Raw genomic sequence first — 55,469 nt, forward strand, 5'->3', positions numbered from 1 at the left:
TTGACATACATGGTCGGGTAGGGGCCACGCAGGAACGGCGCAATCCCCGGATAGGTCTCGAGGAAATCGAGCCCGGCCACATCGGCCTCGCCATAAGCGGGCTTCACCGGAATGCCCTCGGGCGTCAGCCACGGCTCGGCGCTGCCTGACGGTGCGGAGGTTGCCGTCCGCTCGAAGGCAATGTCTGCAAAGTTTGGAATGCGGCTCATGGCTTCAACCATATCATGGACGCTCAATCGTGATCCGGATGCTGATGGCTGACGATGGTCGCCATCTTCTCCGGCCCGTAATTCTGTTGCGTGGTCTGGCTCGGCAGATTGGAGATGCCGACCACCCAACCGAGGCGGGATTCAGTTCCGTACTGCCGCGTCGGCACCAGCCGGTCGGGGCGGTCGAACGCGCCGGTCATGATCTCGATCCGCTCGCCGTCGATGCGGCCAAAGCTCAGCGGCGTGCCGCAGGCGGCGCAATAGCCGCGATCGGCGATCGTGGAGGAGCGGAAGAACGACGGTTGTCCCTTGGTCCAGGCGAAATCGGTGCGGTTGACGTCGGCGAACGATGCGAACGGCGCCCCGCTCGCCTTCTGGCACATGCGGCAGTGGCAGATCGAAATCCGGTTCGGTGTCGCCGAGATTGCAAAGCGCACCGCGCCGCATTGGCAGCCGCCGGTGAGAACGGGTTTGCTGGTTTCGGTCATGCCGGCTCCATCCGCAAATAGGCGTCTTGCAACATTGCAAGAGCGTCGCCGCCGGCAAAAACAAAGCCAGTGACACCGGCTGCACGCTGGGCCGCCTCGGCCCCGGCGGGACGGCCTGCCAGATAGATAAGTCGCGCGCCCGTGGTTTGCAGGGCCTTGGCTGCGGTCTCAGCGTGTTCCGCATAGACCTTGTCGCTGGAACAAAGGCAGGCGAGAGCTGCACCGGAAGCCCTGAAGGCGGCAGCGAGCTTGGCGGGATCGCCAAAACCCTCGCTGTCGATGGCCTCGATGCCGCCGGCCTCGAAGAAGCTTTTTGCAAAGGTCGCACGCGCGGTGAAGTCCGCAGGCGTGCCGAGATTGGCCAGGAACACGCTCGGCCGTTTGCCGCGCGCCTTCAACGCCGCATCGGATGTATCGCGCAGCGCCTCGAACGGCGCGGCGAGGCGCATCGGCGCCAGTGCCTCGAACTTGCATTTCGGCTCGGCCGCGGACGGCAGCGCGACCGGCTTCACGTCGAGCACGGTGGCATCGGCCTCGTGCAGATTGGGAAACTCGCTGGCGCCGGTCAGCACGTCGCGGCGCTTTGCGATGTTGGCCTCGCGCGCCTTGCGCGTTGCCGCGACCTTGCTTTGGAACAGGCCCTGTTGAAGCGCGGCGAAGGCGCCGCCGGCCTTTTCAGCCTCCTGGAACAGCGCCCAGGCCGCATCGGAGAGCTGCGCCGTCAACGTCTCGATGCCGCCGGATCCCGCCGCGGGATCGCTGACCTTGGCGAGGTTGCTTTCTTCCAGCAGCAGTGCTTGCGTGTTGCGCGCCACGCGCCGTGCAAAGGGATCGGGCAGTCCGCGCGCCAGCGTGTGCGGCAGCACGGTGATCGCATTGGCGCCGGCGAGGCCCGCTGCGAAGGTCGCGATCGTCGCGCGCAGCATGTTCACGTAAGGGTCGCGCTGCGTCAGCATGCGCCAGGCGGTTTCCGCGGCGATGAAAGCCGGCCGAGGCGCGAGGCCGCAGGCCTGCTCGACGCGGGCCCAGAGCTGCCGCAACGCGCGGAACTTGGCCATGGTCAGGAACTGATCGGCGTCGGCGCAGAGCCGGAATGAAACTGCTTGTCGCGCGACGTCGAGATCGATGCCGCCGCGCTCGAGCATGCGCAAGTAAGCCACGCCGAGCGACAGCGCGAACGCGAGCTCCTGGGCCTCGGAACCGCCGGCATCGTGCACGGGCCGGCCGTCGGCGAGCACGAACGAACCTTTGAAGCCGCGTCCGATCAAGCCCGACACGATGCGCGCGAAGGGCGCTTCGTACTCCGACCATGGCGCGAGCGCGGCGCCGCGCACGGCGAACGTGCTCAGGGCCTGGTAGTTGAAGCGCACGTCGATCTTGGCGGGATCGAGCTTTTGAGCCTCGACCATATCGGCGAACAGCGTGCCGGCATCCTGCCGGCCGGCCACTGGGTTGAGCGAGACTGCGACACCGGCCTCGAGGAACACGCCATCGAACAGCCGTGCCAGCGTCGCCGGCTCGGCGTCGACGACACCGAAGCCGCGCGCGCCAGGCCCCCCTGCGAATTCGATCTCAAGGCCCGTGGCCCCGTTCTCTAGATCCAGCAAGGCCTGCGCATTCGCCATGGCTGCATCGGGATGGTCGATCCGCTGCATGATCTGCCAGGGCGCGGCTGCGGTCCGTCCCGCCACCGGCGCAGCACCCTTGGCGCGCGGATAGAGTGGCTCGATCTTGATGCCGTCATAGGTCTTGCCGACCAGCTTCTCGAACGGGGCGCCCTTCAGCACGCCGTCGACCAGCTTGCGCCAGTCCGCGTCCGTCGCCTTGGGAAAATCGGCCGCCAGCGGCAGATCGTCAGTCACGGAGGTCATACGGCCAAGGACTCCCAAACGCTTGTTATTCGCAGGCGAAATTGCCACGGCGGACCGCCCCTGCAAACGGTTGTTTTTGGTTAACCGGTATCCGGAAGCCGCTCAATGCCTTGCGTCGAGACGCTGGCGAGCCCGTCGCGCACACGAATGCCTGATATCACGCGGTCCGGCGCGATTTCGGCCAGCGGCACCAGCACGAAGGCGCGCTCGAACAGGCGCGGATGCGGCAAGGTCAGGTCGGGCTTCTGAAACGACAAATCGTCATAGGCGATCATGTCGAGATCGAGCGTGCGTGGGCCCCAGCGCCTCGTTTTGTCGCGTGTGCGGCCGAATTTCCGCTCGACTTTCTGCATCACGAACAATAGTGCGTGCGGATCGAGGTCGGTCTCGATCTCGACACAGGCGTTGATGAAGGGATCCTGATCCTCGTCACCCCAGGGCGGCGTCGCATAGTCGGACGAACGCGCGATCACCGCCGCTTGCGCCATGCCGCAGATACAGGCGATCGCCTTGGCGAATGTCGCGCGGACGTCGCCGACATTGCCGCCGAGTGCGATCAGCACGCTCGCCATGTCAAGGATGCCGCGAGCGCGTCAGCATGATGCCGACATCGTCGAAGATCGCGGCGATCGGCGCGTGCGGCTTGTGCACGGTGATCTTGACGGCGCGGATGCGCGGGAAGTGCGACAGGATGGCGTCGGCAACGGCGCCCGCCGCGCGCTCCAAGAGCTTGTAATTGGTGTTCTTGAACGCCGCCGTCGTGGTCGCCACCACATCGGCATAGGAGACGGTATCGACGAGGCGGTCGCTGCGCGAGGGCTCCGACAGATCGGTGTAGAGCTCGAGATCGATCACGAAGCGCTGGCCGACTTGGGTTTCGTGATCCATCACGCCATGGCGTGCATGGATCGACAGGCCGGTAACGAAGATCGTATCCGTCATTGCTTGCTCTCGATTGCGTTGGCGACCCGCAGGGCCTGCAAGGTCTCGGCGACGTCATGGGTCCGGATGATCTTTGCCCCCTTCTGGGTGGCGATCAGATGCGCGGCGATCGAGCCGGCGAGCCGCTCTTTCGGCTCCGACGGTGACACCGAGGCGATGAAACGCTTGCGCGAGGCGCCGACCAGGACCGGCAAGCCGAACATGTCGAGCTCGCGCAGTCGCGCCAGCGCGATCATGCTCTGCTCGGCGGTCTTGCCGAAGCCGATGCCCGGATCCAGCACGATTTTTTCGCGTGCGATGCCGGCCTTTGCGGCGATGTCCAGCGAGCGCAGGAAGAATGCCTTCATGTCCGCGACGATGTCGATGGCGGAATCGACGCTGTCGCGGTTGTGCATGACGATGACGGGAACGCCTCGCGCGGCCACCAGCGGCGCCATGCCGGCATCGCGTTGCAATCCCCAGACGTCGTTGGCGATCGCCGCGCCCTGGTCGAGCGCGTAGGCCACGACCTCCGCCTTCATGCTGTCGATCGAAACGGGCACGCCGAGCGCGACGATATCAGCCAGCACCGGCTTCAGCCGGGCCAGTTCGTCCGCCGCTGTCACCGGCCGGGCGCCCTTGTAGGGCCGGGTGGATTCGGCGCCGATATCGATGATGTCGACGCCATCAGCGATCATCGCCCGCGCCCGCGCAAGCGCCTGGTCCGGTGCAACGAAGTCGCCGCCATCGGAAAAGGAGTCCGGCGTCACGTTCAGCACGCCCATCACCGCCGGCAGAGGCCGTTCCAGTAGCCTCCGCAGCGCATCTAGCCCGGCCGAGCCGGCCGGCGGGACGGATGGGGAGGGCGAGGCATTCATGGCCGTGGCTTTGCGCGGTCGGGGAGGGGGAGTCAAGACCACCTTCCTGTCATTGCCCGCGAAGGCGGGCAATCCAGGACTCCGAGACCATGCCTGCGGAGGAGCCGCTGAGTACTGGATACGCCTTCGCGGGGCATGACGGAGAGAGCTAACGCGGCAGGGCGTTTGCCGAGACAGAAACCTAATACGTAATCTTCGGCGGCAGCTTCTTCGCCTTGGCGATGATGTCTCCGACCGACTTCTCGGAAGGGAGGATGCGGACGAGCTTCTTGCGGTCGTTCGCTTCGCGCATGCTCTGCGCCAGCCTTGCCGGATTCCGATAGGCGAGCTCGCGCACCGTGGTCACGCCGGCGGCGCGGACCAGGCCGACCTTGGCCCGGCCCATGCCGGGAATGCGCATGTAGTCGGAGACGTTGGCCCACTCCAGCAGCAGCTGCTCGCTGATGCCGGTCTTGGCGGAGAGCGCCTTGCGGCCCTTCACGGTCGAGGCGGCCTCGAGCAGCGCGTCGGTCGTGCGGATTCCCTGCGCCTTCAACTTGTTGGCGGCAAAGGCGGGCAGGCCCTCAATCTCAGAGATCGGATATGTCATGATACTCGGTATGAAAAGCGTCGCTCAGGCGAACTGGCTGAGGCCCGGCGTTCCCGCGATGATCTTGCCCATCTGATCCGCTCCGATTTTGTCTCGGCCGTAGCGAAAAAGTTCACGGGCCACGTTCTGGATCTCGGACATGCCGAGCCCCAGGCCCATCAGGCGCGTGCCGACGGCCATCAGGCCGCCGCCCATCAGTCGCGACAGCCCGCCGCCGCTCATGGATGCTTCGATCGCCCCTTCTGCGCCCGGGATCTGGTCGATCAGGGCCTGCACGCTGTCGGACGGACCTTCACTGCGGAGGAATCCCAGGATAATGCCGACGGTCTTTTCAGCGACAGCACTATCTATGCTGGCGCTTGTCGCCAGCCGCCCGATCAGCTCGTCCATGTTGACCCGCCCCTCAGCCGGTTTGCACGCCGGAGTATTATTTCGAAAAATGATCTTGAGCCGGTGTGATGTGAAATACAAGCGATGAACGCACGCAACGTTCCGATTCATTCCCGAAGGCGCGAAAAGTGTTGCAGCGATGCAAGAGCGGAGAAGAAATTCATGAATAATTGCCGCGGTGCGAATGTACGCTTCCGACTTTTGGCGCATGCCGCGCGCGTAGTCTCCGACAATGTCGCATGTCGCCGGCGCCTTGAACGGTTTCATTCGGCTTGCGACATGCGCTAAACTGCGGAACTGGCAGGCTCGAGCTTTCAATACGCGAAACGAACGATAGAGAGAATGATGACGGCGCAGGACAACAAGCTCGGCGATACCGACGACAAGATCTTCGTCGGCAAGGGAGACGAGCAGGCCTGGCTGACGCTGGCGCTCGCCAATCGCCACGGCCTCGTCACGGGAGCGACCGGAACAGGCAAGACGGTTACGCTGCAAGTGATGGCGGAAGGATTTGCGCGGGCCGGTGTTCCGGTGTTCGCCGCCGACATCAAGGGCGATCTCTCCGGCATCTCCGAGGTCGGTGAGGCAAAGGATTTCATCGTCAAGCGCGCGACCGAGATGGGACTGACGTTCCAGCCCGACCAGTTCTCGACGGTGTTCTGGGATGTGTTCGGCGAGCAAGGCCATCCGGTGCGGGCCACGGTCACGGAGATGGGGCCTCTGTTGCTGGCGCGCATGCTCGACCTCAACGATGTGCAGGAGGGCGTGCTCAACGTCGCGTACCGCGTTGCCGACGACAACGGCCTGACGTTGATCGACATGAAGGACCTGCGGGCGTTGCTCGACGCCATCGTCCCCGACAGCGGCAAGAAGGGGTCGGACGCCGGGGAGGATCCGCTTGCGCCGATCCGCAAAGCAGCCCAGGGTTTTGGCAACGTCACCAAGGCCACCGTCGGCACCATCCAGCGCCAGCTCCTGGTGCTGGAAAACCAGGGCGGCACTAAATTCTTCGGCGAGCCGGCATTGACCTTGAAGGATTTCATGAAGACCGACCGCGATGGGCGCGGCATGGTCAACATCCTGGTCGCCGACAAGCTGATGCAGAGCCCGCGGCTTTACGCGACATTCCTGCTGTGGATGCTGTCAGAGCTGTTCGAGGAATTACCCGAGGCCGGCGATCTGCCCAAGCCGAAGCTGGTGTTCTTCTTCGACGAGGCGCATCTGTTGTTCAACGACGCGCCGAAGGCGCTGATGGACAAGATCGAGCAGGTGGTCCGTCTGATCCGCTCCAAGGGCATCGGCGTCTATTTCGTCACGCAAAATCCGATCGATGTGCCCGACCGTGTGCTCGGGCAGATGGGCAACCGGGTGCAACACGCGTTGCGCGCCTTCACCCCGCGCGACCAGAAGGCGGTCGCCGCTGCGGCTCAGACCTTCCGGCCGAACCCGAAGCTCGACACCGCCAAGGTGATCATGGAGCTCGGCAAGGGCGAGGCGCTGGTGTCGTTCCTCGAAGGCAACGGCACACCGGCGATGGTCGAGCGGGTGCTGATCCGGCCGCCATCGGCCCGCATTGGGCCGATCACGCCGGAGGAGCGCAAGGCGATCATGGATGCGAGCCCGGTGAAGGGCAAATACGACACCGCGATCGATTCCGAATCCGCCTATGAGATCCTGCAGAAGCGCATCGCCGGCACTGCGGCGCCGGCCGACGGCCAGGCCGGGACAAGCGGTGGCGGCGTCCTTGGCCAGATCGGCTCGATCGTCGGCACCATCTTCGGCACCAATACCGGACGAAACCGGCTGACGACAGGACAGCGCATCGCGCGCGACGTCACGCGCACGGTCACCGACAAGGTGGTCGGCGGCGTCGTGGCCGATCTCGGCAAATCGGTCGGCGGCCAGCTCGGCGGCTCGGTCGGCCGCGCGCTCGTCCGCGGTGCGCTCGGCGGATTGCTGCGAAGGTAGGCAGAACGACCGGCCGCAGGCCAGTGGTCGGTAGCGCCGCCCCGCTGATGCCGGAAGCGTCATTTTTGCCAGGTACAAATTCGGGTGAGGGGGACTCTCCAAGCGTCCGTCGGTCTGCTACGTGCTATATGTTTCCGACTGGACATCATGTGACACCACCGAATCCAACCGACAAAGCCGACGCACTCCGAACTCTCTCGCTGCGTGCGCCGCTCGACCTGCTCTTCTTGTTTTGCTGCCTGATCCTGACCGCGGATGTCCTCGGCCCGGAGATCTTCGGCCGTGGCAAGACCAAGGACTATGCGCTGTGGTACTGGGCCGGGCAGCAGGTGCTGCATGGCGGCGCGCTCTATCCCAGCGCGATGGATCACCCGTTCGAGTTCATCTATCCGCCGCTGCCGGCGATCCTGCTGGCGATCCCGAGCTGGTTCGGTAAGATCCCGCTCTACATCGTGCTGTCGATCCTCAATGGGGTCGCATGGTGGTACACGAGCATCCTTTCCAATGCCATGACTGGCTCGGGTCGCGAGCCGGGCCCGTGGCTCGAGGCGCTGCCGGCGGTCGTCACCGTCTCCTTCGTGTTCGACATGTTCGATCTCGGTCAGCCGAACCTCGTTCTGCTGGCGATGATGCTGTACGGCTTCTGGAGCCTTCAGCATCGGCGATCCTGGTTCGCGGGCTTCATGTTCGCGCTCGCCACCGCCATTAAGGTGTTTCCGATCGCGGTGCTGCCTTATCTGGTTTGGCGGAGGCAGTGGGCCGCCGTCGTCAGCATGCTCGCTTTCATTGGCGTCCTGCTCTATCTCGTGCCGGCGCCGATCCGCGGCTTCGAGCGCAACGCGGCCGAGCTCAGCACCTGGTACCAGGGCATGGTCGGCTCGAGCTCGGAAAAGGGATTTGGCCAGCGCGACGAGCAGAACTGGTCGTGGGTCAACCAGTCCATCATCGCGGTAACGCACCGGCTGGTCCGGCCGATCAACTACAATCTGGACGATCCCCGCAAGCCGGCGCGCACGATGAATGTCATCGACGTCGACTACAAGACGGCGAACTGGATCGTGCTCGCGGTATCGTCATTGCTCGGGCTCGGCTTCATCGCGGTCATACCGTCACAACGGAAAAGGACGGCGCGATCCGACGCCGAGGAACTCGGCATCCTGTTCTGCCTGATGACGGTCGCCTCGCCGCTGGCGCGACAATATTACTTCATGTGGCTGTTCCTGCCGCTGACGGTGCTGATACATCGGACGGCCTTCGATGCGCGGCCGAAGGTGCGGCTGGGAACCGGGCTCGCGCTTGGCGCCGCCGGCATTCTCATGCTGTTGTCGCTGCCGCCGATTCCCCTCGCCGTCCAGGCTTGGGGCAACAACCTCCTGGCGACGGCGATCCTCGCAGTTGTGCTTGCCTGGCACATCCGGCATCCGCCGGCTGCGGCTAGCTCGGACGCCGCGGCAGGGCTAAAACCACAACCATCTTGAGACTTGAAAAGTGGGACATCCGACCATGGCCAACGCGCAGCTTCAATCCGTGCTCGACCACATCGACAAGGACTTCGACAACAGCCTCGAGCGCCTGTTCTCGCTGCTGCGGATCAAGTCGATCTCCGCTGATCCGGCTTTTGCCGCGGATTGCAAGGCGGCGGCCGAGCATCTGGCCAAGGACATCGCGAGCCTCGGCGTCGCGACCGAGGTGAGGCCGACCGCCGGCCATCCTGCCGTCGTCGGCAAGGTCAAATCGGGCGGACGGCCGCATGTGATCTTCTACGGCCATTACGACGTGCAGCCGGTCGATCCGCTCGAGCTCTGGCACCGTCCGCCGTTCGAGCCGGTCGTGGCCGATCATGCCGACGGCCGCAAGATCATCGTTGCGCGCGGCGCCGAGGATGACAAGGGTCAGGTGATGACCTTCGTTGAAGCCTGCCGCGCCTGGAAGAAAGTCACGGGCTCGCTGCCGATCGACGTCACCTTCCTGATCGAAGGCGAGGAGGAGGTCGGCTCCAAGAACTTCGTGCCGTTCGTCGAGGCCAACAAGGACGAGTTCAAGGCCGACTACGTGCTTGTCTGCGACACCGGCATGTGGGATCCGGAGACGCCGGCGATCACCACGGCGCTGCGCGGCCTGCTGTATGAAGAGGTGAAGATCACCGCCGCGAGCCGCGATCTGCATTCCGGCGTGTTCGGCGGCACGGCGATGAACCCGATCCGGCTGCTGACCAAGATTCTCGGCGGATTGTTCGACGACGACAACCGTATCACCATTCCCGGCTTCTATGACGGCGTAAAGGATACGCCGCCGGACATTCTGGAACAGTGGAAGAAGCTCAACTTCACGCCGGAGTCGTTCCTTAAGCCGGTCGGCCTGTCGATCCCGGCCGGCGAGAAGGGGCGGCTGATGGTCGAGCAGGCCTCCACGCGCCCGACCTGCGACGTCAACGGCATCTGGGGCGGCTATATCGGCGAAGGCTCCAAGACGGTGATCCCTTCGCATGCCTCGGCAAAAGTCTCGTTCCGCCTTGTCCAGGGGCAGGACCCCCTGAAGATCCGCAAGGCGTTCCGCGACTACGTGACTGCCCGGATTCCGGGCGACTGCAAGGTCGAGTTCGGCGACCATTCCGCCGCGCCGGCCGTCGCGCTCGACTGGAGCATGAAGCCGCTCGCGGCGGCGAGGCAAGCGCTGACCGAGGAATGGGGCAAGGAGACCGTGCTGATGGGTTCCGGCGCCTCGATCCCGATCGTTGCCGATTTCAAGCGCGCGCTTGGGCTTGACTCGCTGCTGGTCGGCTTCGGCCTCGACGATGACAACATCCACTCGCCGAACGAGAAGTACGATCTGCGCAGCTTCCAGAAAGGCATCCGCTCCTGGGCCCGGATTCTCGCGGCGTTGGCGGACGTGAAGTAGCGCACGGAAACTCTATCCTCGTCATTGCGAGCGAAGCGACGTGTCCGCCGAAGCCTTCGGCGAAGGCGGAAGCAATTCAGAATCCATTCGAGGAAACAGTCTGGCTTGCTTCGTCGCACCAGCGCAAAATTGCTTCGCAATTTTGTCGCGGGCTCCTCGCAATGACGGCGGGGCCCAAAATAAAAACGCCGCCCGGAATTGGGCGGCGTTTCATTCCAAAACATGTAGAGGTAGGTGACAACTAACCTACACCAAATCCGCGAAATCTCAAGAGCGGTAGCCCGGGAGCTCGCGGTCGAGCTTGCGCAGCAGCGGCGGCCACACGAGAGTGGTGGAACGCAGCTCGGCGCGGTCGCGGTTGGCGAGCAGCTCGGTGTTCTTCTCGATCGCGATCTCCTCGACCGGATAGACCGGCGTGCCCAGCGCACGGGTGCGCACCTGCATCGAGCAGGCGCGCTCGAGGTGGTACATGCGCTCGAAAGCGGAGGCGACCGAGCGGCCGACGGTCAGTGTGCCGTGGTTGCGCAGGAGCATGTGGTTGTGATCGCCGAGGTCCTTCTGCAGCCGCGGCCGCTCGTCGTGATCGAGCGCGATGCCTTCATAGTCGTGATAGGCGAGGTCATGGGTGACGAGCTGCGCGGTCTGGTTCAGCGGCAGCAGGCCTTCGGCGCTGCTCGACACCGCGGTGCCGTCCAGCGTGTGGAGGTGCAGCACGCAGATTGCGTCCTCGCGCACCTCGTGGATCGCCGAATGGATGGTGAAGCCTGCCGGATTGATGCTGTACTCGCTCTCGCTGAGCTGGTTGCCGTGCAGATCGACCTTGACCAGGCTCGAGGCCGTAATCTCGTCGAACATCAGCCCGTAGGGATTGATCAGGAAGTGATGGTCGGGGCCGGGCACGCGCGCGGAAATGTGGGTGTCGACCAGATCGTCCCAGCCATACAGCGAGACGAGGCGATAGCAGGCGGCGAGATTGATCCGTTGCTGCCACTCGGCCTCCGTCATATCAGACGGCACTTCCTTCAGGCGCGCTTCCGCTGGTGACATGGCAAATCTCTCCGAACCTCGTTGTTGCGGAGGGGGAGCCTAGTCTTGCAAACAGCTGGCAGCAAGGCGTGCAGAGCGCGGCAGTTCAGCGTAGCCCGCATGAACCCGGCGGATCCGGAGAAAAATCTTACGGCGCCGGGATCGACAGCAGGCTGGAAATGCTGCGGCCGCGGATGTCGTAGACACGCGCGAACACGACGTCGTCGCGCTTGATCTCGACCATCACGGGCGCCGTCAGGCCCTTGCAGTAGAACTCGCCGAGCGTCATGGCGAAATCGGCCGCGTTGGAATCCCAGCCGATGGTGAAGTCCGGGCCGAGCGCGACCTGGGCCGGGCGCTGCGGACCACACACCGCAACCTTCCATTTGCGATTGCGCGGCGGCACTTCCTGGCGCTCGACGAGCTGCTCGCGCAGTTCGTCGGAGGCCTGCTTCAGCGCAAGGCCCCAATAGTCCAGCATGAAGCGGTCGTCTGCGGCGCGTACCGTTCCGGCGATGTGGTTGAAGTGGGTGTACTGATAGGGATGCAGCCGGATCATCTCGGCGAGCGGCAAGGCAAGGCCGAAGCAGAACACGGCGAGCACCGCCGGTTGCCAGGCGCGCTGGTTGGCGCGCAGGCGCTCCATGGCCCAGCCGAAGGCAATGCCACCGAGCACCGCCATCGGCGGGATCACGAAGACGAAATGGCGGATCCCGTTGTAGAGCGCCGGCCGCTTCACCATTGCGATCGCGAGCGGCAGCGTCGCTGCCAGCGTCAGCATCAGCATGATGGTCTTGCGGCGCGCCGGAGTCTCGCGGCGCGGCAGCATGGCGAAGGTGCCGATCACCGCGCCGGCCATCAGCACCAGCATCACTTCGGGCAGCTGCAGCGCGAACAGCGTCGGCAGATACGACCAGGGCATGTCGGGCACGGAGACGATCGCGCCGTCGAACATCTCCTTCCAGGGCTTCTCGAAGAAGTGCGAGAAATAGGTCAAGGCCTCGAAGGGATTGCCGGGCTCGATGATCGACCACGGCCAGATCAGGCCCATCACGAGGTAGCCGAGCACGAGGCCGGGCAACAACACGTAGATGACATGGACGAAACGGCGCACCGCTTCGCGAGCGCCCTCGGCGTGCAGTTCCTCCAGGAACAGCGGGACGAAGCCGATCATCGCATAGACCAGCGCCAGCCCGCCGAGAACGCGCGTGCCAAGTGAGAGGCCTGCACCCAGGCCGACGATCAGGATCGTGCGCGGCGAGGGATTTGGATATTCCTCGGCAAGGCGGACCAGGCCGAGCATCAGGATGATCATCGCCACCGCGAAGGGCGCATCCTTCGGGTTCATGAACATGTGGCCGTAGAAGATCGGGCAGAGCGCCAGCAGCAGCAGCGCGCCGAGGCCGGCAAGAGGTCCGCCGACGCGGCGGCCGAGCCGCCAGGTCACCGCAAGCCCGATCACGCCGACGGTCGCACCGACCAGGCGTCGCGTCTCGAACAGCTCGAGCGGGAGGATCTTGTGGAGCAGCGCTGCGGCCATGTCGAAGCCGCCGCCGTACATATAGAGGTTGGCGAAGGAGAGCGCGGCCGTGTCCCTGAAGCCGGAGCCGTACATGCGCAGCAGCAGGTCGGCATATTCGGCATGGGTATAGTCGTCCCAGCCGAGCCCGTAATCGCGGAAGGTCAGGCCTGCAATGACGGCGACGGCAGCCAGCACCAGCATGGCGAGGTCGTCGCAAGTCCGTTCAACCGAGCGCCCGAGAGGCGTGTCGATCGCCGAGGTCGTGATGGATGTCATGGCTATTGGTGACCCGGAATCCCCTCTTGGCCCTGCTGGTGCGCGCGGGCCTGTTCCCCGGAATCCCTATAGCGCAGTTCCATTACCAAGTAATTGGGCATTATGGCTAAATTCCTGATGCGACGCAGCAATTTCCGGCCAACTTGGAGCACATGAGAGCTAGCGGACCGTTGCTGAAGGGAATGTGAATAAGTCCCTGATATCCTTCCCTTTAGGAACGGCGGCGGCAATTGGTCGTTGGCGAGGAACGCTGTAAGACGGTATCGTGGCGTAGCGGGTGCCGCGTGTGGACGCGTGGCCGGGGGTTTGTTCGATGAGCGTGGCTTTGTTGATCGCAGGGATTTTCGCCGTCGTGGCGGGCCTCCTTACGGTCGCGTATGGCTTCGGCTACAGGGAATTCAGCGTCGGCAGCACGCTCATAACGAGCGGGACGATTGGCGTCTGCTCCGGAATGTTACTGGTCGGCCTCTACGTCGTCCTGCTCGAGCTGCAAGCGATCGGCCGCCGTCTGGCTGGAGCCGCAGCGTCGGAGGTTCGCGTGAGGCCGGTGCTGCCGCCGGGTCTCGCCGGGCCAAATGGCCTGGGTGCGCCTGCGCCGGAGCCTGCCACGGCGGTGCGGGGTGATCCGCAGGTACCGCCGGCTGCGCCGCCATGGCAGGCCGAAGTGCCCACGCCGGCGCGCCCGCGCGCGGAGGCACCGGCCGAGCCCGAAGCGCCTCCGCCTCCACTTCCGCCCCCCTCCGCAGCTCCGGAAGCGCCGCGAAGGCGCAATTTGCTGTTCGCCTCGAGCTCGCGCAAGGAGCGCGAGCGCGCCGAGGCCAAGGAGACCAAGGCTGCCGAGAACCCGCCGCTGCAGGCTCACGCCGAGCCGGCGGAAGCGGCTGCGCCCGAAACTCCGCCCGCTAGCTTCGAGGACGCCTGGCCGAAGCCGGATCGCGCGCGGCCGCCGGAGCCGCCCGCGGCGCGTCGGCCGCCGCGCCCGTCGTCGGCCTTCGAGCCTGCTGCACCTGTCGCACCTCCGCCTGCACCCGAGCCGCCACCGGTCGAACCGGCGTCGGTGACGGTGCTCAAATCCGGCATCGTCGACGGCATGGCCTATTCGCTCTATTCCGATGGCTCGATCGAGGCGCAGATGCCGGAGGGCATGATGCGCTTTGCCTCCATTGACGAGCTGCGTGCGCATCTCGACCAGCGCGGCTGAAGACCTCCAGCCTTGAAGTAAAGCCTCGTGGCTGTTGTCGCGAGATCAGTAATAGGCTCACATTCGCCAGTCGTCGTATTTCAGCCAAACGTATTGTTGACAGAGAATACTTCACCGCCGCCAATGCAGCGACGGAGCCAGATTGGAGAGAGGGCGCCCATGTCTGATGCCGGGGCCAAGAACTTCATCGAGCTGACGGCGAGCATCGTGTCGGCCTATGTCGGCAACAACCCGACGCCGGCCGCCGAGATTCCGAACCTGATCAGCCAGGTGCACGGCGCTTTGACGCGGGTGTCGTCGGGCCGCGCCGAAGCACCGCTCGAGCCGGCAAAGCCTGCGGTCTCGCTGAAGAAGTCGATCGCGCCGGACTATCTGGTGTGTCTCGAAGACGGCAAGCGCTTCAAGTCGCTGAAGCGCCACCTGCGCACCCAGTACAACATGACGCCCGAGCAATATCGCGAGAAATGGGGCCTGCCGGCCGACTATCCCATGGTCGCGCCGAACTACGCGGTGGCGCGTTCGCAACTGGCGAAGAAGATGGGCCTGGGACAGCAGCAGCGGAAGAAGGGAAAGTAGAGCGGCGTGCTCGGTTTCGTAGGTTGGGCAAAGGCGCGAAGCGCCGTGCCCACGCACTCGAGATGGTGGGTACGCTTGCGCTTTGCCTACCCTTCGAAGCTTCTTACGACGCTTCCGCCAGCGCCTCTTTCGCGTCGGTCTTGATACGCTCGACCATCGAACGCAGGCCGTTGGAGCGCTGCGGCGTCAGGTGGTCGCGGAAGCCGAACTCGTTGAACACGGAAATCGCGTCGGTATCGAGAATCTCCTGCGGCGTGCGGCCGGAGTACAGCGCAAGCACGATCGCGACCAGCCCGCGCACGATATGTGCGTCGCTGTCGCCGCGATATTTCAGGATCGGCGCACCGCCGTCGCGGTCGACCAGCTTCTGGAGCCAGACCTGGCTGACGCAGCCCTGCACCTTGTTCTCGGCCGAGTGCTCGTCCTCGGGCATCGGTTCCAGGGTGCGGCCGAGCTCGATGACGTACCGGTAGCGGTCGTCCCAGTCGTCCAGAAGCTCAAAATTGTCCCTGATGTCGTCAATCGAAGTCATTGATGGCCCGTGGTTCCTGTTCAGGCCAATATAGGGACGCAGGCTGCCGAAATCGATAGGATTTGGTGCCTAATTCCCCGTTTCGGGGCCGCGCCATTCCAGCGCGAGATCGTCCTGGGTCAGCGTGTCGCGCGGCGCTTCGGTCGCAGCCGTATCGCCTTCACCGGCGATCGTGATCGAGCCGGTGTGGTCGGGCGCCTTCTTGTCGGTCTTCTCGTTCTTCTCGTTGGTGATCTGGTCTTTCTTGTCGTTGATGATCTGGTAGATCTTCTTCGCGCCGTCCTGCGCCCGCTGGCCGATGATGGTGGCGGCCTGTCCGCCGACCTCGCAGGCCGCGGGCTGACGCTTGCAGAACTGGGTCATGTCGGAGACGGCCGCGGTCGCAGCCTGCACCGCGTCGGCTGCGCCGATTTGCGGCAGCTTGCCCGATTCGGGCGTCTTGTCCCGCGGCAGGAGCACCAGCACCAGCCCGAGCCAGAATGTGATGCGAAGCAGAAAGCGCATCTTGCGACCTGTATGTTCGATCCCGCGACGGCGATTTCCGCGCGCGTTTCGACCTAGCAACTCTCGATAAATCGCAAGTCATTGCCTTGAGCTTAATTCGCGGAAAATTTACGCAAGAATCTTCGCGGATAGAGGTCTCGTAAATTTTCGATTGATGCGGGCAACCGTGGTGGCCCGGACCCGCATCCACCAATTCGAAACCATGATCCGGCTCGCGAAACCCTGTGTTCACCATCTGCGATGATGACATCGTCAAATCGCCTAAAAATCTCCGCGATATCGCGGTGTCCGGTCGCACGCCGACCCGCCTTAGCACTCGTTTAAGGTCACTCTGACACGGTGGCTCAACGATAAGGAGGCGTTCCGGCGCGTCTTCTCGAGACGATTGAGCCGAAGCGCGAGACCCGTGACAGTTTTGAGTATCATCCGCGATTGTCTCGATGCACTGCTGCATCCCTCCGCGCGTTACGACGCGCTGACGCGTGCGCGCCATCGGGCTTTCATGGCGCCGCGGCTTCTCGGAAGCCTAGCTGCCTTTGCCGCATTCCCCGTTTATCTCGTCCTGCGTGGCGCGCCGAGCGCGATCGAGGTCGCGGCCTTCGCCTGGCTGATCGCGCCGATCCTGTTGTCCTGGTTCCTGTCGCGCACCGGCCGCTATGAAGGCGCCCACGTGCTGTCGTCGCTGGCGCTCGCCGGCCTGATCATGGCCATCGCGGCCACGACCGGCGGCATCGAATCGTTTGCCGCGATCTGGCTGGTCGTGGTTCCCCTCGAGGCCGCGCTGTCAGCCTCGCGCCGCGTCGCGGCTTTTGCCTCCTTGCTTGCGCTGTCCTGCGCGGGACTGTTGATCCTGCTGAGCCAGCTCGGCTGGCTGCCGGCCGGCGACCTCAACGGCGCAGAACGCGGCGTGATGATGGCGTTCGGCGTCGCTTCCGCGACGCTCTATGCCGCAGGCCTCGCCTTCGGCGCCGAGTCGCTTGCCCGCACCAGCGTCGCACTGCTGTCGCGCGAGGAGGAGCGCTATCGCATGCTGGCGCGCAACATGAGCGACGTGATCTCGCGGCATCAGCGCAACGGCGCGGTGCAGTTCATCTCGCCGGCGGTGGAAGCCCTGCTCGGCATGCCGGTCGCGCAGCTGCTTGGCCACGGCCTGTTCGATCGCGTCCATGTCGCCGATCGTCCGGCCTACCTCACCGCGCTCTCCGATGCCGCGCGCGGCGACGTGCGCAGCGTCGAATTCCGGCTGCGGCGGGAGCCTGCCGGCTCCGAGCGCGGTCAGATCGATTTCATCTGGGTCGAGATGCGGTGCCGGCCGCTCGAGGATCAGCGCCGCGAAGCCACTGCCGAGCTCGAAGTCGTCGCCGTGATGCGCGACGTCACCGATCGCAAGCTGTCCGAGCAGGCGCTCGATCAGGCGCGCAGCGCGGCGGAGGCCGCCGATGCCGCCAAGACGCGCTTCCTCGCCACCATGAGCCATGAGCTGCGCACGCCGCTCAACGCCATCATCGGCTTCTCCGAGATGATCGCGCAGGAGCAGGCCCTGATGCTGGCAGCCAGCCAGCGCAAGGAATACGCCGAGCTGATCAACGCGTCCGGCCAGCATCTGCTGTCGGTCGTCAACGGCATCCTCGACATGTCGAAGATGGAATCGGGAAATTTCGAGATTGCGTCGGAGCCTTTCGCGCCGCGCGCCTCGCTGATGCATTGCTGCAATCTGCTGGCGCTGAAGGCGCGCGAGAACGGCATCGACCTCATCACCGATGCGCCGCAGGATCTGCCCATGATGACCGGCGATCCCAGGGCGTTCAAGCAGATCGTGCTCAATCTCGTCGCCAATGCCGTCAAGTTCACCGAGCGCGGCGGCCAGGTCACGGTGTCTGCATCGGCATCCGCTTCGCAGCTCACGCTGCGGATCAGCGATACCGGTGTCGGCATCGCGCCCGATGACCTCAAGCGCATCGGTGCGCCGTTCTTCCAGTGCGGCAAGACCTATGAGCGCCGTCACGAAGGCACGGGCCTCGGTCTTTCGATCGTGAAGAGCCTGGTGGCGTTGCATCTCGGCGAATTGACGGTACAAAGCAAAGTCGGCGAGGGTACCGCCGTCACCGTCAAGCTGCCGCTCGTCTACACGCCGCCGCAAGCCAAGCCTTCCGATAAAGTGGCGGCCGAGAGCAAAATCGCGACGCTGACGCCGGTGCCCCGTCATGAAGTTCAGGACCAACCTGCCCTGGTGAAGAAAAGTGCCTAGAAAGTCTGCCAACGACGAAGCTGCTCCGCGCCGCCGTGGCGCCAAGGGTGGTGCCAAGGCCGCGGTCGTGGATGTCGAGACCGAGCGCAATCTCGTGCTGCGCGTGCTTCTGCACAGCCCCAAGGATACGCTGGCCGGTTTCGTCGCCGCCGCCGCGATCAGCGCCATCGTTGCGAACGCGCTGTTCCTGCAGACCGGCCGGCATCCGGCGCCGATGTTCGGCACCGTGATCAATCTTCCTGCGCCATCCTCCACGTCGCTGGCGAATCCCTTGCCGCGCCCGCGGCCCGTCGGCGCCGACACGTCGCCGCTGGAGCCGAAGGCAACCGAGTTTCGCGTGGAGCCGAAGCCGGCCGAGAAAGTGCCAGAGAAGCCTGCCGAGACGACGGCCTCGACGCCGCGCTCCGGCGATCCCATGACCAATCTAGTGATCAAGGCCACGACACCGACGCCGGCACCGTCCGCGGTGGCCGTCGCGCGGCCGCCGGCGCCCATCCCGGCGCAGCAAAGCCCGGCGGCGCGTCGTCTCGCCGGCGTGCAGCGCGCGCTGTCCGAATACGGCTATGGGAATTTGAAGATCACGGGCACGATGAGCGGCGAGACCCAGTCGGCGATCCAGACATTCGAGCGCCAGCGCAAGATGCCCGTCACCGGCCAGGTGTCGGACCGCCTGCTGCGCGAACTCGCCGCCGCAATCGGCCATCCCGTCGAATAGCCGCGATTCCTTCCGTCATTGATGCCAATCAATTCGCAGCGCTGCTCCGACAAAATCGGGGCCAGATTCGCACCATCAAGATTTGCCCGGGATCAATGACCGCCGTCGCCGTCAGGGAAGATGATGCCTCATTATCACCAGAGAGTGGAGGTCGTCATGTTCAAGGTTTCGGTTCTGATTTGGATGATGCTGGGGACCACGTTGGCGGGCATCAGCCTTATCGTGGTGCTGATGGTGCCGAATTTTGCGGCCAACGCCATCAAGAACATTCCCTATGCCGTTGCCGTGGGATTCACGCTCGCCATGCCGCTGTCGTACTTCGTCGCGAGCAAGATCCGCGGCGGTCAGGAGGGCACACGCAAGGCGTGAGGCGCAGGCGCCGAGACTGGCGTCACGTCTCTTGCTGGCCTATCGTGCGTCCATGCGTTTGAAGTCAAATATCTGGGTCTCAGCCTATCTGCGCCGGTGTCAGACCGAGGGCGTGTTCGGCGCGGTGCGGCGTCGCGGCGCCGAGGAGGCGGGCGCGGTATTCGTGAAAGTGTCGCTGCTCGACGGCAATGCGATGCTCTACGTGCCGGCGCCGCAGACGTCCTATGACGACGGCCGGCCCGTCGATCGCTTCTTCGTGCCGATTGCGCCGCAGCCGGTGCCGGAGTCAGCGGTGGAAGAGCGGTTGACCAAGGAACTGCGCTTCGATCCGGACGCCTGGATCGTGGAGACCGAAGACCGTGCGGGACGGCACTTCCTCGATCTGGCCAAGATCTGACTAGCGCTCCGACGACCCGCTGCTGCCCGTGCGCACGGCCGGGCTCGAGCCGGGCTGCACGTTCGGCCGTGTCTGGCTGGCGCTGCTCCGTGCGCGCTGGCGGTCGCTGTCATGCAGCGACGGCTGATATTTTGCGCGCGTGACCGCAAGCGTCGAGCCGCGCCACGCGGCCAGCATCACCAGGGCGGAGCGGTCGCTGAGACGGTCATAGAGCCGCGACAGGCGGTAGACCTCGTTCACGGAATTACCGATCGCGGGCTTGAAGAACAGCAGGATGCGCTGGAAGTTCGGGCTCGGCATGTCGAGCGCGCGTGCGGCAACCGCGAGCGCTTCGCCGCCGGGATCGTCGACGATCTCTGCGGCGACGCGCGAGGGCAGGATCAGGGTGTCGCCGAGCTCGTGGATGAAACTGTCGACGTCGCCTGCAATCGCGGCCATCTCAAGGATCTGGATGGCGCGCTTGGCGTGCACCGTCGGAATCCGCGGCGCGGCCTTCAGCGGCGTCTGCGCCAGATTGTGCAGGATCAGCGCGCGCTGGCTCGCATCGGCGCGGAAAAACATGTCGTGGATCTCGGCCGCTTCCTTCGGCTGCATCGCCATGCTGGCGGCCATGCGCTGCTCGGCCTCGGTCGGCGTGCGGGCCGGCGAAGGGGCGGGTGCAGCACGCGGGATCTCGCGCGCGAGCGGAATCCTGCGGCCTTCCTGCGCGGCGACCAGCCCGAGCTTCTGCAAGACCGGGACGGGCGTCTGCGGATAGATCGCAAGCTTCGCCTTGACGGAAGCGCGCGTCGCGTCGTCGACCTGGTCGATCAGCCGCGTCGCAAGCTCGATGAACTGCCGCTGCTCGTCCTCGCTGTGGGTGCTGGCTTGGACATACAGATCGGTCAGCACGCGCAGCAGGGTGGGGCGAACATCCACGCCCTCGCGGCGGGAGAGGGTCATCAGCCCGTCGAATCCGGGAAACAGCGACTTGGTCATGGAGGGTACGCAACTCGGAAGAACTGTTCCCGCAAGCCTATCAGGGGTCCTTTAAAGGCTCGTTAAGGAAAACGAGGTGTGAAGCAAACCCGCGCATTTCAAGCGGTCTCGTCTCGTTGCGGGACGGCCCGTGCGGTTACGGTCAAAAGACCATGTTTACACCCCGTTAACCATAAACTGATCCTAATGATCTCCATGTTGCCGGGGCGCGTTTGGTCGCGCGGCAGTTGAGAGAGCTGACATGGGGACCATCATCGAATTTCCGGCCGCTCGCCGGGTGGGCTCGTCGGGGGATGTCACACCGCGCGCGGACATGGGAACGATCCTGATTCTTCCCGTCATCCGGATCGAGCGCGAGGCAGACGAAACCAGCGGCGACCGCGGGCCCGAAGCAGGCACCGCGCCGGGGCGCCGTCGTCGGCGCCGCTGACGCGATCGTCGTTTGCAATGCCGGACTCCATCCGCCAGATCCGCACCATCGTATCAGCCATCCTGCTCGCAGCTGTCGGCGCGTCGCTCGCCGCCTGCAGTGGCGGTGATTTCGGCCGCACCCGCGCCGACATGCGCAGCGACGACATGCATCGCTGGCTTGGCATCGAGGCCACCGGCAGCCTCGGCCTGAAGCCCTCCCAATTCCAGCTCACCGACGAAGAGCGCCAGCTTCGCGACCTCGCCTATCCCATGATCGAGCCGCCGCTGTCGCGGCCGGCCTGGAAGAGCGTGTTCGGCGACTACAAGGCCCTGCCGTCACCGTGGCGCCAGAAGGTCGTGTTCGACCGCACCATGTACGGCCGAACGCTGATCGACGAGCCGCACCGCTCGCATGCCTCGCGCTATGCGCAGCTGATCGAGGACGTGCGCAACGACATCACCCGGTTCGAGCCGTTCTTCGCCAGCGCGATCCGCGTCATCGATCTCGACAAGAAGCGCGAGGCCAGCATGGCGCGCGTCTCCGCGCTCTCGCCGCAGGAGAAGACCGATGCGGTCGAACGCATGCGGGAGAACGCGCTGATCATCCAGTGGGTGCAGCTGTCGCTCGAGCAGCGCGTCTCGTCCTATCGCTTTGCGCTGGAGCGGCTGGTGATCCAGGCTCCCGACGGCATGGCCGCCGACGCCGATCGCCTGATCGGCGAGCTCGCGGCCCAGACCGCCAATCCCCCGGTTCAGTCGCAGCCGGCCTACGGCCGCGCGGTAGTGTCGAAGGGCTAGGACCGCGTCGAGCGAGGCCGTCGCCCGCTGCGCTCCGGTTTGCGGCGCTGCTTCCGGAGTTTTCCGACAAAATCCTTCAACACGTCCGCCAGCGGCACTGAGGCGCGATAGGCGAGGCCGACCTCGCGTTTGACCTTCACCTCGATCTCCCGGATGGCGACATCCGGATGGCCCTTCGCCACGCCTTCGGGGACGATGGCGACGCCGACGCCGGCCGCGACCAGCGCCATGGCCCAGTCCTCAGATTGCGCGATCGCCGCGGACGGGCGTCGCTGCGCCGCGCGGCCGAAGAACGCGCTCTGCTCGCAATGGCAGCGGTCGATCAGGGGAACGTCGGCGAGGTCGGCCGCCCGCAGCCGTTCCTTTAGCGTCAACGGATGCGACGGCGGCAGCGCCGCGACGTAGCGCTCGCTCCAGAGCGGGACGAAATGCTCGTCATCGCGCAACATGCTCTTCGAGATGATCCTGGCATCCGCGCGCTCGTCGCTGCCGACGAGCCGGAGCGCGACGTCGCTGCGCGCCGTCAGCGGCTTCAGCAGCGCGATCGTCCGGGGCAGGTCGAGCGTACGCATCAGGCCGAGCGTCAGATTGGTTTTCGTGCTGGGTTTGCGGAACAGGCTGCGCGCGGCATCGGCCTCGTCGATGATGCGGCGGGCCAGTGCATGAAACTGCTCGGCCGAAGCGGTCGGCGCGACGCCCTTCTTGTGCCGGATGAAGAGCGTGGTGCCGAGCTCGGCCTCCAGATTGGTGATCGCGGTCGAGATCGACGGCTGCGACACGAAGCACGTGCGCGCTGCAGCCGTGAGGTTGCGTTCGCGGTAGACGGCGGCGAAATAGCGGAGCTCGCGGATATCCATAGGTTAAGCCTAGAGATACTATCAATATTTGATATTTTACCTATGGATTTGAGGATGACAAGAAGTCCCTGTTCGAAACAGGCAGGGAAGCTCGATGAAAATCCATCATCTCAACACCGGCACCATGTGTCCCATGGGCCGCCGGCTCGTGAACGGCACAGGAAGCCTGTTCCAGCGCGCCCGCATGGTTTGTCATTGCCTGTTGATCGAAACCAAAAGCGGCCTCGCTCTGGTCGACACCGGCATCGGGCTCGGCGATATCGCGGCGCCCGACCGGCTCGGACGACGGTGGCTGCGCCAGACCGCGCCAAAGCTCGATCCGTCAGAGACGGCCGTGCAGCAGGTGAAGGCGCTCGGCTATTCGCCTGGCGACGTGCGCCACGTGCTGCTGACGCATCTCGATCGCGATCACGCCGGCGGCGTGCCCGACTTTCCCCGCGCCGCGATCCACGTCCATCGCACTGAATACGATATGGCTGTGCTACGCAAACCCGCGCCGCCGGAAGGGCGCTATGTCACGGGGCAATGGAGCCACGGGCCGAGCTGGACATTCTACGGCGAGGCCGGCGAGGGCTGGTTCGGCTTCACTGGCGTGCGCGCGCTCGGCGATCGCGAAGCGGATATCCTGATGATCCCGCTGGCCGGTCACACACTCGGTCATTGCGGCATCGCGGTCCGCACCGGCGGCAAATGGCTGCTGCATGCCGGCGACAGTTATTTCCATCATGCCCAGCTCGACGCATCGCCGCGCGCGCCGCTGGTGCTCCGCTATTTCCAGCGCCGCGTCGACATGGATCGCAACGCCCGCATCGCCAACCAGGCGCGGCTGCGCGAGCTGAAGCTCAGCCACGGCGGCAGCGTGACGATCGTCAACAGTCACGATCCCGTGGACTACGAGAACTGCCGCTGCGGCGGCACTAGTTAAGCGCGCGAACGCGAGGCGTTGGTCCCGCGCGACGTCAACCATCGCGGCCCATCCGAGAGAAGCGGAAATTGCAGTGGCTTGCACCGCCGGCGAGCGTCTGTGTCCGGTCCAGATGGATGCCGCGCGTTGCATAGGCGTCGAAATCGAGCCCGCATATATTCGGCAATATCTCCTTGTCGCCGTGGCGGCCCGCGAATTTGCAGAAGCCGCAGGCGCGGTAGTTGATGCCGAATTCAAAATTGTCACCGGGACCCGGCTCGATGAAATCATAGACGAAATCCTCCGGAAATTCGGCCTGATGGCTCGCCGTCGTGCTTTTGGCCGCCTGCTCGCGTAGCAGGGTCTGGTTCTCCGGCGACATGAACTGATCCCCCGCGGCGAGACGTTCGGCCTCCGGCACGGTGAACAATTGCGCCTTATGGGTCTCTCGCTCGATCTCGCGGATCAATGGCAGCGGCACGCCGTGTCGCCGCAGCACGCGGCTGGTGGCCATGAATCCGGTGAGACGCATGAAGACATCGCTCATGCGGCTCGCCGCGCCGCCGACATAGGGCATCTGGGTGAGCACGATCGCGAATTCGTCCATCACCTCCCGCCTGATCCTGTCGATCTCGGTGAGATGCGCGCGCTCGCGCAACATCGGCTCGGCAAGGTCGAGTCGTTGGTGCATCGCGGCTTCCATCGCGCCGCGATACTGCTCGTAGAAGGGATGGATCTCAGCCATGGCAGCCTCGCATCATTGGCCTGTTGGACAATCGGTAAAAACTTCATTCCGCGGCAATCGCCTCGATCTCGAGCAGCCATTTGCTGCCGACGGTCTCGGCGACGACGACCGTCAGCGCGGGCTGATGCTCCCCGAGCATCGCACGGCGAATGGTGCGGTTGGTCACGAGTTGAGCCCGGTCAGTCAGGAACGTGTTGACCTTGACCAGATGCTCGACGCCAAGACCGGCGGCGGCGAGCACCTCCTTGACGTTGCGCCAGGCTTGTTCGCATTGTGCCTCAAAACCTTCAGGCTCGGTGCCGTCGGGTCTCTCGGGCACCTGGCCGCTGATGAACAGCAGGCGGCGATGCTGCTTCAGTTCAAGTCCCATGCAGTAGCCGCCGGCGGGCGGATGGACCGTTGTGGGATTGTGGCTGAAGATGTGGGCTGCGGGCATGAGGTTTCTCCGGATTGCGGGCTGACCGTATCCGGCGGCATCGCGGCGGCGCAAAGCATCATTCCTGCGGTTCAGCGCAAGAAAATCTATTGCAAGGCTGCGGTCCATCGGTGTCAAACTGCGGCGCGATGACCTACGCCCTTCCGCCACTCAACGCGCTTCGCGCCTTCGAGGCCGCCGCGCGCCATCTCAGCTTCAAGCTGGCCGCGCACGAGCTGCACGTGACGCCGGCTGCCGTGGGGCAGCAGGTGAAAGCGCTGGAGGCGCGCCTCGGCGTGCAGCTGTTCGAGCGGCTGCACAAGCAGCTGATCCTGACCGGGGCAGGCCAAGCCTATCTGCCCGGGGTATCCGAAGGCTTTCGCCACATTGCGGATGCGACTGCGCAATTGAAGCCGGCCGGTGCGGTGCTGCTGCAGTTGGGTGTCCATGCCAGCTTCGACCTGCGTCGCCTCGATCTGTCGGCATTTCGCGAGCAGCATGCAGAGATCGGCTTGCGCGTGCTGCAGCCCGCCGGCCTGCACGAGCTGGTCGAGGGCAAGGTCGATCTGCTGATCGCCCGCGGCCTCGGCCGTCATCCCGGCTATCGCTGCGATCGGATCAACGAGGGGACGGGGCTGGGCGACTGGCTGATTGCGCCCGAAGGCACCGCGGATTGTCCGGAGATCGTCGGTTTTCGCGCCTGGCTGCTTGCCGTCGCAGCCGAGAACCCGCGCGCCAATCGCCCGCGATTGGTCGGTGGTGTCGGAAGTTAATGCGGATGCAGGACAGGTGAGGCGGATCGGTCACGAATGCTTGACCGTGGTCAATGACTGTTTTCCCGGCCCGAGTATGATGCTCAGGCCGTGTTCCGGTCTGACAAGGTAAGTCGCTATTGATGCGGTTCGTCCGTACCATTCTGGCCCTCGCAATCGCCATATCCCTGGCGATGCTGCCCGTTGGCGCGTCCGCAGCCCAACCTGCAATGTCGTCTGACATGCAGACGACCATGCACATGGGCGGCGAGCCCGAGATGTCGATGGACGATTGTTGTCCCGACATGAAGGGAACGGCCTCCCACGCGGCTTACAAGTGCGGGATGGGCTTCTGCTGCGTCGGCGGCATCATCGCACTCGGCGATGTCAGGCCGGTCGCGTTCGAATATCTCGCGGTCGCTGCGAGCAAGATCGCCCTTCCTGCCGATCAGGTCGTCTCCTTCCGCAGCGGCAATCCTCCCTTCCGACCTCCTCGAATCTGATCTCGCGAGCTCGCGACGCGAACGGCACGCCCGTTCGCGACGATGACTGACGTGCGCGCCATGCGCCACGGCGGAAGATCAATTCATGAGGACTGGACTATGCTTTCCAAATTCAGCACAGCGGCTCTGGCCGCCACCCTTTCGCTTGCCGTTTCCGCCGCCATGGCGGGCGCCGGCGACTATGCTTTCGAGCCCGTCAATCCGCAGATGAAGAAGGGCGACGACGTCACGCTCGCCGTTCGCTTGACCAACAAGCGAACCGGCAAGCCGGTGCCGGACGCGATCGTCTTCAAGACACGCGTCGACATGGCCCCCGACGGCATGGCCGAAATGGAATCGGCGGTCGCACCGCTACCGTCGAAGGAGCCTGGCGTGTACGCCTTCAAAACGGACCTGCCGATGGCCGGCCGCTACCAGATGACGTTGTCTGTGAAGGTGCAGGGCGAACCGGAGACTGTCGTCGGCGAGGTGATCGTCACGGCGACCGAGTGAACATTCGGGCGCTGCCTCGCCGCGCCCGACATTTCCCTCTTCATTCACACGGACGCGCGCTCCCGGCTGCGCGGATACACGCCATGAAAACGTTGCCTCTCCTCACGACTGTTGCGCTGGGCTGCGGCCTCGCCCTGGTCGGCTACGGCTCCTTGAACGGAACGTTTGCCCCGCGCGCATCAGCGGCCGACCGAACACCGCTCTACTACCGTGATCCCAGCGGCGCACCACTCTGGTCGGCGGCCCCAAAGAAGGACGACCGCGGACGGGATTATCTGCCGGTCTACGACGATGACCAGGCAACCCCGGCGCGGGCAAAGCCACAGCAGCAGGCGGGATCCCCGCGGAAGATTCTGTACTACCGCAATCCCATGGGGCTGCCCGACACCTCGCCAGTGCCCAAGAAGGATTCGATGGGGATGGATTACATCCCCGTCTATGAAGGCGATGACACCGACGACGGCACGGTGAGGCTTTCACCCGGCAAGATCCAGCGCACCGGTGTGAAATCCGAGCCGGTCGAACGGCGTGCGATCCGCGTCTTGGTGAAGGCGCCCGGCACGATCCAGCTGGACGAGCGCCGCGTGTCGGTGATCGCGATGCGCGCGGAAAGCTTTGTGCAGAAGGTCGCCGACGTCACCACCGGCGTCCGCGTCAAGGCCGGCCAGCCGCTGATGGAGGTCTACAGTTCGGCGGTCGCTTCCGCCGCGGCGGAATATCTCGCGACGATCACCTCCAAGGTGGTAGGCGGCGTGGAGACTTATGGCCGCGGTTCGCGTCAGCGTCTGGTCAATCTCGATGTGCCGGAGCCTGTTATCGCGGAGATGGAGAAGACGCGGGTTGCGCCCGTCACCATCAGCTGGTCGGCGCCGCGCGACGGGATTGTCCTGGAGCGCAGCGCGATCGAAGGCATGCGGGCCAATCCCGGCGATGTGCTGTTTCGCATCGCCGACACTTCGGTGGTCTGGGCGCTGGTCGACGTGGCCGAGCGCGATCTCGGCACCGTCGCGGTCGGGCAGTCGGTGGCGGTTCGGGCCCGCAGCTTTCCCGGCTGGACCTTCACCGGCAAGATCGCAATCGTCTATCCGCAGGTGAACCGCGATACCCGAACCGTTCGTGTCCGGGTCGAGCTCGCCAATCCCGATGCGATGCTGCTGCCGGACATGTATGTCGATGCCGAGATCGACACGGCCGATGCCGCGCTTGTCCTGACGGTACCCGACAGTTCAGTGCTCGACACCGGCAGCCGGCAGGCCGTTCTCGTCGACAAGGGTGACGGGCGCTTCGAACCGCGAGAGGTCAAGCTCGGCCGGCGCGGCGGTGGCTATATCGAGGTGCGGGATGGGCTTGCGGATGGCGAAGCGGTGGTCACTTCCGCCAACTTTCTGATCGATGCGGAAAGCAATTTGAAGGCTGCCCTGAAGGGATTTGCGGAAAGTGCCGGCCCCGGCCACGCAATGGGAGATCACAAATGATCGCCCGCATCATCGCCTGGTCGGCGCGCAACCTGCTGCTGGTCCTGTTCGGGACCGGCTTCGCCGCTGCGGCCGGCCTCTATGCGCTGATCCATCTTCCGCTGGATGCAATTCCGGACCTCTCGGATACGCAGGTGATCGTCTACACCGAGTATCCCGGCCAGGCGCCGCAGGTGATCGAGGATCAGGTCACCTATCCCTTGACGACGGCAATGCTGACCGTGCCGAAATCGAAGGTCGTGCGCGGCTTCTCCTTCTTCGGCGTGTCGTTCGTCTACGTCATCTTCGAGGATGGCACCGACATCTATTGGGCGCGCTCCCGCGTGCTGGAGTTTCTCAATGGCGCGTCGTCCAGGCTTCCGGCCGGCGTCACCCCGACCATCGGGCCCGACGCGACCGGCGTTGGTTGGGTCTACCAGTATGCCGTCATGTCCAGGGAATTGAATCTTGCGGACACCCGCACGATCCAGGACTGGAGCTTGAAGTTCGCGCTGGCCAAGGCCGAAGGCGTCGCCGAGGTCGCCAGCATCGGCGGCTTCGTCAAGCAGTACAACGTCGTCCTCGATCCGCAGCGGATGCGGGACCGTGGCATCGGCATGCAGAAGATCCGGGACGCGATCCGTGCCAGCAACGCCGACGTCGGCGGCCGCACCGTCGAGCTCTCCGAGTTCGAGTACGTCATCCGCGGCAGGGGCTACATCCGGAGCATCAATGATCTCGGCAACATCGTCCTGAAGACGAGCAACGGCACGCCGGTGTTGCTGCGCGACGTCGCCAGCGTCGAGCTCGGGCCCGACGAGCGACGCGGGATCGCGGAGCTGAACGGTGAGGGCGAGGTCGCAAGTGGCATCGTGCTGCAGCGCTTCGGCGTCAACGCCCTCGACGTCATCGAGAACGTCAAGAAGCGCTTCAAGGAGATCGCGAGTAGCTTGCCGAAGTCGGTCGAGATCGTCCCGGTCTACGATCGTTCCAACCTGATCTATGCGGCGATCGATACGCTCAAGCACACCCTGTTCGAGGAGAGCATCGTCGTCGCACTCGTCTGCATCGTGTTCCTGCTGCACGTCCGCAGCGCGCTCGTTGCGATCCTGATGCTGCCGGTGGGCGTGCTGATGGCGTTCGGCGCCATGAAGCTGCTCGGGCTCGGTTCCAACATCATGAGCCTCGGCGGCATCGCGATTGCGATCGGCGCCATGGTCGACGCCGCCATCGTCATGATCGAGAACGCCCACAAGCACCTCGAGCGGGCAAAGCCCGATCAGTCGCGCGTCCAGATCCTGGTTGATGCCGCATCCGAGGTTGGCCCTGCGCTGTTCTTCAGCCTGCTGATCATCACGGTGTCGTTCATGCCGATCTTCACGCTGGAATCCCAGGAAGGGAGGCTGTTCAGCCCGCTGGCGTTCACGAAAACTTTTTCGATGGCCGCCGCCGCGCTTCTGTCCGTGACGCTGGTGCCGGCGCTGATGGTGATCTTCGTCCGTGGTCGGATCGTCCCGGAGAGCAAGAACGTCATCAATCGCGCCCTGATCTGGGTTTACCGTCCCGTGATCAGGGCCGTGCTGCGGGCCAAGACGCTGGTGATCCTGGCCGCGATCGTCATTCTTGCCGTGACGATCTGGCCTGCGCGCCAGCTGGGCACCGAGTTCATGCCGGCTCTGAACGAGGGAACGCTGCTTTACATGCCGACGACGTTGCCTGGGATCTCGGTGACCAAGGCCGCCGAGCTGATGCAGACTCAGGACCGGATCATCAAATCGTTTCCGGAAGTCGCTTCGGTCTATGGCAAGGCGGGCCGAGCTGCTACGGCGACCGACCCGGCGCCGACCGAGATGTTCGAAACGATCGTCAATTTGAAACCGAAGGAGCAATGGCGCCCCGGCGTCACCGTCGACAGCCTGATTGCGGAGATGGACAAGGCGCTCCAGTTCCCGGGCGTCTCGAACGCTTGGACCATGCCGATCAAGGCGCGCATCGACATGCTCTCCACCGGTATCCGCACCCCGGTCGGCGTCAAGGTCATGGGCACGGATCTCGTCGAGATCGACCGGCTGGCGAAGCAGATCGAGCGCGTCATCAAGGCCGTTCCGGGCACCTCGTCGGCCTACGCCGAGCGCGGCATCGGCGGCTACTATCTCGAGATCGTGCCGGATCGCGAGGCGCTCGCCCGCTACGGCATCTTGATCCAGGACGTTCAGGACACCATCGCAGCCGCGCTTGGCGGGCAGACGGTGACGACGACCGTGGAGGGCCGGCAGCGCTTCACCGTGAACATGCGTTATCCGCGCGACCTCAGGGACAATCCCAAGGCCATTGCCAGCGACGTCCTGGTGCCGATGCCGTCGGGCGGGGCCGTGCCGCTCGGCGAAGTGGCGAAGATCGAGCCGGCGCGCGGGCCGACTTCGATCCGGACCGAGAATGGCCAGCTTGCGACCTACATCTACGTCGACATCCGGGATCGCGACATCGGCAGCTATGTCGCCGACGCGCAGCGCGCGGTGACGGAGGGCATCCAGTTCCCGCCCGGATACTACGTGGTCTGGAGCGGCCAGTACGAATATCTGCAGCGCGCTGCCGCCCGCCTGAAGATCGTTGTCCCCGTGACGCTCACGATCATCTTCCTGCTGCTGTACTTGAACTTCCGCGCCATGACCGAGACCCTGATCGTGATGCTGTCGCTGCCGTTCGCGCTGGTCGGCGGCATCTGGATGATGTGGTGGCTCGGCTTCAACCTGTCGGTTGCCGTCGCCGTAGGCTTCATTGCATTAGCCGGCGTCGCCGCCGAGACCGGCGTCGTGATGCTGATCTACCTCGATCATGCGCTGGCAGAGGTGAAAGCCGGACGCCGCGACGAGGGAAGGCCGCTCACACGACGGGATCTTCACGATGCCATCATGGTGGGCGCGGTCGAGCGTGTGCGGCCCAAGATGATGACGGTGGTCGCCATCATGACCGGTCTCCTGCCGATCATGTGGAGCACGGGGGCAGGATCGGAAATCATGCAGCGGATTGCAGTGCCGATGATCGGCGGCATGATGTCGTCGACATTGCTGACGCTTGTCGTGATCCCCGCCATTTTCGGCCTGGTGAAGGGGCGGGGGCTGCCTGCGGGCGACGAGGAAGCCGGTGAAATAGCGAGCCGCGCTTCGCCGGACATGCCCGAGGCGGCCTGAATGGGCCGGTGATGGAGCTGCAGCGATGAGCGGGCGTCAGGCACTGCTTCAGCCCAAGCAGCCAGTCTTGATGTGTATCAAACGGTCGGGGGGTGAAGCGGCTAGTAGTAGGGTTCCGCCAGCCAGCGCCGGAGCGTGACATGGTAAGATGTGCTGCAAAATATCTGATGATTGCCGGTCTTGCCGCTGGTTTCGCCGCTACGGCCCAGGCTGAAGACCTCGACATCGGCAAGTCGGAATTTCAGTCTTCGTGCGCGAGTTGTCACGGTGCGGATGCGCGGGGCAAAGGGCCGGTCAGCGACCAGCTTAAGAGGCCGCCTGCCGATTTGACGGTGTTGGCCAAGAGCAACAACGGCGTGTTTCCCACGAACGCTGTCTATGAAACCATAGAGGGATCGAAAACAATTCCCGCTCACGGCACGCGTGAAATGCCGATTTGGGGAGAGCGATTCAACCCCATTGTCAACTTGCCCCACTATGTAGATCCGTCTTATTGGAAGCTGGCCGGGCCGGAGCAAAGCCCGGAAGTCGTCGTGCGCAAACGCATCCTCGCGGTTATCGATTATCTGAATCGTATTCAGCAAAAGTAGCAACCGACAAGCATTGAGATAACGAGCCTCTTCCCCTGAAGCCTCCTCCGGGGCGAAGGGCAAAGAGTTGCTCGCGCCATGGCCGGCTCAGCCTGCGTGCTGACGCGATCCTGCCTCACCGAAAGCCTCAGCTTGATGGAACAGGCGCTCAAGAGCCGCCCGTTTGCCTGCGTGATGCGCATCACAGTCTGAAAAAACCGTCTGAGATACTCCTGCGACCACTGGATGCGAGGGGATGGCACCCTCCTTCGACAGCGGGAGACACAAATGACTGAGCACAGCAATCGGAAGCGTAAAGAGCTGGACGATCGTGAACTGGACGCCGTCAACGGTGGCTTCATCAATGACGGCGGCTGCATCGGCCCGTGGATTGTGAATGGCAAGATCACGACCCATCAGCCCGCCGGCCCGAATCCCTGGCTGCCCGGTGGCATCTTCCACGGCTGAGCACCACACACCTGAACATTTCTGACTCACACAATCTGAACAGGAGCGACCACCATGCTGAACCCCGAAACTGCAAAACTGGAAATGATCGAACTCACTGATGCGGAGCTCGAAACGATCGTCGGCGGCAACTGGCTCGGCGACGCCTTCCGCGCCATCGGCGGCGCCATCAAGGACGCCGTCACGTGGGTCGGCGGCCTGATCTTTGGCGGCCTGCAGGGCCCGGGCAACCAGCGCGGCCCGTTCGGTCCGGGCTCGGGCCCCGGAACGCCGCCCTTCTGATCTCGTTCTTTCAAACTCGCTCGCGACATGAGAGGCCGCCTCGATTGGCGGCCTCTTTCATGTTCCGGCCTGACCGCGACCTTCGGAGGCTCGGCGCTTTCTCTTGTTTGCGTTCCGCTCGGCCAGACACGATTTACGGCGTCGGAACGGCCGGTTCGCCAGCGCGTTGCCTCCAATATTGAAGGAGGACATCATGAGTGTTGAAGGCAAGATCAAGGAAGGCGCCGGCTACATCAAAGAAGAGATGAACGAGCACGGCAAGGATCCCGAGAGCCGGCGCAAGGCCCAGGAGGGCCGTGATCTTCGCAACGAGGGTCGTATGGAAGACGGCAAGCCGCCGAAGACCACCAAGCCAGGCACCGGTCACTAATCCGGCCTAACCTGGAAAACCGTCCTTGACCCACGTCAGGGGCGGTTTTGCATGAGGTCTGTCGAAGGCTTATCGGGGCGCAGAGACGTCCGTCGAGTGCGCTCGCAAGAAGCCCTTGGCGAGGGCATGGTAGATGCCCTCCGGGCACAGGAGGCGCGACGTTGCTTGCGCGATTAACGCGGAAGCCATCAATGGCACCACCATGGCGTGGTTGTTGGTCATCTCGGTCACGATAACGAAGGCCGTGATGGGAGCCTGCACGACCCCGGCAAAGTAGGAGACCATTCCGAGCAACATGAATGCTCCGAGAGGGGCGCCCGAAAACAGATGTGCGATGTTCGTGCCGATACCGGCACCGACAGCAAGCGAAGGCGCTAAGATCCCGCCCGGAATGCCGCTGATCGCGGAAAGCGCGGTCGCAGCGAGCTTCAGCAAGCCGAAATCCCAAGGAAGCGGGATGTCGCTCTCCAGAGCCGCCTTCACCTGCGCGTACCCGGTGCCGTAGATCATGTCTCCGGAGGCTAAGCCGCAGAGGGCAACGCCGAGGCCGCATGTCGCGGCAAATGGGAGGGGATATTGCTTGGTTGCCGGTCCCAGCCGACCAGGCAGTCCGCGCGCGACCTCGATCAGCAGCCTGCTGAACGCTCCACCGGCCAATCCACCGGCGATACCGCACAACGGTACGGCAAGCCAGTCGGTGCCGCTCCGGAGCATGGTCGAGCTGGTTCCAAAATAATCGTAGTTTCCAACCAGGGCCAACGAGGTCAGGCCTGCCGCTATCACGGCGCCAATGACCAGGCTGCTTGTCCTGGTTTCATAGGCCCTGCTCATCTCCTCGATGCCGAACACGATACCTGCCAGCGGCGTGTTGAATGCTGCTGCCACACCGGCTGCTGCCCCTGCCAGGATCAGGCCCGGCTGACGGCGTGGCGACATTCGGCCGAGGGCGAACATGACCGAAGCTCCGACCTGTACGGTCGGGCCCTCGCGGCCAGCCGAAGCACCGCAAAGCAGTCCGAGAAGCGTCAGCAACATCTTGCCGACCGCAATGCGGATCGAGACAAGCTTCTCGCGTGCGGTGTGTTCGGTGAGCTGGCGTGCCGCGATCGCTTGCGGGATGCCGCTTCCTTGCGAATTGGGAAAGAAGCGGTTGGTGAGGTAGACGGACAGCGCAAACCCGGCTGGCGTCGCCACCAGCGCGGCGTACCGCGATTCCGACAGCAGGTGGGCAAACGCGATTTGTGCCCAATCCGCCATCTTGGCCAGAGCCACGGCCGAGGCCCCTACGGCGATGCCGCCGATCAAGAAAATCAGTCGTCTCCGCCAGCGGACCGAAACAACCCGAATGAAGCGACGACGACGATCGGTCAGGAGCTTATTCATGCATCAGCTGAGATTTCGTAGCTCACGACGCAGCGTGAGCGGATCAATTTCTATAAGCTGCCCGGGCGGGTGGCGCCAAGAAAATTGAACCTCGACGGAGACCTTTGTCGTCTCGATCTCCTGGCCATCAGGAAATCTATCCGCGACCTGTCCATTGGGATCAACGCCGCTGCTTCGCCATGGAATTCACAACGTCAGTTGTCCACACCCACGACCCGCAGTATCGAATTGCGGATCCGACCTACCAGCAATCGATAATTTGCCAAGCGCGCCGGCGTGGTTTTGATGGCGGCATGAGCACCAAATCACGCGAGGTCATCTGGAGCGGCCGCATCATGGGGGCGGAGATTTCCGCCAAGCACGCCCGCGAAGAGGCGAAGAAGGCGGTGCGTGAGGCCGATCGGGCCGAGGCCGAAGCCTGGTCGGTACGCATGGAAGGCTACGGCGGTCCCTCGCAGCCGTCGCCGACAATCGCGCAATGTCTCAACGGCGGCCTCTCCTGGCTCGAGGTCGAGTGCATCAGGTGCAAGACACGCGCGAGCCTGCCGCTCGATGCGATCCGTCGCCCGCGCGATACGCCGATCTGGAAGCTGGAAGCGTCGCTGAAGTGCCGGTCATGCCGGAACGGACGGTCCGCGCCGCCGGTTCACATGATCAAGCTGACGGAAACGCGAAGCATCACGCCCTACAAATGGGTGCACCCGACCGAGGAGCGGTAGGTCTAAGGGGGGCCTATCGCGCTTCGATCACCTCTCCATCTTCCTTCACGAACCGGCCGACGGGATTGTCGAGGAGATCGACGACGGCTTCCGAGGGGCGGCACAAGCGCGTGCCCTTTGGCGTCACCACGATCGGACGGTTGATCAGAATCGGATGCGCGAGCATCTGATCGAGCAGCTCGTCATCGGACCATTTGGAATCGGCAAGGCCGAACTCCTTGTAGGGCGTACCCTTCTCGCGTAGCAACGCGCGGACGGATATTCCCATCGCCGCAATCAGTTGCTTGAGCGTTTCGCGGGACGGCGGAGTCTTCAGGTACTCAATGACGTCGGGCTCGACGCCGCTCTGACGGATCATCGCCAGCGTGTTGCGCGAGGTGCCGCAGTCGGGATTGTGGTAGATCGTGACGCTCATGATCGGGTCTCCGCGACAATAGCCTGGCCGGACTCGTCGGCAAGGTCCTCATTGGCCGGTCTTCAGTGCCGTTGGGAGCTCGGCCGTGCCGCCTTCGTACCAGCCCCGGGTCGCCTTGACGATGCGGACGACGGACAGCATCACCGGCACCTCGACGAGGACACCGACCACAGTCGCCAGCGCGGCACCGGAGTCGAGGCCGAACAGGCTGATGGCGGCGGCGACCGCCAATTCGAAGAAGTTGCTTGCCCCGATAAGGGCGGCGGGGGCGGCGACGCACCAAGCCACGCCAAACCGTCGGCTCAGCCAGTACGCCAGGCCCGCATTGAAATAGACCTGGACGAGAATCGGCACGGCGAGGATGGCGATGACGCCGGGCTGTCGGACGATCTGCTCTCCCTGGAAGCCGAAGAGCAACACCAGGGTTGCAAGCAGAGCAATCAGCGAAAGCGGTTGCAGCACTCGCATGACGCGGCCGAAACCTTCCTTGCCTGTTCGCAAGAGCGCCTTGCGCCACAACTGTGCGACGATCACCGGCACCACGATGTAAAGCAGAACCGAGAGCAACAGGGTGCCCCATGGGACGCTGATCGAGGCAACCCCAAGCAGCAGTCCCACAAGAGGGGCGAACAGGAAAACCATGATCACGTCGTTCAGCGCGACCTGACTCAGGGTATAGTGAGGCTCCCCCTCGCACAGGTTGGACCACACGAACACCATCGCGGTGCAAGGCGCAGCCGCCAGGAGAATCAAGCCGGCAATGTAGGACGGAATCTGGCCAGCGGGTAACCACGGCGCGAACAGGTGACCGATGAAGAACGAGCCCAGCAGCGCCATCGAGAATGGCTTTACCGCCCAGTTGATGAAAAGGGTAACGCCGACACCGCGCCAGTGCTGCCGCACCTCGCCCAACGAGCCGAAATCGATCTTCAGCAACATTGGCACGATCATCAGCCAGATCAGCATTGCGACCGGCAAGTTGACCTTGGCGATCTCAGCGGCTGCGACCGCACCGAAGAAACCGGGCATGACGTGCCCCAGGGCCACGCCGACGATGATGCAAAGCGCAACCCAAAGGGTCAGGTACCGTTCGAAGATGCCCATCGCTATGCCACGTCGTTTCTGTTGGACGTTGTCCCTTCGGAGCGGCCGATCTCGCGCAGCCTGGTGCCGAGCGAGAGCCTATCGATGCTTCTCAGCGGGAGATTCACAAAGGTATCGATCCGGTTCTTGAGGGAGCGGAACGCGGTGACGAACGCCGCCTGCCTCTCCAGGTCGCTTCCTTCGGCAGAGGCGGGGTCTTCGATGCCCCAATGTGCGGTCATCGGCTGTCCCGGCCAGATCGGGCAGGCCTCACCGGCCGCATTGTCACAAACGGTGAAGACGAAATCCATCACCGGTGCATCTGGCGCGGCGAACTCCAGCCAGCTCTTCGAGCGCATCCCGTCAGCGGGATAGTCCATGCGTTCCAGCGTGCGCAGTGCCAGTGGATGCACCGCGCCTTTCGGCGTGCTGCCGGCGGAGAAGGACTGGAAGCGGCCGGCGCCATCCTTGCGAAGAATGGACTCGGCGAGGATCGAGCGCGCCGAATTGCCGGTGCATAGGAACAGCACGTTGTACATCTGATCAGGCACGGACTTTTCCCTTTCGCTTCGGAGAGCAGCAGGCTTGCAGACTGTCGACGACGGGCTCGCAGACCTCCGGCCGTCCGCCGCAGCAATCGCGCAGCAGGAAAACAGTGACATCGCGGAATTCCGCGAGGCTGGCGCGGTAGACGATTGATCGGCTGTGCCGCTCGGAGGTCACGAGGCGCGCGCGGCTCAGAATAGCCAGATGCGCCGACAGCGTGTTCTGAGGCACCTCCAACAGCCGGGCGAGATCACCGGCCGCGAGACCGTCGGGCTCGTGCCGAACAAGTGTCCGGAATGCTTCCAGACGGGTCGACTGCGACAGGGCGGCGAGCGCGAGGGTGGCTTCTTCGATTTCCATATATCCAGATTTACGGAATTATTGGCGAGGCGTCAATCCGGAAATCCGGAGAGCCGTTTCGCGTCGGAAGGACCTATTCGGCAGGATTGGCCCGAAGCGCCCTCGATCGGTCCGTGCGTCGTAAATTACCGCGTCAAATGAAAATCATGGCGGGCCGGCGCCAGCGGCGGCCATAGAAGTGCGCGGACGATCAGCGGAATACCAATGGCCAAGGGGATGAGCCAGTAAAGGAAGTGAGGCAGGTCTCGCCAAATCGGAAGCTGCTTTCCGTTGTCGACGTAGAAGGCAACCAGCATCAGCAGGTACGACAGGCCCATCCCGGCGATATGGAGCCTGACGCAGTAACGCCAGCGGCGCCGGAGCGCTGTGCGCCCGATCCATGCGCAAGCAAATGACAACGCGCCGAGAGCGAACAAATGATAATTTTCGGCCCAGCGCATCAGCGACAGCAACGTCGCAGACGCGAGGAGCGCCAGCAGGAACCAGAAATAGGTCGTTCCAAATCTCGAATGACGCCCGCGGCGCTTTCGACTCAACATCGCGATTGCGCCAATCGCAACGCACGCAAGGCCCAGGGGGATATGCACCCCGAGGACCACCGCTACAAAGAAGGGATCGGTCGAAGGAATTTCGATGCCCGCCACGATGGTCGTCTCTCCGCCGGTCATGGCGTCGCTCCCATCTCGCGATTCAGCGTCGGCCTAGCTAGCCGGCGAGGGCGATCGGTTGACGGCGAACGCCCCGACGCCGCTGACGGGATCGAAGAAAACCGAAACGGTGTGCTCTCGTCAATATGACGTTTCCGGTCTGGCCGCGTTTGCGCCGAATTGTTAGAATGGCCGTGTTTGGTGATCGCGGAAGCCGTCATGCAAGTGCAGTCCATCATTACCTGCCCAGCCTGCGGTCATGCGGCGGTCGAGACTATGCCGACTGACGCCTGCCAGTTCTTCTACGATTGCAAGGGATGTGGGACCCGGCTCAAGCCCAAGAGCGGCGATTGCTGCGTGTACTGCTCTTATGGATCTGTCCCTTGTCCTCCAATCCAGCAAAATGGAAAGTGCTGCCAAAGTGCCGCCAAGGCAAACTTGGGCTAGCTGGATATTTCGAACATTCTAGAAATAGCGTTGACAAGCCGGTCGGAACGGGCCCATGATGCGCGATCATGAAAATCGACGACGCAGCAGCGCGGCTTGAAGCGTTGGGTAACCGGACCCGGCTCCAGATTTACCGTGCCCTGGTTCGGGCCGGACACTCCGGCATGCCTGTCGGCCGCTTGCAAGACAAGCTGAAGATCCCGGCATCGACGCTGTCTCATCACATCAAGTCTCTGGTCGCGGTCGGGCTCGTCAGCCAGGTCCGCGAATCCACGACTCTCGTTTGTCACGCGAACTTCGACGCGATGCGGGGGCTGGTGGACTTCCTGGCGGCGGAATGCTGCGCGGACGAAGTCGGATGCAGGGGGGCTCAATCGGCGGCCTGATTTTTTTGCCGGATTTATTCGATGATTCTAGAATGATGGGAGTAATGGAATGAGCGATGCGAAGTCGGTAGCCATCATCGGGGCAGGGCCTGTCGGCCTTGCGGCAGCTGCGCATGTGCTGGAGCGTGGCATGTCACCCATCGTTTTGGAGTCCGGGCCGGAGGCGGGACATGCGATCCGCCAGTGGCAGCACGTCCAGTTGTTCTCGCCATGGGAATACAATGTCGACAAGGCTGCCGCGCGTCTGCTCGCGCCGACCGGCTGGAATTCGCCGGACCCTCAGGCCTATCCGACCGGCGGTGAATTGCTCGAGGGATATCTCAAGCCGCTCGCGACGCGGACGCCGCTTCGCGAGGTGATCCGCACCGCCTGCCGTGTCTCGGCCATCAGCCGCGTCGGCTTCGACAAGGCGAAGACGCGGGGGCGAGAGAAGGCGCCTTTCGAAATCCGCTATCAGAACGGCAAGGGGCCCGAGGTTCTGCGCGCTGATGCCGTGATCGATACGTCAGGGACATGGTTCTCCCCCAATCCGGCCGGCAGTAACGGCCTGCCGGCAATCGGCGAGGCGGAGTGCGCCGACCGCGTCGCCTATGGCATGCCCGACGTGCGGGGTGCTCATCGTTCCAGATATGCCGGCAAGACCGTTGCTGTGCTCGGCTCCGGCCATTCCGCGGTCGGCACCTTGATCGATCTCGCGCGTCTGGCCGACGAGGTGCCGGGGACGCAGCCGGTCTGGCTTGTGCGCGGCGCTGATCCGGCAAAAGCTTTTGGCGGCGGCCGCAACGATAAGCTTGCGGCACGCGGCGAGCTTGGCAACGCCTTTGCCACGCTCGTGACCTCCGGAAAAATCAGGGTCGAGACCGAGTTCGGCGTCACGCATCTTTCGGACTCCGAAGGCCGCCTGAAGGTCTCGGCCGGCGGCGGCGCGCGCAGCGTGGTCGTGGACGAGTTGATCGTGTCGACGGGCTTCCGTCCCGACTTTTCGTTTCTGTCCGAGCTGCGCCTGCGGCTCGATCCGGCCATCGAGGCGCCGGTCGCGCTGGCGCCGCTGATCGATCCCAACGAGCACAGCTGCGGCACCGTGCGCCCGCATGGCGCACGTGAGCTCTCCCATGATGAGCCGGGCTTCTATTTGGCCGGCATGAAGTCGTACGGCCGCGCGCCGACCTTCCTGATGATGACGGGCTACGAGCAGGTCCGCTCGATCGCAGCCGACATCGCAGGCGACAAGAAGGCTGCGGCGCGGGTCGAGCTCGTGCTGCCGGAAACCGGCGTCTGCACGCGCGGCGGTCTCGAGTCAGCCGCAGCGGGATGTTGTGGCGGTCAGGCAAAGGAAGACGCATCGGCCTGCTGTGCCGCCGACGAAACGGCGAAGAAGGCTGGCAGCGCGGGGTGTGGTTGTTCGTAAGCCCCGGCCTTTCGCGGAACTCATGCTCAGGAGGTGAAGCTATTCATAGCCTGAACAATCGGTCTCTGATTGCGGTGATGTGCATCGGGCAAGTCGGCAATTTGCTGCCGCATGTGACGTTGTCGGCAAATCTCGCGCAGCACCTGATGCCGGCATGGGGGCTTTCCGCCGCCGAAGGTGGATTGATGGCGAGCGGTTACGCATTCGGCTACATGCTCGCGGTGCCCTTGCTGACGACATTGACCGACCGCATCGATGCGCGGCTTGTGCTGCTCTGGGGCTCGATCGTCAGCGGACTTGCGACCGTGGCCTTTGGCATCTTCGCGCAAGGTTTCTGGTCGGCGACCGCGATCTGGTCCCTTGCAGGCCTCGGATTTGCCGGCGCCTACATGCCGGGATTGAAGGCGCTGACAGACCGGCTCCCGGCCGGCGACACCTCGCGGGCCGTCACGTTGTACACGTCGAGCTTTTCAGTGGGCGTCGGCCTCTCGTTCCTGGTGGCGCAGGTCATCGCCGATCGTTGGGGATGGCGAACTGCTTTCGTCGTGACCGGCTTCGGTCCCATCGCCATGGTCGTCGCGTGCCTCCTGATGCAGGCGCAGCGACCTGCGCCGAAAGCGGGGCGCCTTCTCAATTTCGCTCCCGTCTTCGCCAATCGTGAGGCGCTCGGTTACATCCTCGGCTACGGCGCGCATTGCTTCGAGCTCTATGGCATTCGCACCTGGCTGGTCGGCTTCTGGACGTTCGTCATCGTGCATCAGGGCGCGCCGTCCTGGCTCAGCCCCGTCGTGATGAGCTTCTGCTTCGCGGTGATCTCGATGCCTGCCAGCATCCTCGGCAACGAGGCCGCACTGAAGTTCGGCCGCCATCGCGCCATCACGGCCGTGATGATGGCGTCAGCCTGCGTTGCGATCGTCATAGGCCTCAACGCAACCGCGCCTGCGTGGGCGCTTGCGTTGTTGCTGATGCTCTATGGCCTGACGGTGCCGGCGGATTCCGGCGCGTTGACGGCCGGTATGTCCGCTGCGGCCGTCTCCGAGCATCGTGGCGCGACACTGGCCCTGCATTCCACCGTCGGCTTCGGACTCTCGGCCCTCGGTGCCTGGGGCACCGGCATCGCGCTCGACGCTGCCGGCGGACCGCAGAGTGCGCGCGGTTGGCTACTGGTATTCATCGTTCTTGCGATCGGAATCCTGCTCGGACCATTGGCGCTGCTCTGGGCGCGGATGGCCCATGTGGAAAAGCGACCTTCGTGAGCGCAGTTGCGCACCGGCGTCCGTCTATCGCATCCGGCGGCGTCATCGATCTTTGACGATGTCCTGAAGAGTCACGAAGCTGCGCCGGCGACACGTCGCGCAGGGCTATTCAGCGTCTCGATTTTTGGATGATGGCCGTGCACCTGTTTTGCCCGACGTGTCAAAGGGACGTCGTAGAGCGCGCGATCATTCGCTTTAAGTCGCTCTGGGGCTAGTATAAGATCACGGAACTTGAAACGCGGGTCCGATATCCGGTTTCAGGAGTTACTGGCGGAATCGTAGACCTGACGGCGTCTGTCGATCGGCTCAGTTGGTGACGCACACGACGAAGGCGAGATACTTCGAGATCGGGGTGGACTGCCTCGAAATCGTCGCCGTGCTGCTTGCACTCCTTGTGGCGATATTCGTCTCTGTTTGGATGGGCCTTCTCCTGCTCGGTGTGCTCCTCCTGGGACTGGTCTCGCTGATCTGCAACTATGATGCCTGGGTCGTGCGACGGCTTTCGACGCGAGACGACCCGCTGATATTGCCGCTGTGCAAGACTGGCTTCGTTGGCAGGCACCGGCGAATGCTGAGGCTGCTGCCGTCGGACCCGCGATGCAGGTTCTGCATGGTGCCGTTCGGCGGCGCCGGCAAAATGTTCGGCATTAAACCGTCGGCGGCGAACCCAAACTACTGCCGGAGCTGCTTCGAGGCCATGCCGACAACAACTCATGAGCAGGAGGTTGGAGTGCTTTTCGCGGACCTGCGTGGGTTCACCTCGTGGTCCGAGGCCCACAGCTCGAGTGACGCAGCCGAGCTAGTAAGCCGATTCTATGCGAGTGCTAATCGGGTGCTGACTTCCGATGACGCCTTCGTTGATTTCATCGGGGACCAAGTGATGGCCATCTACCTCGTTGATATGCCCTCGCTCGGCGCGCGAACGGCGGACATCATGCTCGCAGCGACGAGACGGCTGGTCGATGCGGTGCGGCAGGACGCGAAGTCGCTGCCGGTCGGTGCCGGAATGCACCTGGGCAAGGCGCAAGTCGGCTCGCTGGCCACTGGAGGGTCGAAGAATTTTACTGCTATCGGGGACGTCGTGAACACGGCTGCGCGCCTGCAGAGTGCGGCTGGAGCCAACGAGATTTTGGTTTCGGAGACGGTTTACGGCGCGCTTTCCGGGAAGAAGCCGCAGGCGGATCGTACCGCCCTCGATCTGAAGGGAAAAGCCGAGCTACTGACCGCCTTCATCTTGCGCTAGCCATTTGGCACAGGCCTGGCTGGCCTCGCGTGCCTGCGGCAGACCTATAGGTCAGAAGCGCTGATCAAGGATCGTAGCAATGTGTCCGCTTCGCCAGCAATGGCGAACCTCAGCGAGCCGCCGAACAACGTCGGCCGACCGCCAGCAGCAAACGAGTGAGTCGGAAAGACTAATACGTCTATTCAATCACCTTATCCGCTCGGGCAAGCAACGTTGGTGGTATGACGATGTTCAAGGCATTAGCCGTCTTGACATTGATCACCAACTCGAACTTTGCCGGCTGTTGAATCGGAAGCTCGGCAGGTTTGACGCCCTTGATGATCTTATCGACGTACGATGCGCCTCTCTTGAAGAGATCGACGAGGTCGGGGCCGTAGCTCATCAGCGCTCCCATTTCGGCCGCATCACGATAACCAAAAATCGTCGCTAGTTGAGCCTCCCGCGCAGCATCAACGATATTATGCCGATACGTCCAGAGCAGCCCTTCTGGAAAAACAATGAGCCCCTCAACGTTTCCGCGTAGTGAACGGAATACAGTGTCGATCTCTTCCGCTCGGCGCACATCGTAAGCGTTGAGAGTAAGCTTTTGCGATTGTGCTGCTTGTTTCACCGCATCAAGATAGAAACGGCTGCCAGGGTTGCCAGAATTCCAAAGCGCGCCGATTCGAGCGAGTTTAGGCGCTGCTTCGTGCAGAAGCTCGAGCATTTTTGCGTTTGTTTCCGGCGTGACCTCCAAAGAGAAGCCAGTCAAGTTGCCGCCGGGATGTGAGATGCTGGCAGCTAGGCCTCCTCCTACGGGATTGACGACGGCAAGCGCCACGATTGGTATCTGTGTTGTAGCTTTCTTGATGGCAACAGCCGGCGGATGGCCAGCTGTGACAATCACATCCGGTTCACTCTGGGCCAACTCGCGCGCTACGTCGTCGTATTGGCTCTCATGCCCGGCCATCCAGCGGTACTGGATGGAAATGTCTCGCCCCTCACTATAACCCAACTCCTTCAATCCTTGCGTGAAGGACTCAGCAAGAGGGTTCGGACCAGCCGCAACTGAGAAGAAAACAACTCGCGATACTTTTTTTGATCTCTGCGCACTGACTGATCGCGACGCAAGTACCGTGATAATCCCGCTCGCAACGAGGCTTCGTCTATCAATCATGCGACGCTCCTCCTGAAGGTGCGTTAGGGCTTTGTAGCCGCAGGATACACGCGTGTGCCGACCGCGACCCACGAAACAGGGGCGCAGCGAGGAGAAGGTACCCGTGGTGTCTGCTCCGGGTCAAAACGCGAAGAACTGAACTTGAGCAAGCTGGTCCGCGCCTGCCATACTAAGCGGACCTCAATGAACCGCTGCACTACGCGGCTGATAGGCCAGAAGCGATCCGATCGGATATTAGGGCTTAGCCCATTCCGGATCCGTACCGGTAAGGCGGCACCCACGGACCCCCGAACTCGTTCTTCACGCACTTTGCGGACTAGAGTACCGACGCGCGTTGGTTCAGGCCCAGCACATCATCACAACCTCCGTGCGGGCATGAAAAAACCCGCGACGGAATTTTCCGTTGCGGGTGCGGCGAGCTTTTTGATGATGCTATCATGCCGGTGTTTTGCCCGACGTGTCAAATTGTCCGCTTCCGCGTCGCCGATCCACATGATCGAGCTGACCGCGACGCGCAGCACCACGCCGTGCAAATAGGTGCATCCGACCGCACAGCGTTAGCCTAATGATTTCAATGCCCCCGCTACTGTGCATGGGGTTGTTTTTCAGCTTTTGTTTTGAGGGCGTCCCAACGCCGCGCGTCAGCGCCGGCCGCGCGGCGCCTCGGATTTCGCCGGCGCTTCGGTCTGCGGCGCGCAACTCGCGGCTTGCAGCGTGGCCTGGGCCTGCGGCATCAGGCCGGGCTCGGCGGCCAGCGCCTTCATCACGATCAGGCCCGTCGTGCTCGGGGAATCGATGATGAGGCGGTCGGCCGCGGTGATCTCTTCGTCCTCGGGCAGGGCGTTGTGCTGCGCTTCCGTCATCAGGTCGAGCTCGATCACCTTCTTGCCGGCCGAGCGGTCGTTGATGGCGTAATAGGCGATCTCGTTGCGGGTGTAGAACGACACCGACGTATAGGCCTGGCTCACCGGCACCGTGAGCTTGATCGGGCCGCCCGCGAGGTCGTAGCGGCAGATCGCGAGTGCAAAGGCCGGATCCATGAACGGCATCGGCGAGGTCTGCGGATCGGCGAGCGGAAGCTGGGTCACGCCGTTGAGCTTGGTCATCGGCGTCAGCCGTGAATAGGCGTCCTGGGTCGCGATGCGTGGCAGCGCCAGCACGCTGACGAGATGGACCACGAGCCCCAGGACCACACCGGCGACGATGGTGAACAGCAGGCGGATCATGAGCAGCCCGCCGTCGAAATCGTCGGCATCGGCGCATCACGCTGGGTACGCGTCGCCACGCCGACGGGCGTGTCGTAGAGGCGGAACATCAGCGCATAGCGCTCGATGCCGCCGGTCGGCAGCCAGTTGCCGGCACGCGAGCGCGCGGCGATGTGGATCTCGAACGAGCCGTCGGACTGGCGCACGATCTCCTGGCTGGTGAAGCCGTAGCGCTGGAGCGCGTTGGCGACGAGGTGGCCCTTGCGGTCATACAGCGTCAGCGTCCAGAACCGCGCCGGTGGCGTCACGCCGGAGACGACGACGTCGCAGCGGCCGTCGAGCGCCTTCTTCTTGTCATCGCTGGTTGCGGTGAAGGCGACGCCGTCGCCGGTGCCGATCGGCAGCTCGCCGTTGCGCACGATGGTGGCGCGCGAATAGGGATCGACGTCGGCGGTGCCGGTGCGGGGGCGGGCGGTCCAGGCGCCGATGGTCAGCGCACCGATCTCGGTGCCGCGCGTCGTCGTCATCCAGGTGGCGCCGACGCCGACCACGGTCGCGAGCAGGAGGGTCGTCAATGTGATCAGGATCAGCCGCACGGGATCAGATCAGTTCTTGCGCGGGGTGGATGCGTTGGCGTTCTCCTCCGCCGCATAATTCTGCGGGAAGGCGAGCGCGCTCGTCGACGACGCCGGCTTGGCCGGCTGGCTGTCGTTGGTTGTCGATTTGGTCGCGGTCTTCGCTGCGTCGTCGAGCATCTTCTCGACGCGCACCAGGATATCGGCGCCGCGCTTGGTCAGCACCGGCGGCGGACCGGGCTTGGTCTCCAGCACTTTCGGCGCCGCATTGGCTTGCGCATTGGCAATCTGCTGCGGCGGCAGCTTCTGGCCCATGCCGATGCCGGGAATCTCCCGGACCTCGACGCCCTGATGTGCCGCGACCATGATGTCGTGCCAGGTCTGCGCCGGCAGCGAGCCGCCGGTCATGCGGTTGGTCGGCGAATAGTCGTCATTGCCGTACCAGACCGCGCAGGTGAAATTGCCGGTGTAGCCGACGAACCAGGCATCGCGATACGCGTTCGTCGTGCCGGTCTTGCCCGCGGTCGGAATGCCGTCGAGCGCTGCACGGCGCGCGGTGCCTTCGCTGACGACGTGGCTCATCATGCCGGCCATGTCGGCGGCGATGTTCGGCGGAATCGCCTGCTTCGGCTTCGGACCGTCGCGGTCCCAGCGCCAGACCAGATCGCCGGCGCCGGTGCGCACTTCCAGCACCGAATGCGGCGTGACGGCCTTGCCCCGGTTCGGGAAGGTCGCATAGGCCACGGCGTGCTCGAGCACGGTGACTTCGTCGGAGCCGATCGGCAGCGACGGCGTGTCCGGCAGCGGCGCCTTGAGGCCGAAGCGGCGCGCGACCTCGACGATCTTGGCGCGGCCGATCTTGGCCGGGTTCGGCGCCTTCGGCTGCTCCTTCTGTCCGATCGCGATCGACAGCTTGACCGGCACGACGTTGATCGAGCGCGTGATCGCCTGCGTCAGCGTCACCGCGCCGGAATAGGAATGACCATAGTTCTGCGGACACCAATTGCCGATGCAGACCGGGCCGTCGACCACGATCGAGTTCGGCGTGAAGCCGTTCAGCAGCGCCGTGGTGTAGACGTAAGGCTTGAACGACGAGCCGGGCTGGCGATAGGCGTCGGTGGCGCGGTTGAACTGGCTTGCGCCGTAATCGCGGCCGCCGACCATGGCACGGATGCCGCCGTCGAGATCGGACACGACGGTCGCGGCTTGCGTGGCGTGATAGTCGCGGCCGAACTGACGCAGCTGGTTCTCGATCGCGTCTTCGGCGGCCTTCTGCACGTTGGTGTCGATGGCGAGGCGAACGACGAAGACGCGCTCGGTGTAGGATTTCGGGAAGGTGTCGACCAGCTTGCGCATCTCGTCGAAGGCGTAGTCGAGATAGTAGTTCGGCGAAGCCTCGTCGCGGCGGTCGACGGCGAAGGCGGGGTTGCGGCGGGCGCCGAACACCTGGCCTTCGGTCATGAAGCCGGCATCGACGAGGTTGTCGAGCACGACATTGGCGCGGGCACGCGCGGCCGGCAGGTTGATGTGGGGAGCGTATTTCGTCGGCGCCTTGAACAGGCCGGCGAGCATTGCGGCCTCGGCGAGCGTCACGTCGCGGGCAGACTTGTTGAAGTAGAAATGCGCGGCGCCGTCGACGCCGAACGTGCCGCCGCCCATATAGGCGCGGTCGAGATAGAGCTTGAGGATCTCGTTCTTGGTCAGGCGCCATTCCAGCCAGACCGCGAGGAACGCCTCGTTGATCTTGCGCTCGATGGTGCGCTCGTTGCTCAGGAACAGGTTCTTGGCGAGCTGCTGGGTGATCGAGGAGCCGCCCTGGCGCACGCCGCCGGCCTGGGCGTTGGTCACGAGCGCGCGCGCGGTACCGGCGATGTCGATGCCGAAATGCTCGTAGAAGCGGCGGTCTTCGGTCGCGAGCGTCGCCTTGATCAGCACGTCAGGAAAATCTTCCAGCGGGATCGAGTCGTTGTGCTTGATGCCGCGGCTGCCGATCGGGTTGCCGTAGCGGTCGAGGAACGTCACCGCCAGGTCGGACTTCTTCAGCCAGTCCTCGTCCGCGGTCTCGCGGAAGGCGGGGATGGCGAGGATCAGCATCAGCACCATGCCGCCAAGGCCAAGGGTCGCGGCCTCCGACAGCGGCTCGATGAACACCCAGCGCTTCCACCGCCCGACATAGAAGCGGTCCATGAAGGTCGAGTAGCGCTCGTAGAGCTCGCGGATGCCCTTGGCCGAGGAGAACAGCGAGGAGTCGATGCGCGCATCGAGGTCCAGGAAGAAGTTCCTGATACGACTCTTCCAGTTGGATGGCGTGTTCTGGACCACCTAGAACCCTTGAGGCTCGCTTCGAAAGCGTTCAAGCACCCGGCCGGGGCGGCATCGAGACGTCTTGCGGGATTGTTGCGGCAAACCCAAGGCGCCCGTTTCGCGCACCTTAGGCGGACTTGCTGTTCTTCTAGCCGAGCGGGGCCTATAAACCAATGGTCAGGCTCGCAATTTTGAACAACAGGCCTAATTGAACCCCGGTTCATTACGGGCCTTGCGCGGGCATTGCTTGCAGCTTTGTGGCCGCACCCTCTAGATGGTGCCGGCCGCAGCTCTTTGGAGACGTATCAAGCGCATGACCGCAGCTCCCAAACGCCCTTCAAGTCAGGATGGATTCTTCTGGAAAACCAAGAAGATGGAGGACATGTCGACGGCCGAATGGGAGAGCCTGTGTGACGGCTGCGGCCGCTGCTGCCTGAACAAGCTCGAAGACGAGGATACCGGCGAGATCTATTTCACCGATGTCAGCTGCAAGATGCTCGATTCCTGCACGGCTGGCTGCAAGGACTACACGAATCGCTTCGACTACGTTCCCGACTGCGTTGTCATGACCCCCGCGAGTGTCCGGGTCCTGAAATGGCTGCCGCCGAGCTGCGGCTACAAGCTGGTCGCGGAAGGGCGCGATCTCTATTGGTGGCACCCGCTGGTCTCCGGCGACCCCAATACGGTGCACGAGGCCGGCGTTTCCGTGCGTGACCGAGTCGCTGGCACGGAGGAGGAGATCCCCGACGACCAGCTCGAGCACTATTTGGTGCAATGGCCGGGGCAGGTGCCGAAGCGGGCGCGCCTGAAGCGACGTCCCAAAGACTGATCTCGGACTGATCTGCCGCCGTTTCAGATCACATATTCGGGATGGCCGCAGTGCGGGATGCACCCATGCGCCGCGGTGCCTGCCTGAGAAGAATTTTGCTGTCTAGATTGGCTTCATAGAACGAATCCTTCGCGGCTTTTGCGCCGCAACACGCTCGATCTGACAGCCCGAGATGAACCAGTTCGCACGGCAGAGCAGCCAATCTGCCGACATCCAAAGATTGCCCGACGATATCGCCGAGGAACTGACCCGTCTTCCGGGCGAGGTCATCAGCGTCAGGAACGCTCTCCCGATCTCGCCTCCTGCGCCGCTATCGTCGGATGAAGTGCGAACCATCGTCATCAGCCTGATGCTGACGATGTTTTTGGCCGCCCTCGACCAGACCATCGTCGCCACGGCGCTGCCGACCATCGGTCGCCAGTTCCAGGACGTTTCGAACCTGTCCTGGGTGATCACCGCCTATCTGCTCGCCTCGACCGCCGTTGCACCGGTGTTCGGGACGCTGAGCGATATCTATGGCCGCAGGGCCATGCTCATCGTTTCGCTCAGCCTGTTCATCGCCGGCTCGATCCTGTGCGCGATCGCGCCGAGTATGCCGATGCTGATTTTGGCGCGCGGCCTGCAGGGACTCGGCGGCGGCGGCATCATGCCGGTGGTGCAGACCGTGATCTCCGACGTGGTCTCCCCACGCGAGCGCGGGCATTACCAGGCCTATTTCTCCAGCGTCTGGATGGTCGGCGGCATTCTCGGCCCCGTCATCGGCGGCGTGTTCGCCGAGCATCTGCACTGGTCGATGATCTTCTGGATCAACCTGCCGCTCGCCGCCGCCGCGCTCGCGCTGCTGCTGCCGAAGATGAAAAAGATCCCGGTGTTCCACCGCAAGCGCAAGGTCGACTGGCTCGGCGGCGTTTTGCTGATGGCTTCCGCCGTCGTCTTCATGCTGGTGCTGACCTGGGGCGGCACCCGCTATCTCTGGCTTTCGCCGACGGTGCTCTCGATGGTGGGCGGCGCCGTCGCGCTCGCGCTCACCTTCGTCTGGCACGCGCGCCGCGCCGACGAGCCGTTCCTGCCGCTGCCGCTGCTCTCGGGATCGGTCGCACCGTTCGCACTGACGGCCGGCGGCTGCGGGTTAGGAGCCATCACCGGCCTCACGGTCCAGCTCCCGCTCTATTACGAGTCGGTCTATCACCTCAGCGCCAGCGAGGCGGGGCTTGCGCTGATCCCACTCGCGGCAGTCTCGACCTGTGGTGCGGCGATCGCCGGCCGCACCATGGCGCGCGCCAAGCATTACAAGCGTGTCGCCATCGTCGGCACCTCCTGGGCAGCGATCTGCGCCCTCGGCCTGACCGTCACCACGCTGCCGCTGTGGGGATTGCTGACGCTGATGGCCGCGTTTGCGCTCGGTCTCGGCACGACGTTTCCGGTCTGCGTGGTCTCGCTGCAGAATTCGGTCGCGCGCCCGCAGGTCGGCACCATCACCGGCGCGATGAACTTCTTCCGTTCGCTGATGTCCTCGTTCACGGTCGCTGCGTTCGCCGCGATTTTGCTGATCGCGCTCGGCGCCGACATCCCGCTGGCAGGCGAGCATCACGCTGCAGGCAGCATCCCAGCGATCCCCGTTGAAGATATGCGGCACGCCTTCCGCTACGTCTTCGCGGCCGCGACCGTGCTGATGACCACCGCTTCGCTCTGCCTGATCATGATGGAGGAGCGGCCGCTGGCCGGTCCATCGACGCAACCCGTCGAGATGGCGGAGTAGGGAGCGCTAGCCGCTGTTCACGAAGCTGCTCTTGCGCGGCAGTAGGATCGTGAACTCGGTGAACTTGCCCGGCTCCGTCGCGACGTCGATGGTGCCGCCGTGCTGCTTCACCACGATGTCGTGGCTCATTGACAGCCCGAGGCCGGTGCCTTCGCCGGCCGGCTTGGTGGTGAAGAATGGATTGAACATCTTCGCCTTCACCTCGTCGGGAATGCCGGTGCCGTTGTCTCGGATGCGGATCTCGATGCGATCGCCGCGGTCGCGGGTGGTTGCTGTCACCACCGGCTCGTAACCGGCGCCGCCAGTGTCCGCCTTGCGCCTCGTCACCGCGTAAAATCCGTTCGAGACCAGGTTCAGCAGCACCCGCGTGATCTCCTGCGGAAACAATTCGGCTGAGCCTGCTGCCGGATCGAGCTCACGCTTCAGCGTCACGTCGAAATGCGGCTTCTCGGCGCGTGCGCCGTGATAGGCGAGGTTGAGGCTTTCCTCGACCAGCGCGTTGATGTCGCTTAAGCCATACTCTCCGCCGCCCTCACGCGAATGCAGCAGCATGTTCTTGACGATGGAATCGGCGCGCCGGCCGTGCTGCACGACCTTTTGCAGATTGTCCTTCAGCATTCCCGTCAGCGCGTCGACCTCGCTGCGGACATCGTTGCCGAGCGAGACGGGTGCAAGCACCTCGTTCAGTTCGTCCGTCAGTTCGGCGGACAGCGCGGCAAAATTGTTGACGAAGTTGAGCGGGTTCTTGATCTCGTGCGCGATGCCGGCGGTGAGCTGGCCGAGCGAGGCCAGCTTCTCGGTCTGGATCAGCCGGTCCTGCGCCGCGCCCAGGTCGTCGAGCGATTTCGCAAGCTCGATCGTGCGAGCCTGGACTTGGTTGAACAGGCTGACATTCTTGACCGCGATCACCGCCTGGTCGGCGAAGGTCTGCAACAGTCGCACATGATGCTCGGCGAACGCGCCGGTCGTGCGCCGCGTGGCGATGATGACGCCCTTGGCTTCGTCCTCGCTCATCAGCGGCGTGAACAGCATGCTGCGAAAGCCGCGGGCGCGCGCGATGTCGCGTGCGGCCGGCTCGAGCTCGGTATCGGGCAGCTGCGCCGATTCACCATTGGCCGTGAGCTGGTAAGCCGGAAACTGCGCGAACGACACCGGGAACGATGCCCGCAGCACCCGATCGCCCTCCGGGTCACCCGGCGTGAAGGCCGCCAGATGAGCAGCGCCGTCGATATAGCGCAGCACCGCCGTGGAGAAGCCGCCGATCAGCCGGTTGGCGTTGGCGGCGATGGCATCGAACACCGGCTGCACGTCGGAGGGCGAAGCTGCCATCACCCTCAGAATGTCCGCCGTCGCGGTCTGGCGTTCCAGCGTCTCGCGCGTCGCGTTGAACAGCCGCGCATTTTCGATCGCAATCACGGCCTGGTCGGCAAAGGTCTGGAGCAGCTGCACCAGGTCGGGCGCGAACGCGCCGGTCTCGGTGCGGGTGACGCTGATCATGCCGACCGCCGTGCCGCGGTTCATCAACGGCATGAACAGCACGCTGCGGAAGCCGCGCAGACGCGCCAGATTCCTGTTCAACTCGGGGACGTCCTCAGCTTCAGCGTCGGGAAACTGAATCGTCTCGCCGCCGCGAACGAGCGCAAAGGTCGGAAAATCCTCGATCCGCCGCGGAAACGACGCCTTCAGCCCTTCGTCCGCCTCCGGGCTGGTCGGCGTAAACGCCACGAGATGCAATTCGTCGCCAATGAATTGAAGTACGGTGGCGGAAAAGCCGCCGAGCAGGCGCTTTGAGCTGGACGCGATTGCCGCGAAGACGGGCCGGGCGTCGGACGGGGAGGCCGCGATGATCCGCAAAATCTCGGCGGTGGCGTTTTGTCGATCGCGCAGCCTCGTATTCTCGGCTGCGGTCGCCTGCAATTGCCGTTCGATCTCGTTGGAAGGGGTGGTCATTTGCAATCCGGCCTGATGCCGCGACAGGCGCGGCACAGGGCCGGATTATCACATCTCCTGCGGCCGGAGCCAGCGCCCGCAGCCCAGCGGTCGCCTCAAGTACCGGGCCGTGACACCTCGGTCTCCTTGCTGGTGATGAACTCCAGCAGCACGGGCACGCCTTCCTTCGTCTTCTGGATGCCGCGCTTGATCGCGGGGATGATGTCCTCCGGCCGGGTCACCCGCTCGCCATAGCCGCCGAAGGCGCGCGCCATCGCGGCGTAGTCGCCGGAAATTTCGGTCGAGCGATATTTCTCGGTCGAGATCGGCATCACCTTCAACTCGATCGCCATCGAGAAATTGTTGAGCAGGATCGACATGATCGGGATGCGCTCGCGCACCGCGGTCTCGAAATCCATGCCGGTGAAACCGATCGCCGCATCACCCCAGACATTGATGCAGAGCTTGTCGGGCTTCGCGAGCTTGGCGCCCATGGCGAGCCCAAGGCCGTAGCCGAGCTGCGTCGTCTTGCCCCAGCCGAGATAGGAGAGGGGGGCGACCGCTTTCCAGAACGGCGAAAGCTGGTCGCGCGGGCTGCCGGCGTCATGGGTGATGATGGTGTTGTCGATGTCGACGGTGTGCTGGAGATCCCAGAGCACGCGGTAGGGGCTGAGCGGCGCATCATTGCTGGTGAGCTTCGGCATCCATTTCGCCAGCCACTCCTTGTGCGAGGCCGCAATCTCGGCCGCGACCGCCGAGGCATCGCGATCCGCAGAGACTGTCTTGCCGATCTCCTCCAGCAGCGCGTCGAGCACGAGACCGGCATCGCCGACGAGGCCAATTTTCGCTTCCACATCCTTGTTGAGATGGTTCGGATCAAGTGTGGAGTGAATGATCGTCTTGCCCTTGGGCATTGCGATGCCGAAACTGGTCTCGGTAAAGGAGCAGCCGATCCCGAAGATGACGTCGGCTTCGCCGAGGAATTTCGGCACCGCGCGCGGCACGGCGAGACCACCGGAGCCGAGCGAGAGCGGATGGGTCTCCGGGAATGACGATTTGCCGCCGAGGCTGGTGGTGACGGGAATGGCGAGCCGCTCCGCCAGCCGCTTCAATTGCGGCCACGCCCGCGCGTAGTGCACGCCCTGGCCGGCATAGATCACCGGGCGCTTGGCATTGACGAGGAGGCTTGCTGCTTCCCTCACATGCACGGGATCGGCGCCGTAGCGGGTGCGCAGCACCGGCGTGTAGTTCAGCGGCTCCGGCACCTCCTCGTTCCACATGTCGGCGGGGATTTCGACGATCACTGGGCCGCCGCGCCCATTCTTCAATTTGGTAAAGGCGCGTCGAAAGATGTTGGTCACCTCGGCCGCGAGAATGATCGGCTCGGACGATTTCGCAAACGGCTTCATCGCCTCGCTGGAATTGAAGTTCGGCTCGATATGCGCAAGCCTGCGCTGATAACCCATCGGCAGCACCAGCACGGGCACGGATTCGCCAAAGCATTGCGCGACGCCGCCCATCGCGTTCTCCGCGCCGGGCCCATGCTGCATGCAGAACGCGCCGATCGTGCGTCCCGACGTCACGCGCGAGATCGCATCCGCCATGTGCACGCCGACGCGCTCCTGCCGAACCATCACCGGCCGGATCTCGGCCTTCGCCGCGTGCTCGATCAGATGATTGACGGGATAGCCGCAGAGGATCTCGATCCCCTCGCGCCGCATGATTTCCGCAATGGCGGTGCCGAGCTTCATGGCGTCTCTCTCCCTGAGGCAGGCCGGTTGATCCGGCCAATTGGGGAGAGAGGATCAGGAAAAGCAGGGAGCGTAAAGCGCAGGTGGCAAGCGCTGCGGTAGGTCAGCCATGCAGCGAGATGCCAGCCTTCCTATTTGCAGTTCTTGCAAATCGTCAGCTTGCGCTTCAACACTTCGTCTTCCTGATCAATCGATGACTGTGCGTCGAGACCATCCGCATCCCGACTGGAGCCCTTCGCGGCGCGTGACCTGGCAGGCGGCGTCACCTGGCTGGGTGCGTCGTTGTCGTCGGTGCCGGCACTGAAGCCGTCATAATCGGCCGCCGGGTTCGGCAATGCCGCAGGCCCGCCGATGACAGGCGGCGCAAGCTCTCTACCGGACGTCGCTGGCGTGCGGCTATCGTTCGTCACCAAGCCCGGCTGCTTCCTGGGCTTGGCGTTTTTGGCGCCTGCATGCGCCGGCGATGCATTGGGCGGGGCGAGCGAAACGGGCGGCGCGGCCGAGTTCTGCCCTCTGGCGCCGTCCTGGGACCAGGTGCTGACCAAGATGAGGCCAAGAGCCAGGAGCATCGTGCGTCTCATTGGCATCCTTCAAATCGCCTCGGTTCAACCATTGACAGCATGGCTCATCGAGCCGCGCCGGGAAGAATATCAGCACTGACGTGGCCGTCAAAATTGACAGAAATGGGAGTGAGCCGGACGGGATGTCGCTTTGTCGCGTGGAAGGTTTGACCCACGTCAAGCCGACGGCAGGTTGCGGCATGGCATGATGGCGGCGGTGACGAGATGACGCGCTCTCATCGTGCAAGCACTCTTAGGGAACTCGATGAAGTCGTCGGCGATGCAGGGGCTGACCGCATCCGAAGCACAGGTCCGGCTGAAGGCCGAAGGCTTCAACGAGCTGCCCCACACGGGCCGCCGGACGATCGTGCGCCTCATCATCGAGGTGCTGCGCGAGCCCATGCTGCTGTTGCTGCTAGCCGGCGGCCTGATCTATTTCGTTCTGGGTGATCTCGGCGAGGCGCTGCTTCTGCTGGCGTTCGCAACGATCTCTATCGTCATCACGATCGTGCAGGAAGCGCGCACCGAGCGCGTGCTGGACTCGCTGCGCGATCTGACCAGTCCGCGCGCGCTGGTGATCCGCGGCGGCGAGCGCATCCGCATTCCCGGTCGCGAGGTCGTGCGCGGCGACCTGATCGTACTCTCCGAGGGAGATCGCGTGGCCGCCGACGCCACGGTCCTACGTTCCATCGATCTGCTACTGGACGAGTCGTTGCTGACGGGGGAATCGGTTCCGGTCAG

At 63.9% G+C, this 55,469-nt stretch carries 60 protein-coding genes (1 of these 60 running past the window's edge); 30 read left to right on the forward strand and 30 right to left on the reverse strand.

Annotated features, from left to right (window positions below; all coding sequences use genetic code 11):
- The 8 genes from JQ587_RS22895 to JQ587_RS22930 all read right to left on the reverse strand — a co-directional run.
- Positions 1-209 (reverse strand): methylmalonyl-CoA mutase family protein (locus JQ587_RS22895; protein WP_212426797.1); only part of this gene is annotated, 209 nt, incomplete at its 3' end.
- A 23-nt stretch (positions 210-232) separates the two neighbouring features.
- Positions 233-697 carry a GFA family protein gene (locus JQ587_RS22900; protein ID WP_212426798.1) on the reverse strand — a complete coding sequence of 155 codons (465 nt, stop codon included), beginning with the start codon at positions 695-697 and terminating at the stop codon, positions 233-235.
- Positions 694-2,568 carry a methylmalonyl-CoA mutase subunit beta gene (locus tag JQ587_RS22905; RefSeq protein WP_212426799.1) on the reverse strand — a complete coding sequence of 625 codons (1,875 nt, stop codon included), beginning with the start codon at positions 2,566-2,568 and terminating at the stop codon, positions 694-696. Before JQ587_RS22905 ends, JQ587_RS22900 begins: the two co-directional genes overlap by 4 nt.
- Positions 2,569-2,648: 80 nt before the next feature.
- The gene (gene folK / locus JQ587_RS22910) at positions 2,649-3,140 is read right to left on the reverse strand and encodes a 2-amino-4-hydroxy-6-hydroxymethyldihydropteridine diphosphokinase (RefSeq protein ID WP_212300353.1); all 492 of its coding nucleotides are present in this window, start codon (positions 3,138-3,140) and stop codon (positions 2,649-2,651) included.
- 1 nt (position 3,141) lies between these two features.
- A complete protein-coding gene (folB, locus tag JQ587_RS22915) occupies positions 3,142-3,510 on the reverse strand; it encodes a dihydroneopterin aldolase (RefSeq protein ID WP_212300354.1) in 369 nt (122 codons plus the stop codon).
- Positions 3,507-4,367: a dihydropteroate synthase gene (folP, locus tag JQ587_RS22920; RefSeq protein WP_212300355.1), complete on the reverse strand. Its 861-nt coding sequence runs from the start codon at positions 4,365-4,367 to the stop codon at positions 3,507-3,509. Before folP ends, folB begins: the two co-directional genes overlap by 4 nt.
- A gap of 181 nt (positions 4,368-4,548) precedes the next feature.
- Entirely contained in the window at positions 4,549-4,956 is a 408-nt protein-coding gene (locus JQ587_RS22925; protein ID WP_212300356.1) for a DUF4332 domain-containing protein, read from the reverse strand.
- Between the two features lie 24 nt (positions 4,957-4,980).
- On the reverse strand, positions 4,981-5,346 hold the full coding sequence (locus tag JQ587_RS22930) for a DUF2267 domain-containing protein (protein ID WP_212426890.1): 366 nt from the start codon (positions 5,344-5,346) through the stop codon (positions 4,981-4,983).
- Between the two features lie 345 nt (positions 5,347-5,691).
- Here JQ587_RS22930 and JQ587_RS22935 point away from each other — a divergent pair, with 345 nt between their 5' ends.
- The 3 genes from JQ587_RS22935 (at position 5,692) to JQ587_RS22945 (ending at position 10,212) form a co-directional block, all read left to right on the forward strand.
- Positions 5,692-7,314, forward strand: a complete 1,623-nt coding sequence (locus JQ587_RS22935) for a helicase HerA-like domain-containing protein (protein WP_212426891.1) — start codon at positions 5,692-5,694, stop codon at positions 7,312-7,314.
- A 128-nt stretch (positions 7,315-7,442) separates the two neighbouring features.
- The gene (locus tag JQ587_RS22940; RefSeq protein ID WP_212426800.1) at positions 7,443-8,792 is read left to right on the forward strand and encodes a glycosyltransferase family 87 protein; all 1,350 of its coding nucleotides are present in this window, start codon (positions 7,443-7,445) and stop codon (positions 8,790-8,792) included.
- Positions 8,793-8,817: 25 nt separating this feature from the next.
- The gene (locus JQ587_RS22945; RefSeq protein ID WP_212426801.1) at positions 8,818-10,212 is read left to right on the forward strand and encodes a M20/M25/M40 family metallo-hydrolase; all 1,395 of its coding nucleotides are present in this window, start codon (positions 8,818-8,820) and stop codon (positions 10,210-10,212) included.
- Positions 10,213-10,479: 267 nt separating this feature from the next.
- On the opposite strand, the gene JQ587_RS22950 is transcribed toward JQ587_RS22945, so the two are convergent.
- Positions 10,480-11,259 carry a class II aldolase/adducin family protein gene (locus JQ587_RS22950; RefSeq protein WP_212300359.1) on the reverse strand — a complete coding sequence of 260 codons (780 nt, stop codon included), beginning with the start codon at positions 11,257-11,259 and terminating at the stop codon, positions 10,480-10,482.
- Between the two features lie 127 nt (positions 11,260-11,386).
- Positions 11,387-13,036 carry a glycosyltransferase family 39 protein gene (locus JQ587_RS22955; protein ID WP_212300360.1) on the reverse strand — a complete coding sequence of 550 codons (1,650 nt, stop codon included), beginning with the start codon at positions 13,034-13,036 and terminating at the stop codon, positions 11,387-11,389.
- Between the two features lie 313 nt (positions 13,037-13,349).
- Between JQ587_RS22955 and JQ587_RS22960 the strand changes: the two genes are divergently transcribed.
- Entirely contained in the window at positions 13,350-14,237 is an 888-nt protein-coding gene (locus tag JQ587_RS22960) for a DUF308 domain-containing protein (protein ID WP_212426802.1), read from the forward strand.
- Positions 14,238-14,396: 159 nt separating this feature from the next.
- Positions 14,397-14,813 (forward strand): Ros/MucR family transcriptional regulator, encoded by a 417-nt coding sequence (locus JQ587_RS22965; protein ID WP_212426803.1) that lies wholly within the window; start codon positions 14,397-14,399, stop codon positions 14,811-14,813.
- 103 nt (positions 14,814-14,916) lie between these two features.
- On the opposite strand, the gene JQ587_RS22970 is transcribed toward JQ587_RS22965, so the two are convergent.
- Together JQ587_RS22970 and JQ587_RS22975 are read right to left on the reverse strand one after the other, a co-directional pair.
- Entirely contained in the window at positions 14,917-15,345 is a 429-nt protein-coding gene (locus JQ587_RS22970) for a SufE family protein (protein WP_212300363.1), read from the reverse strand.
- Positions 15,346-15,414: 69 nt separating this feature from the next.
- Positions 15,415-15,849, reverse strand: coding sequence for a DUF5330 domain-containing protein (locus JQ587_RS22975; RefSeq protein WP_212300364.1), 435 nt, complete (start codon positions 15,847-15,849; stop codon positions 15,415-15,417).
- A 406-nt stretch (positions 15,850-16,255) separates the two neighbouring features.
- Between JQ587_RS22975 and JQ587_RS22980 the strand changes: the two genes are divergently transcribed.
- From JQ587_RS22980 to JQ587_RS22995, 4 genes are all read left to right on the forward strand, one after another.
- Positions 16,256-18,097 (forward strand): PAS domain-containing sensor histidine kinase, encoded by a 1,842-nt coding sequence (locus tag JQ587_RS22980; RefSeq protein WP_212426804.1) that lies wholly within the window; start codon positions 16,256-16,258, stop codon positions 18,095-18,097.
- Complete coding sequence (locus JQ587_RS22985; protein ID WP_212426805.1) at positions 18,090-18,812, forward strand: peptidoglycan-binding domain-containing protein; 723 nt, start codon at positions 18,090-18,092, stop codon at positions 18,810-18,812. The genes JQ587_RS22980 and JQ587_RS22985 overlap by 8 nt, the downstream gene beginning before the upstream one ends.
- 156 nt (positions 18,813-18,968) lie before the next feature.
- Positions 18,969-19,181: a hypothetical protein gene (locus tag JQ587_RS22990; protein WP_212300367.1), complete on the forward strand. Its 213-nt coding sequence runs from the start codon at positions 18,969-18,971 to the stop codon at positions 19,179-19,181.
- A 52-nt stretch (positions 19,182-19,233) separates the two neighbouring features.
- Positions 19,234-19,578: a DUF1491 family protein gene (locus tag JQ587_RS22995; RefSeq protein ID WP_212426806.1), complete on the forward strand. Its 345-nt coding sequence runs from the start codon at positions 19,234-19,236 to the stop codon at positions 19,576-19,578.
- Here the strand turns inward: JQ587_RS22995 and JQ587_RS23000 are convergent, their stop codons facing one another.
- Entirely contained in the window at positions 19,579-20,556 is a 978-nt protein-coding gene (locus JQ587_RS23000) for a DUF2336 domain-containing protein (RefSeq protein WP_212426807.1), read from the reverse strand.
- A 241-nt stretch (positions 20,557-20,797) separates the two neighbouring features.
- Between JQ587_RS23000 and JQ587_RS23005 the strand changes: the two genes are divergently transcribed.
- Positions 20,798-20,986 (forward strand): hypothetical protein, encoded by a 189-nt coding sequence (locus tag JQ587_RS23005; protein WP_212300370.1) that lies wholly within the window; start codon positions 20,798-20,800, stop codon positions 20,984-20,986.
- 17 nt (positions 20,987-21,003) lie between these two features.
- The gene (locus JQ587_RS23010) at positions 21,004-21,765 is read left to right on the forward strand and encodes a hypothetical protein (protein ID WP_212300371.1); all 762 of its coding nucleotides are present in this window, start codon (positions 21,004-21,006) and stop codon (positions 21,763-21,765) included.
- On the opposite strand, the gene JQ587_RS23015 is transcribed toward JQ587_RS23010, so the two are convergent.
- Positions 21,762-22,622 (reverse strand): LysR family transcriptional regulator, encoded by an 861-nt coding sequence (locus tag JQ587_RS23015; protein WP_212300372.1) that lies wholly within the window; start codon positions 22,620-22,622, stop codon positions 21,762-21,764. The genes JQ587_RS23010 and JQ587_RS23015 overlap by 4 nt on opposite strands.
- Positions 22,623-22,716: 94 nt before the next feature.
- Between JQ587_RS23015 and JQ587_RS23020 the strand changes: the two genes are divergently transcribed.
- Positions 22,717-23,547, forward strand: coding sequence for an MBL fold metallo-hydrolase (locus tag JQ587_RS23020; RefSeq protein WP_212300373.1), 831 nt, complete (start codon positions 22,717-22,719; stop codon positions 23,545-23,547).
- Between the two features lie 34 nt (positions 23,548-23,581).
- Here JQ587_RS23020 and JQ587_RS23025 read toward each other — a convergent pair whose 3' ends face one another.
- The gene (locus tag JQ587_RS23025; protein ID WP_212426808.1) at positions 23,582-24,271 is read right to left on the reverse strand and encodes an L-2-amino-thiazoline-4-carboxylic acid hydrolase; all 690 of its coding nucleotides are present in this window, start codon (positions 24,269-24,271) and stop codon (positions 23,582-23,584) included.
- A gap of 43 nt (positions 24,272-24,314) precedes the next feature.
- A complete protein-coding gene (locus JQ587_RS23030) occupies positions 24,315-24,707 on the reverse strand; it encodes a RidA family protein (RefSeq protein ID WP_212426809.1) in 393 nt (130 codons plus the stop codon).
- 128 nt (positions 24,708-24,835) lie between these two features.
- Here JQ587_RS23030 and JQ587_RS23035 point away from each other — a divergent pair, with 128 nt between their 5' ends.
- The 9 genes from JQ587_RS23035 (at position 24,836) to JQ587_RS23075 (ending at position 32,767) form a co-directional block, all read left to right on the forward strand.
- Entirely contained in the window at positions 24,836-25,459 is a 624-nt protein-coding gene (locus JQ587_RS23035; protein WP_212300376.1) for a LysR family transcriptional regulator, read from the forward strand.
- Positions 25,460-25,581: 122 nt separating this feature from the next.
- Entirely contained in the window at positions 25,582-25,941 is a 360-nt protein-coding gene (locus JQ587_RS23040) for a hypothetical protein (RefSeq protein ID WP_212300377.1), read from the forward strand.
- 99 nt (positions 25,942-26,040) lie between these two features.
- Positions 26,041-26,433 (forward strand): FixH family protein, encoded by a 393-nt coding sequence (locus JQ587_RS23045; protein ID WP_212426892.1) that lies wholly within the window; start codon positions 26,041-26,043, stop codon positions 26,431-26,433.
- An 83-nt stretch (positions 26,434-26,516) separates the two neighbouring features.
- On the forward strand, positions 26,517-27,908 hold the full coding sequence (locus JQ587_RS23050) for an efflux RND transporter periplasmic adaptor subunit (protein WP_212426810.1): 1,392 nt from the start codon (positions 26,517-26,519) through the stop codon (positions 27,906-27,908).
- A complete protein-coding gene (locus JQ587_RS23055) occupies positions 27,905-31,078 on the forward strand; it encodes an efflux RND transporter permease subunit (protein ID WP_212426811.1) in 3,174 nt (1,057 codons plus the stop codon). Before JQ587_RS23050 ends, JQ587_RS23055 begins: the two co-directional genes overlap by 4 nt.
- Positions 31,079-31,245: 167 nt before the next feature.
- Positions 31,246-31,668 (forward strand): c-type cytochrome, encoded by a 423-nt coding sequence (locus JQ587_RS23060; protein ID WP_249154474.1) that lies wholly within the window; start codon positions 31,246-31,248, stop codon positions 31,666-31,668.
- A 267-nt stretch (positions 31,669-31,935) separates the two neighbouring features.
- Positions 31,936-32,115: a hypothetical protein gene (locus tag JQ587_RS23065; RefSeq protein WP_212300381.1), complete on the forward strand. Its 180-nt coding sequence runs from the start codon at positions 31,936-31,938 to the stop codon at positions 32,113-32,115.
- Between the two features lie 54 nt (positions 32,116-32,169).
- Positions 32,170-32,397 carry a hypothetical protein gene (locus JQ587_RS23070; protein ID WP_212300382.1) on the forward strand — a complete coding sequence of 76 codons (228 nt, stop codon included), beginning with the start codon at positions 32,170-32,172 and terminating at the stop codon, positions 32,395-32,397.
- Positions 32,398-32,590: 193 nt separating this feature from the next.
- Positions 32,591-32,767, forward strand: coding sequence for a hypothetical protein (locus JQ587_RS23075; RefSeq protein ID WP_212426813.1), 177 nt, complete (start codon positions 32,591-32,593; stop codon positions 32,765-32,767).
- Positions 32,768-32,836: 69 nt separating this feature from the next.
- Here the strand turns inward: JQ587_RS23075 and JQ587_RS23080 are convergent, their stop codons facing one another.
- Positions 32,837-34,150, reverse strand: a complete 1,314-nt coding sequence (locus JQ587_RS23080) for a chloride channel protein (protein ID WP_212426814.1) — start codon at positions 34,148-34,150, stop codon at positions 32,837-32,839.
- Between the two features lie 293 nt (positions 34,151-34,443).
- Between JQ587_RS23080 and JQ587_RS23085 the strand changes: the two genes are divergently transcribed.
- On the forward strand, positions 34,444-34,869 hold the full coding sequence (locus JQ587_RS23085) for a hypothetical protein (protein ID WP_212300385.1): 426 nt from the start codon (positions 34,444-34,446) through the stop codon (positions 34,867-34,869).
- A 13-nt stretch (positions 34,870-34,882) separates the two neighbouring features.
- Here the strand turns inward: JQ587_RS23085 and arsC are convergent, their stop codons facing one another.
- The 5 genes from arsC to JQ587_RS23110 all read right to left on the reverse strand — a co-directional run bounded on the left by arsC (position 34,883) and on the right by JQ587_RS23110 (position 37,941).
- Positions 34,883-35,284 (reverse strand): arsenate reductase (glutaredoxin), encoded by a 402-nt coding sequence (gene arsC / locus JQ587_RS23090; protein ID WP_212426815.1) that lies wholly within the window; start codon positions 35,282-35,284, stop codon positions 34,883-34,885.
- Positions 35,285-35,332: 48 nt separating this feature from the next.
- The gene (arsB, locus tag JQ587_RS23095) at positions 35,333-36,388 is read right to left on the reverse strand and encodes an ACR3 family arsenite efflux transporter (protein ID WP_212426816.1); all 1,056 of its coding nucleotides are present in this window, start codon (positions 36,386-36,388) and stop codon (positions 35,333-35,335) included.
- 2 nt (positions 36,389-36,390) lie between these two features.
- The gene (locus JQ587_RS23100; protein ID WP_212426817.1) at positions 36,391-36,918 is read right to left on the reverse strand and encodes an arsenate reductase ArsC; all 528 of its coding nucleotides are present in this window, start codon (positions 36,916-36,918) and stop codon (positions 36,391-36,393) included.
- The gene (locus JQ587_RS23105) at positions 36,911-37,273 is read right to left on the reverse strand and encodes an ArsR/SmtB family transcription factor (RefSeq protein WP_212426818.1); all 363 of its coding nucleotides are present in this window, start codon (positions 37,271-37,273) and stop codon (positions 36,911-36,913) included. Before JQ587_RS23105 ends, JQ587_RS23100 begins: the two co-directional genes overlap by 8 nt.
- 125 nt (positions 37,274-37,398) lie before the next feature.
- A complete protein-coding gene (locus tag JQ587_RS23110) occupies positions 37,399-37,941 on the reverse strand; it encodes a hypothetical protein (protein WP_212426819.1) in 543 nt (180 codons plus the stop codon).
- A gap of 198 nt (positions 37,942-38,139) precedes the next feature.
- Between JQ587_RS23110 and JQ587_RS36760 the strand changes: the two genes are divergently transcribed.
- From JQ587_RS36760 to JQ587_RS37075, 5 genes are all read left to right on the forward strand, one after another.
- The gene (locus JQ587_RS36760; protein WP_249148792.1) at positions 38,140-38,367 is read left to right on the forward strand and encodes a GDCCVxC domain-containing (seleno)protein; all 228 of its coding nucleotides are present in this window, start codon (positions 38,140-38,142) and stop codon (positions 38,365-38,367) included.
- Positions 38,368-38,435: 68 nt separating this feature from the next.
- Entirely contained in the window at positions 38,436-38,753 is a 318-nt protein-coding gene (locus JQ587_RS23115; protein WP_212426820.1) for an ArsR/SmtB family transcription factor, read from the forward strand.
- Between the two features lie 49 nt (positions 38,754-38,802).
- On the forward strand, positions 38,803-40,161 hold the full coding sequence (locus tag JQ587_RS23120) for an NAD(P)-binding domain-containing protein (protein WP_212426821.1): 1,359 nt from the start codon (positions 38,803-38,805) through the stop codon (positions 40,159-40,161).
- 77 nt (positions 40,162-40,238) lie between these two features.
- Entirely contained in the window at positions 40,239-41,417 is a 1,179-nt protein-coding gene (locus JQ587_RS23125; RefSeq protein WP_212426822.1) for an MFS transporter, read from the forward strand.
- A gap of 313 nt (positions 41,418-41,730) precedes the next feature.
- Complete coding sequence (locus JQ587_RS37075) at positions 41,731-42,660, forward strand: adenylate/guanylate cyclase domain-containing protein (protein WP_212426823.1); 930 nt, start codon at positions 41,731-41,733, stop codon at positions 42,658-42,660.
- A gap of 178 nt (positions 42,661-42,838) precedes the next feature.
- Here JQ587_RS37075 and JQ587_RS23135 read toward each other — a convergent pair whose 3' ends face one another.
- The 5 genes from JQ587_RS23135 to JQ587_RS23155 form a co-directional block, all read right to left on the reverse strand.
- Complete coding sequence (locus JQ587_RS23135) at positions 42,839-43,816, reverse strand: ABC transporter substrate-binding protein (RefSeq protein WP_212426824.1); 978 nt, start codon at positions 43,814-43,816, stop codon at positions 42,839-42,841.
- A 356-nt stretch (positions 43,817-44,172) separates the two neighbouring features.
- Entirely contained in the window at positions 44,173-44,349 is a 177-nt protein-coding gene (locus JQ587_RS23140) for a hypothetical protein (RefSeq protein WP_212426825.1), read from the reverse strand.
- 108 nt (positions 44,350-44,457) lie between these two features.
- Positions 44,458-45,042 (reverse strand): DUF1254 domain-containing protein, encoded by a 585-nt coding sequence (locus tag JQ587_RS23145; RefSeq protein ID WP_212300401.1) that lies wholly within the window; start codon positions 45,040-45,042, stop codon positions 44,458-44,460.
- Positions 45,039-45,617, reverse strand: a complete 579-nt coding sequence (locus JQ587_RS23150) for a DUF1214 domain-containing protein (RefSeq protein WP_212300402.1) — start codon at positions 45,615-45,617, stop codon at positions 45,039-45,041. Before JQ587_RS23150 ends, JQ587_RS23145 begins: the two co-directional genes overlap by 4 nt.
- A 9-nt stretch (positions 45,618-45,626) precedes the next feature.
- Positions 45,627-47,918, reverse strand: coding sequence for a transglycosylase domain-containing protein (locus JQ587_RS23155; RefSeq protein ID WP_212300403.1), 2,292 nt, complete (start codon positions 47,916-47,918; stop codon positions 45,627-45,629).
- A gap of 295 nt (positions 47,919-48,213) precedes the next feature.
- Between JQ587_RS23155 and JQ587_RS23160 the strand changes: the two genes are divergently transcribed.
- Together JQ587_RS23160 and JQ587_RS23165 are read left to right on the forward strand one after the other, a co-directional pair.
- Positions 48,214-48,729: a YcgN family cysteine cluster protein gene (locus tag JQ587_RS23160; protein ID WP_212300404.1), complete on the forward strand. Its 516-nt coding sequence runs from the start codon at positions 48,214-48,216 to the stop codon at positions 48,727-48,729.
- Positions 48,730-48,901: 172 nt separating this feature from the next.
- On the forward strand, positions 48,902-50,488 hold the full coding sequence (locus JQ587_RS23165; protein WP_212426826.1) for an MDR family MFS transporter: 1,587 nt from the start codon (positions 48,902-48,904) through the stop codon (positions 50,486-50,488).
- Between the two features lie 6 nt (positions 50,489-50,494).
- Here the strand turns inward: JQ587_RS23165 and JQ587_RS23170 are convergent, their stop codons facing one another.
- The 3 genes from JQ587_RS23170 to JQ587_RS23180 form a co-directional block, all read right to left on the reverse strand.
- Positions 50,495-52,438, reverse strand: coding sequence for a GAF domain-containing protein (locus tag JQ587_RS23170; RefSeq protein WP_212426827.1), 1,944 nt, complete (start codon positions 52,436-52,438; stop codon positions 50,495-50,497).
- Positions 52,439-52,533: 95 nt separating this feature from the next.
- A complete protein-coding gene (locus tag JQ587_RS23175; RefSeq protein WP_212426828.1) occupies positions 52,534-54,168 on the reverse strand; it encodes a thiamine pyrophosphate-requiring protein in 1,635 nt (544 codons plus the stop codon).
- 131 nt (positions 54,169-54,299) lie between these two features.
- Positions 54,300-54,737, reverse strand: coding sequence for a hypothetical protein (locus JQ587_RS23180; protein WP_349629529.1), 438 nt, complete (start codon positions 54,735-54,737; stop codon positions 54,300-54,302).
- A gap of 256 nt (positions 54,738-54,993) precedes the next feature.
- Here JQ587_RS23180 and JQ587_RS23185 point away from each other — a divergent pair, with 256 nt between their 5' ends.
- Positions 54,994-55,469: the beginning of a cation-translocating P-type ATPase gene (locus JQ587_RS23185; RefSeq protein ID WP_212426830.1), read on the forward strand. It continues 2,053 nt past the right edge of the window; 476 of the gene's 2,529 nt are visible here — the first part of the coding sequence; the start codon lies at positions 54,994-54,996; its stop codon lies beyond the right edge, outside the window.

The sequence above is a fragment of the Bradyrhizobium manausense genome (assembly GCF_018130615.1).
Lineage (GTDB): Bacteria > Pseudomonadota > Alphaproteobacteria > Rhizobiales > Xanthobacteraceae > Bradyrhizobium > Bradyrhizobium manausense_A.

Coding starts and splice junctions, on each gene's coding strand:
- JQ587_RS22900 (WP_212426798.1), bottom strand. CDS start 697: ATGACCGAAACCAGCAAACCCGTTCTCACCGGCGGCTGCCAATGCGGC.
- JQ587_RS22905 (WP_212426799.1), bottom strand. CDS start 2,568: ATGACCTCCGTGACTGACGATCTGCCGCTGGCGGCCGATTTTCCCAAG.
- folK (WP_212300353.1), bottom strand. CDS start 3,140: ATGGCGAGCGTGCTGATCGCACTCGGCGGCAATGTCGGCGACGTCCGC.
- folB (WP_212300354.1), bottom strand. CDS start 3,510: ATGACGGATACGATCTTCGTTACCGGCCTGTCGATCCATGCACGCCAT.
- folP (WP_212300355.1), bottom strand. CDS start 4,367: ATGAATGCCTCGCCCTCCCCATCCGTCCCGCCGGCCGGCTCGGCCGGG.
- JQ587_RS22925 (WP_212300356.1), bottom strand. CDS start 4,956: ATGACATATCCGATCTCTGAGATTGAGGGCCTGCCCGCCTTTGCCGCC.
- JQ587_RS22930 (WP_212426890.1), bottom strand. CDS start 5,346: ATGGACGAGCTGATCGGGCGGCTGGCGACAAGCGCCAGCATAGATAGT.
- JQ587_RS22935 (WP_212426891.1), top strand. CDS start 5,692: ATGACGGCGCAGGACAACAAGCTCGGCGATACCGACGACAAGATCTTC.
- JQ587_RS22940 (WP_212426800.1), top strand. CDS start 7,443: ATGTTTCCGACTGGACATCATGTGACACCACCGAATCCAACCGACAAA.
- JQ587_RS22945 (WP_212426801.1), top strand. CDS start 8,818: ATGGCCAACGCGCAGCTTCAATCCGTGCTCGACCACATCGACAAGGAC.
- JQ587_RS22950 (WP_212300359.1), bottom strand. CDS start 11,259: ATGTCACCAGCGGAAGCGCGCCTGAAGGAAGTGCCGTCTGATATGACG.
- JQ587_RS22955 (WP_212300360.1), bottom strand. CDS start 13,036: ATGACATCCATCACGACCTCGGCGATCGACACGCCTCTCGGGCGCTCG.
- JQ587_RS22960 (WP_212426802.1), top strand. CDS start 13,350: ATGAGCGTGGCTTTGTTGATCGCAGGGATTTTCGCCGTCGTGGCGGGC.
- JQ587_RS22965 (WP_212426803.1), top strand. CDS start 14,397: ATGTCTGATGCCGGGGCCAAGAACTTCATCGAGCTGACGGCGAGCATC.
- JQ587_RS22970 (WP_212300363.1), bottom strand. CDS start 15,345: ATGACTTCGATTGACGACATCAGGGACAATTTTGAGCTTCTGGACGAC.
- JQ587_RS22975 (WP_212300364.1), bottom strand. CDS start 15,849: ATGCGCTTTCTGCTTCGCATCACATTCTGGCTCGGGCTGGTGCTGGTG.
- JQ587_RS22990 (WP_212300367.1), top strand. CDS start 18,969: ATGTTCAAGGTTTCGGTTCTGATTTGGATGATGCTGGGGACCACGTTG.
- JQ587_RS22995 (WP_212426806.1), top strand. CDS start 19,234: ATGCGTTTGAAGTCAAATATCTGGGTCTCAGCCTATCTGCGCCGGTGT.
- JQ587_RS23000 (WP_212426807.1), bottom strand. CDS start 20,556: ATGACCAAGTCGCTGTTTCCCGGATTCGACGGGCTGATGACCCTCTCC.
- JQ587_RS23005 (WP_212300370.1), top strand. CDS start 20,798: ATGGGGACCATCATCGAATTTCCGGCCGCTCGCCGGGTGGGCTCGTCG.
- JQ587_RS23010 (WP_212300371.1), top strand. CDS start 21,004: ATGCCGGACTCCATCCGCCAGATCCGCACCATCGTATCAGCCATCCTG.
- JQ587_RS23015 (WP_212300372.1), bottom strand. CDS start 22,622: ATGGATATCCGCGAGCTCCGCTATTTCGCCGCCGTCTACCGCGAACGC.
- JQ587_RS23020 (WP_212300373.1), top strand. CDS start 22,717: ATGAAAATCCATCATCTCAACACCGGCACCATGTGTCCCATGGGCCGC.
- JQ587_RS23025 (WP_212426808.1), bottom strand. CDS start 24,271: ATGGCTGAGATCCATCCCTTCTACGAGCAGTATCGCGGCGCGATGGAA.
- JQ587_RS23030 (WP_212426809.1), bottom strand. CDS start 24,707: ATGCCCGCAGCCCACATCTTCAGCCACAATCCCACAACGGTCCATCCG.
- JQ587_RS23035 (WP_212300376.1), top strand. CDS start 24,836: ATGACCTACGCCCTTCCGCCACTCAACGCGCTTCGCGCCTTCGAGGCC.
- JQ587_RS23040 (WP_212300377.1), top strand. CDS start 25,582: ATGCGGTTCGTCCGTACCATTCTGGCCCTCGCAATCGCCATATCCCTG.
- JQ587_RS23045 (WP_212426892.1), top strand. CDS start 26,041: ATGCTTTCCAAATTCAGCACAGCGGCTCTGGCCGCCACCCTTTCGCTT.
- JQ587_RS23050 (WP_212426810.1), top strand. CDS start 26,517: ATGAAAACGTTGCCTCTCCTCACGACTGTTGCGCTGGGCTGCGGCCTC.
- JQ587_RS23055 (WP_212426811.1), top strand. CDS start 27,905: ATGATCGCCCGCATCATCGCCTGGTCGGCGCGCAACCTGCTGCTGGTC.
- JQ587_RS23060 (WP_249154474.1), top strand. CDS start 31,246: ATGATTGCCGGTCTTGCCGCTGGTTTCGCCGCTACGGCCCAGGCTGAA.
- JQ587_RS23065 (WP_212300381.1), top strand. CDS start 31,936: ATGACTGAGCACAGCAATCGGAAGCGTAAAGAGCTGGACGATCGTGAA.
- JQ587_RS23070 (WP_212300382.1), top strand. CDS start 32,170: ATGCTGAACCCCGAAACTGCAAAACTGGAAATGATCGAACTCACTGAT.
- JQ587_RS23075 (WP_212426813.1), top strand. CDS start 32,591: ATGAGTGTTGAAGGCAAGATCAAGGAAGGCGCCGGCTACATCAAAGAA.
- JQ587_RS23080 (WP_212426814.1), bottom strand. CDS start 34,150: ATGAATAAGCTCCTGACCGATCGTCGTCGTCGCTTCATTCGGGTTGTT.
- JQ587_RS23085 (WP_212300385.1), top strand. CDS start 34,444: ATGAGCACCAAATCACGCGAGGTCATCTGGAGCGGCCGCATCATGGGG.
- arsC (WP_212426815.1), bottom strand. CDS start 35,284: ATGAGCGTCACGATCTACCACAATCCCGACTGCGGCACCTCGCGCAAC.
- arsB (WP_212426816.1), bottom strand. CDS start 36,388: ATGGGCATCTTCGAACGGTACCTGACCCTTTGGGTTGCGCTTTGCATC.
- JQ587_RS23105 (WP_212426818.1), bottom strand. CDS start 37,273: ATGGAAATCGAAGAAGCCACCCTCGCGCTCGCCGCCCTGTCGCAGTCG.
- JQ587_RS23110 (WP_212426819.1), bottom strand. CDS start 37,941: ATGACCGGCGGAGAGACGACCATCGTGGCGGGCATCGAAATTCCTTCG.
- JQ587_RS36760 (WP_249148792.1), top strand. CDS start 38,140: ATGCAAGTGCAGTCCATCATTACCTGCCCAGCCTGCGGTCATGCGGCG.
- JQ587_RS23115 (WP_212426820.1), top strand. CDS start 38,436: ATGAAAATCGACGACGCAGCAGCGCGGCTTGAAGCGTTGGGTAACCGG.
- JQ587_RS23120 (WP_212426821.1), top strand. CDS start 38,803: ATGAGCGATGCGAAGTCGGTAGCCATCATCGGGGCAGGGCCTGTCGGC.
- JQ587_RS23125 (WP_212426822.1), top strand. CDS start 40,239: ATGTGCATCGGGCAAGTCGGCAATTTGCTGCCGCATGTGACGTTGTCG.
- JQ587_RS23135 (WP_212426824.1), bottom strand. CDS start 43,816: ATGATTGATAGACGAAGCCTCGTTGCGAGCGGGATTATCACGGTACTT.
- JQ587_RS23145 (WP_212300401.1), bottom strand. CDS start 45,042: ATGATCCGCCTGCTGTTCACCATCGTCGCCGGTGTGGTCCTGGGGCTC.
- JQ587_RS23160 (WP_212300404.1), top strand. CDS start 48,214: ATGACCGCAGCTCCCAAACGCCCTTCAAGTCAGGATGGATTCTTCTGG.
- JQ587_RS23165 (WP_212426826.1), top strand. CDS start 48,902: ATGAACCAGTTCGCACGGCAGAGCAGCCAATCTGCCGACATCCAAAGA.
- JQ587_RS23170 (WP_212426827.1), bottom strand. CDS start 52,438: ATGACCACCCCTTCCAACGAGATCGAACGGCAATTGCAGGCGACCGCA.
- JQ587_RS23175 (WP_212426828.1), bottom strand. CDS start 54,168: ATGAAGCTCGGCACCGCCATTGCGGAAATCATGCGGCGCGAGGGGATC.
- JQ587_RS23180 (WP_349629529.1), bottom strand. CDS start 54,737: ATGCTCCTGGCTCTTGGCCTCATCTTGGTCAGCACCTGGTCCCAGGAC.